The 56,112-nt window shown below is 70.0% G+C and carries 54 protein-coding genes (2 of these 54 only partly in view); 40 read left to right on the forward strand and 14 right to left on the reverse strand.

Translation table 11 applies throughout. The features are described 5' to 3' along the window. From G9Q37_RS21225 to G9Q37_RS21285, 13 genes are all read left to right on the forward strand, one after another. Positions 1–54: the end of a hypothetical protein gene (locus G9Q37_RS21225; protein WP_166230561.1), read on the forward strand. Its footprint begins 408 nt before the window's first position; only the last 54 of its 462 coding nucleotides appear in the window; the start codon falls outside the window, past its left edge; the stop codon is at positions 52–54. A gap of 49 nt (positions 55–103) precedes the next feature. Continuing rightward, positions 104–838, forward strand: a complete 735-nt coding sequence (locus G9Q37_RS21230; RefSeq protein WP_166230563.1) for an endonuclease/exonuclease/phosphatase family protein — start codon at positions 104–106, stop codon at positions 836–838. Next, complete coding sequence (gene clsB / locus G9Q37_RS21235) at positions 835–2,109, forward strand: cardiolipin synthase ClsB (protein WP_240936450.1); 1,275 nt, start codon at positions 835–837, stop codon at positions 2,107–2,109. Before G9Q37_RS21230 ends, clsB begins: the two co-directional genes overlap by 4 nt. Positions 2,110–2,117: 8 nt before the next feature. Continuing rightward, the gene (locus tag G9Q37_RS21240) at positions 2,118–3,119 is read left to right on the forward strand and encodes a ligase-associated DNA damage response exonuclease (RefSeq protein ID WP_205710686.1); all 1,002 of its coding nucleotides are present in this window, start codon (positions 2,118–2,120) and stop codon (positions 3,117–3,119) included. Between the two features lie 82 nt (positions 3,120–3,201). Further along, complete coding sequence (locus tag G9Q37_RS21245; RefSeq protein ID WP_166230565.1) at positions 3,202–4,959, forward strand: ATP-dependent DNA ligase; 1,758 nt, start codon at positions 3,202–3,204, stop codon at positions 4,957–4,959. Between the two features lie 37 nt (positions 4,960–4,996). After that, positions 4,997–5,728: a GTP cyclohydrolase I gene (folE, locus tag G9Q37_RS21250; RefSeq protein WP_166230567.1), complete on the forward strand. Its 732-nt coding sequence runs from the start codon at positions 4,997–4,999 to the stop codon at positions 5,726–5,728. Positions 5,729–5,754: 26 nt separating this feature from the next. Next, a complete protein-coding gene (locus G9Q37_RS21255; RefSeq protein WP_166230569.1) occupies positions 5,755–6,177 on the forward strand; it encodes a BLUF domain-containing protein in 423 nt (140 codons plus the stop codon). A gap of 21 nt (positions 6,178–6,198) precedes the next feature. Beyond that, positions 6,199–7,080, forward strand: coding sequence for an EamA family transporter (locus G9Q37_RS21260; RefSeq protein WP_166230571.1), 882 nt, complete (start codon positions 6,199–6,201; stop codon positions 7,078–7,080). A 7-nt stretch (positions 7,081–7,087) separates the two neighbouring features. Next, positions 7,088–7,921, forward strand: coding sequence for a DUF429 domain-containing protein (locus tag G9Q37_RS21265; protein WP_166230573.1), 834 nt, complete (start codon positions 7,088–7,090; stop codon positions 7,919–7,921). Between the two features lie 16 nt (positions 7,922–7,937). Continuing rightward, positions 7,938–8,435 carry a 6,7-dimethyl-8-ribityllumazine synthase gene (locus G9Q37_RS21270; protein ID WP_166230575.1) on the forward strand — a complete coding sequence of 166 codons (498 nt, stop codon included), beginning with the start codon at positions 7,938–7,940 and terminating at the stop codon, positions 8,433–8,435. Positions 8,436–8,443: 8 nt separating this feature from the next. Beyond that, complete coding sequence (locus G9Q37_RS21275; RefSeq protein ID WP_166230577.1) at positions 8,444–8,914, forward strand: DM13 domain-containing protein; 471 nt, start codon at positions 8,444–8,446, stop codon at positions 8,912–8,914. Between the two features lie 46 nt (positions 8,915–8,960). Beyond that, the gene (locus G9Q37_RS21280) at positions 8,961–9,182 is read left to right on the forward strand and encodes a hypothetical protein (RefSeq protein ID WP_166230579.1); all 222 of its coding nucleotides are present in this window, start codon (positions 8,961–8,963) and stop codon (positions 9,180–9,182) included. A 10-nt stretch (positions 9,183–9,192) separates the two neighbouring features. Further along, the gene (locus tag G9Q37_RS21285) at positions 9,193–9,717 is read left to right on the forward strand and encodes a thermonuclease family protein (protein ID WP_166230581.1); all 525 of its coding nucleotides are present in this window, start codon (positions 9,193–9,195) and stop codon (positions 9,715–9,717) included. On the opposite strand, the gene G9Q37_RS21290 is transcribed toward G9Q37_RS21285, so the two are convergent. From G9Q37_RS21290 to gpmA, 3 genes are all read right to left on the reverse strand, one after another. Then, positions 9,703–10,458, reverse strand: coding sequence for a HesA/MoeB/ThiF family protein (locus G9Q37_RS21290; RefSeq protein WP_166230583.1), 756 nt, complete (start codon positions 10,456–10,458; stop codon positions 9,703–9,705). The genes G9Q37_RS21285 and G9Q37_RS21290 overlap by 15 nt on opposite strands. A gap of 49 nt (positions 10,459–10,507) precedes the next feature. Then, a complete protein-coding gene (locus G9Q37_RS21295) occupies positions 10,508–11,986 on the reverse strand; it encodes a S41 family peptidase (RefSeq protein ID WP_166230585.1) in 1,479 nt (492 codons plus the stop codon). Between the two features lie 154 nt (positions 11,987–12,140). Continuing rightward, a complete protein-coding gene (gpmA, locus tag G9Q37_RS21300; protein WP_166230587.1) occupies positions 12,141–12,884 on the reverse strand; it encodes a 2,3-diphosphoglycerate-dependent phosphoglycerate mutase in 744 nt (247 codons plus the stop codon). Between the two features lie 87 nt (positions 12,885–12,971). On the opposite strand from gpmA, the gene G9Q37_RS21305 reads away from it, so the two are divergent. The 4 genes from G9Q37_RS21305 (at position 12,972) to G9Q37_RS21320 (ending at position 15,269) form a co-directional block, all read left to right on the forward strand. Beyond that, a complete protein-coding gene (locus tag G9Q37_RS21305) occupies positions 12,972–13,382 on the forward strand; it encodes a rhodanese-like domain-containing protein (RefSeq protein WP_166230589.1) in 411 nt (136 codons plus the stop codon). A gap of 34 nt (positions 13,383–13,416) precedes the next feature. Next, positions 13,417–13,680 carry a glutaredoxin 3 gene (grxC, locus tag G9Q37_RS21310; RefSeq protein WP_166230591.1) on the forward strand — a complete coding sequence of 88 codons (264 nt, stop codon included), beginning with the start codon at positions 13,417–13,419 and terminating at the stop codon, positions 13,678–13,680. Positions 13,681–13,777: 97 nt separating this feature from the next. After that, positions 13,778–14,236: a protein-export chaperone SecB gene (secB, locus tag G9Q37_RS21315; protein ID WP_166230593.1), complete on the forward strand. Its 459-nt coding sequence runs from the start codon at positions 13,778–13,780 to the stop codon at positions 14,234–14,236. Positions 14,237–14,246: 10 nt separating this feature from the next. Further along, positions 14,247–15,269, forward strand: a complete 1,023-nt coding sequence (locus G9Q37_RS21320) for an NAD(P)H-dependent glycerol-3-phosphate dehydrogenase (protein ID WP_166230595.1) — start codon at positions 14,247–14,249, stop codon at positions 15,267–15,269. Between the two features lie 7 nt (positions 15,270–15,276). Here the strand turns inward: G9Q37_RS21320 and panC are convergent, their stop codons facing one another. After that, positions 15,277–16,128, reverse strand: coding sequence for a pantoate--beta-alanine ligase (panC, locus tag G9Q37_RS21325; protein ID WP_166230597.1), 852 nt, complete (start codon positions 16,126–16,128; stop codon positions 15,277–15,279). 34 nt (positions 16,129–16,162) lie between these two features. Continuing rightward, positions 16,163–17,038 carry a 3-methyl-2-oxobutanoate hydroxymethyltransferase gene (gene panB, locus G9Q37_RS21330; protein ID WP_166230599.1) on the reverse strand — a complete coding sequence of 292 codons (876 nt, stop codon included), beginning with the start codon at positions 17,036–17,038 and terminating at the stop codon, positions 16,163–16,165. Between the two features lie 87 nt (positions 17,039–17,125). Between panB and nadC the strand changes: the two genes are divergently transcribed. The 11 genes from nadC (at position 17,126) to G9Q37_RS21385 (ending at position 31,755) form a co-directional block, all read left to right on the forward strand. Next, the gene (gene nadC, locus G9Q37_RS21335) at positions 17,126–17,989 is read left to right on the forward strand and encodes a carboxylating nicotinate-nucleotide diphosphorylase (RefSeq protein WP_166230601.1); all 864 of its coding nucleotides are present in this window, start codon (positions 17,126–17,128) and stop codon (positions 17,987–17,989) included. 8 nt (positions 17,990–17,997) lie between these two features. Beyond that, on the forward strand, positions 17,998–19,104 hold the full coding sequence (gene nadA / locus G9Q37_RS21340) for a quinolinate synthase NadA (RefSeq protein ID WP_166230603.1): 1,107 nt from the start codon (positions 17,998–18,000) through the stop codon (positions 19,102–19,104). A 5-nt stretch (positions 19,105–19,109) separates the two neighbouring features. After that, on the forward strand, positions 19,110–20,876 hold the full coding sequence (gene pabB, locus G9Q37_RS21345) for an aminodeoxychorismate synthase component I (RefSeq protein ID WP_166230605.1): 1,767 nt from the start codon (positions 19,110–19,112) through the stop codon (positions 20,874–20,876). 119 nt (positions 20,877–20,995) lie between these two features. Beyond that, positions 20,996–22,738 (forward strand): ShlB/FhaC/HecB family hemolysin secretion/activation protein, encoded by a 1,743-nt coding sequence (locus tag G9Q37_RS21350; RefSeq protein WP_240936451.1) that lies wholly within the window; start codon positions 20,996–20,998, stop codon positions 22,736–22,738. 34 nt (positions 22,739–22,772) lie between these two features. Further along, complete coding sequence (locus tag G9Q37_RS21355) at positions 22,773–28,985, forward strand: hemagglutinin repeat-containing protein (protein ID WP_166230607.1); 6,213 nt, start codon at positions 22,773–22,775, stop codon at positions 28,983–28,985. Continuing rightward, a complete protein-coding gene (locus tag G9Q37_RS21360; protein ID WP_166230609.1) occupies positions 28,982–29,326 on the forward strand; it encodes a hypothetical protein in 345 nt (114 codons plus the stop codon). Before G9Q37_RS21355 ends, G9Q37_RS21360 begins: the two co-directional genes overlap by 4 nt. A gap of 51 nt (positions 29,327–29,377) precedes the next feature. Then, positions 29,378–29,677, forward strand: a complete 300-nt coding sequence (locus tag G9Q37_RS21365) for a hypothetical protein (RefSeq protein WP_166230611.1) — start codon at positions 29,378–29,380, stop codon at positions 29,675–29,677. Next, positions 29,674–30,144, forward strand: a complete 471-nt coding sequence (locus tag G9Q37_RS21370; RefSeq protein WP_166230613.1) for a hypothetical protein — start codon at positions 29,674–29,676, stop codon at positions 30,142–30,144. The genes G9Q37_RS21365 and G9Q37_RS21370 overlap by 4 nt, the downstream gene beginning before the upstream one ends. A 318-nt stretch (positions 30,145–30,462) precedes the next feature. Further along, the gene (locus G9Q37_RS21375; RefSeq protein ID WP_166230615.1) at positions 30,463–30,891 is read left to right on the forward strand and encodes a hypothetical protein; all 429 of its coding nucleotides are present in this window, start codon (positions 30,463–30,465) and stop codon (positions 30,889–30,891) included. Positions 30,892–30,940: 49 nt separating this feature from the next. Then, positions 30,941–31,345 (forward strand): EndoU domain-containing protein, encoded by a 405-nt coding sequence (locus G9Q37_RS21380; protein ID WP_166230617.1) that lies wholly within the window; start codon positions 30,941–30,943, stop codon positions 31,343–31,345. Positions 31,346–31,359: 14 nt separating this feature from the next. After that, positions 31,360–31,755, forward strand: a complete 396-nt coding sequence (locus tag G9Q37_RS21385; RefSeq protein ID WP_166230619.1) for a hypothetical protein — start codon at positions 31,360–31,362, stop codon at positions 31,753–31,755. Between the two features lie 22 nt (positions 31,756–31,777). On the opposite strand, the gene nadB is transcribed toward G9Q37_RS21385, so the two are convergent. The 4 genes from nadB to G9Q37_RS21405 are packed head-to-tail and all read right to left on the reverse strand — an operon-like array spanning position 31,778 to position 36,127. Then, a complete protein-coding gene (gene nadB / locus G9Q37_RS21390) occupies positions 31,778–33,370 on the reverse strand; it encodes an L-aspartate oxidase (protein ID WP_166230621.1) in 1,593 nt (530 codons plus the stop codon). Then, positions 33,367–34,224, reverse strand: a complete 858-nt coding sequence (locus tag G9Q37_RS21395) for a segregation and condensation protein A (protein ID WP_166230623.1) — start codon at positions 34,222–34,224, stop codon at positions 33,367–33,369. The genes nadB and G9Q37_RS21395 overlap by 4 nt, the downstream gene beginning before the upstream one ends. Continuing rightward, a complete protein-coding gene (locus G9Q37_RS21400; RefSeq protein WP_166230625.1) occupies positions 34,221–34,433 on the reverse strand; it encodes a DUF3460 family protein in 213 nt (70 codons plus the stop codon). The genes G9Q37_RS21395 and G9Q37_RS21400 overlap by 4 nt, the downstream gene beginning before the upstream one ends. Before the next feature lie 32 nt (positions 34,434–34,465). Continuing rightward, a complete protein-coding gene (locus tag G9Q37_RS21405; protein WP_166230627.1) occupies positions 34,466–36,127 on the reverse strand; it encodes a SulP family inorganic anion transporter in 1,662 nt (553 codons plus the stop codon). Between the two features lie 77 nt (positions 36,128–36,204). Here G9Q37_RS21405 and bamE point away from each other — a divergent pair, with 77 nt between their 5' ends. Beyond that, positions 36,205–36,729, forward strand: a complete 525-nt coding sequence (gene bamE / locus G9Q37_RS21410; protein ID WP_205710687.1) for an outer membrane protein assembly factor BamE domain-containing protein — start codon at positions 36,205–36,207, stop codon at positions 36,727–36,729. Here the strand turns inward: bamE and metG are convergent, their stop codons facing one another. Then, the gene (gene metG / locus G9Q37_RS21415; RefSeq protein WP_166230629.1) at positions 36,730–38,784 is read right to left on the reverse strand and encodes a methionine--tRNA ligase; all 2,055 of its coding nucleotides are present in this window, start codon (positions 38,782–38,784) and stop codon (positions 36,730–36,732) included. It abuts the gene before it with no gap. Between the two features lie 178 nt (positions 38,785–38,962). Between metG and apbC the strand changes: the two genes are divergently transcribed. Continuing rightward, on the forward strand, positions 38,963–40,054 hold the full coding sequence (apbC, locus tag G9Q37_RS21420; RefSeq protein ID WP_166230631.1) for an iron-sulfur cluster carrier protein ApbC: 1,092 nt from the start codon (positions 38,963–38,965) through the stop codon (positions 40,052–40,054). Positions 40,055–40,186: 132 nt separating this feature from the next. After that, positions 40,187–41,041, forward strand: coding sequence for a GNAT family N-acetyltransferase (locus G9Q37_RS21425; RefSeq protein WP_205710688.1), 855 nt, complete (start codon positions 40,187–40,189; stop codon positions 41,039–41,041). 6 nt (positions 41,042–41,047) lie between these two features. Here G9Q37_RS21425 and G9Q37_RS21430 read toward each other — a convergent pair whose 3' ends face one another. After that, positions 41,048–42,625: a benzoate-CoA ligase family protein gene (locus tag G9Q37_RS21430; RefSeq protein ID WP_166230633.1), complete on the reverse strand. Its 1,578-nt coding sequence runs from the start codon at positions 42,623–42,625 to the stop codon at positions 41,048–41,050. Between the two features lie 40 nt (positions 42,626–42,665). Further along, a complete protein-coding gene (locus tag G9Q37_RS21435) occupies positions 42,666–44,243 on the reverse strand; it encodes a 3,4-dehydroadipyl-CoA semialdehyde dehydrogenase (protein WP_166230634.1) in 1,578 nt (525 codons plus the stop codon). Between the two features lie 144 nt (positions 44,244–44,387). On the opposite strand from G9Q37_RS21435, the gene G9Q37_RS21440 reads away from it, so the two are divergent. From G9Q37_RS21440 to G9Q37_RS21480, 9 genes are all read left to right on the forward strand, one after another. Next, positions 44,388–45,302 carry a helix-turn-helix transcriptional regulator gene (locus G9Q37_RS21440; protein ID WP_205710689.1) on the forward strand — a complete coding sequence of 305 codons (915 nt, stop codon included), beginning with the start codon at positions 44,388–44,390 and terminating at the stop codon, positions 45,300–45,302. Positions 45,303–45,436: 134 nt separating this feature from the next. Beyond that, complete coding sequence (gene boxC, locus G9Q37_RS21445; RefSeq protein ID WP_166230638.1) at positions 45,437–47,095, forward strand: 2,3-epoxybenzoyl-CoA dihydrolase; 1,659 nt, start codon at positions 45,437–45,439, stop codon at positions 47,093–47,095. 88 nt (positions 47,096–47,183) lie between these two features. Then, positions 47,184–48,611, forward strand: a complete 1,428-nt coding sequence (boxB, locus tag G9Q37_RS21450; protein ID WP_166230640.1) for a benzoyl-CoA 2,3-epoxidase subunit BoxB — start codon at positions 47,184–47,186, stop codon at positions 48,609–48,611. Positions 48,612–48,617: 6 nt separating this feature from the next. Next, complete coding sequence (gene boxA, locus G9Q37_RS21455; RefSeq protein WP_166230642.1) at positions 48,618–49,895, forward strand: benzoyl-CoA 2,3-epoxidase subunit BoxA; 1,278 nt, start codon at positions 48,618–48,620, stop codon at positions 49,893–49,895. A gap of 76 nt (positions 49,896–49,971) precedes the next feature. Further along, positions 49,972–50,601 carry a DUF3305 domain-containing protein gene (locus G9Q37_RS21460; RefSeq protein WP_166230644.1) on the forward strand — a complete coding sequence of 210 codons (630 nt, stop codon included), beginning with the start codon at positions 49,972–49,974 and terminating at the stop codon, positions 50,599–50,601. Between the two features lie 2 nt (positions 50,602–50,603). Continuing rightward, positions 50,604–51,215 carry a DUF3306 domain-containing protein gene (locus G9Q37_RS21465; RefSeq protein WP_166230646.1) on the forward strand — a complete coding sequence of 204 codons (612 nt, stop codon included), beginning with the start codon at positions 50,604–50,606 and terminating at the stop codon, positions 51,213–51,215. Then, positions 51,142–53,244 carry a 4Fe-4S binding protein gene (locus G9Q37_RS21470; protein ID WP_240936452.1) on the forward strand — a complete coding sequence of 701 codons (2,103 nt, stop codon included), beginning with the start codon at positions 51,142–51,144 and terminating at the stop codon, positions 53,242–53,244. Before G9Q37_RS21465 ends, G9Q37_RS21470 begins: the two co-directional genes overlap by 74 nt. A gap of 11 nt (positions 53,245–53,255) precedes the next feature. Further along, positions 53,256–53,873: a TorD/DmsD family molecular chaperone gene (locus tag G9Q37_RS21475; RefSeq protein WP_166230648.1), complete on the forward strand. Its 618-nt coding sequence runs from the start codon at positions 53,256–53,258 to the stop codon at positions 53,871–53,873. A 16-nt stretch (positions 53,874–53,889) separates the two neighbouring features. Then, positions 53,890–54,192: a DUF1330 domain-containing protein gene (locus tag G9Q37_RS21480; RefSeq protein WP_166230650.1), complete on the forward strand. Its 303-nt coding sequence runs from the start codon at positions 53,890–53,892 to the stop codon at positions 54,190–54,192. Between the two features lie 39 nt (positions 54,193–54,231). On the opposite strand, the gene G9Q37_RS21485 is transcribed toward G9Q37_RS21480, so the two are convergent. Both G9Q37_RS21485 and G9Q37_RS21490 read right to left on the reverse strand, forming a co-directional pair. Then, on the reverse strand, positions 54,232–56,067 hold the full coding sequence (locus tag G9Q37_RS21485; RefSeq protein ID WP_166230652.1) for an FG-GAP repeat protein: 1,836 nt from the start codon (positions 56,065–56,067) through the stop codon (positions 54,232–54,234). A gap of 43 nt (positions 56,068–56,110) precedes the next feature. Beyond that, a protein-coding gene (locus G9Q37_RS21490; protein ID WP_166230654.1) for an integrin crosses the window boundary here: on the reverse strand, positions 56,111–56,112 show a 2-nt sliver of it. The gene runs 1,849 nt beyond the window's last position; a 2-nt sliver of its 1,851-nt coding sequence is all that appears in the window; its start codon lies off the right edge, out of view — the gene reads right to left on this strand; the stop codon is cut by the window's right edge — 2 of its three bases fall inside, at positions 56,111–56,112.

Here is a 56,112-nt window from a genome sequence, read left to right on the forward strand (position 1 = left end):
GGCGAGTTGCGCCTGACCCACGTCACCATCAGCCTGCAGCCGCCCCTGCACTGACCGCCCCCCGGCGCCCAAGGGGCGGGCGGTGCGTGCGATCATTCCGCGCATGAGCATCGTGCGCGTGGCCACGTACAACATCCACAAGGGCGTGCAGGGCCTGGGGCCGGCGCGCCGGCTCGAAATCCACAACCTCGCGCACGCGGTCGAGCAGTTCGACGCCGACATCGTCTGCCTGCAGGAGGTGCGCAGCCACCACCGCAAGTTCGAACGCTACTTCACGCGCTGGCCCGAACTCGACCAGGCCGGCTACCTGTCCCCGGAGGGCTACGAGTCGGTCTACCGCACCAACGCGGTCACGCGGCACGGCGAGCACGGCAACGCGCTGCTCTCGCGCTGGCCGGTGATCAGCGTGGGCCATGCCGACGTGTCCGACCACCGCTTCGAGCAGCGCGGCCTGCTGCACGCGCAGCTGCTGGTCGAGGGCGTGGGCGTGCACGTGGTGGTGGTGCACCTGGGCCTGATCCACGCGAGCCGCGAACGGCAGGTGCAGCGCCTGGGCCAGTTCATCGCCCGCGAGGTGCCGCCCGATGCCCCGCTGGTGGTGGCGGGCGATTTCAACGACTGGAGCGCGCAGCTGCTCAAGCCCATGGCCGCGCTGGACCTGCACACCTTCGAGGGCATCCGGCTGCCCACCTATCCCTCGCGCCTGCCGCTGCTGCACCTCGACCGCATCTTCGCGCGCGGCCTGCGCCCCGTGTCGGCGCACGTGCCGCACGGCATGGCCTGGCGGCGCATGTCCGACCACCTGCCCCTGATCGCGGACCTGGAACTCGCGGCGTGAGACACGGGCATTCGAACCTGCAGGAGGGCCATCAGCTGCTGCTGCTGCGCGGGGGCGACGAGCTGTTTCCGGCCCTGGTCGAGGCCATGGACACGGCGCGCCAGGTGGTGCACCTGGAAACCTACATCTTCGAGTTCGCGGGCTCGGCCCTGCAGGTCGCCGAGGCGCTCGAACGCGCGGCCCGCCGGGGCGTCGCGGTGCGCCTGGTGGTCGACGGTGTGGGCACGCCCGCGGTGCCTGAGGCGTGGGCCCGCCGCTTCGACGCCGTCGGCGTGCAATGGCGCATCTACGCGCCACTGGGTCGCCTGGGTCTGCTGCTGCCCAGCCGCTGGCGCCGCCTGCACCGCAAGCTCTGCGTGGTCGACGGCACGGTGGGCTTTTGCGGCGGCATCAACCTCATCGACGACCGCGACGACGTGGCCCTGGGCCGGCTCGACGAGCCCCGCCTCGATTACGCGCTGCGCGTGGCCGGCCCCCTGGTGGCCGACATGGTCGCCACCATGGAGCAGCTCTGGTGGCGCATGCAGGCCACGCGCGAGGTGCGCCAGCGCGCTTTCGCCGCGGCCTGGAGCGCGCTGCGCGGCTCCAGCCCCGTGGGCGATTTCTCCAAGCTGCTGCGCAAGCTCGAAGCGCGCGCGCGCGGCCTCGCCGGCGAAGCAGACACGGACGCCGGCAGCTCGCTCATGGGCGTGGACGACGCGCGCGCCGCGCTGCTGCTGCGCGACAACGTCTCGCACCGCCACGACATCGAGCGCGCCTACCTCAAGGCCATCGGCGACGCGCGCGCGCACATCATCATCGCCAACGCCTACTTCATCCCGGGCCGCAAGCTGCGCAAAGCCCTGTTCAAGGCGCGCGAGCGCGGCGTGCGTGTGCGGCTGCTGCTGCAGGGGCGCTACGAGAACTTCTTCCAGTACCGCGCGGCGCGGCCGGTGTTCAAGCGCCTGGTCAACGCGGGCATCGAGGTCTGCGAGTACGCGCCGAGCGCGCTGCACGCCAAGGTCGCGGTGATCGACCAGCGCTGGGCCACCGTGGGCTCCACCAACCTCGACCCGCTGTCGCTGCTGCTCGCGCGCGAGGCCAACGTGGTCACCATCGACCGCCGCTTCGGCGCGCTGCTGCACGACTGCCTCGACGACATCGTGTGCCACCGCAGCACGCCGGTGGACGCGGCCGCGCTCAACGCGCGGCGCTGGCACGACCGGCTGCTCGACCGCATGGCCTTCGGCATCATGCGCACGCTGCTGTTCCTCACCGGGCACCGCTACTGAGGCCGGCCATGGACCTGATCGTCCAGCGCCCCGAGGGCCTGTACTGCCCGCCCGGCGATTTCCACATCGACCCCTGGCGCCGCGTGGACCGCGCGGTGATCACGCACGCGCACGCCGACCACGCGCGGCCCGGCCACGGCCACTACCTCGCGGCCGCGCCCGGCGAAGGCCTGCTGCGCTCGCGCCTGGGCGAGGGCATCACCCTGCAGACCCTGGCCTACGGCGAGACCTTGGAGCACAACGGCGTGCGCATCTCGCTGCACCCCGCGGGCCACGTGCTCGGCTCGGCCCAGGTGCGTGTGGAGCACGAAGGCCGCGTGTGGGTGGCCAGCGGCGACTACCGCACCACGCCCGCGGGCGCCGTGCCCGACCGCACCTGCGCACCCTTCGAGCCCGTGCGCTGCCACACCTTCATCACCGAATCCACCTTCGGCCTGCCGATTTACCGCTGGCGGCCCGACGCCGAGCTGTTCGCGGAGATCAACACCTGGTGGGCGCGCAACGCCGAGGCCGGCCGCGCGAGCGTGCTGCAGTGCTACAGCCTGGGCAAGGCGCAGCGCATCCTGGCCAACGTCGACGCCTCCATCGGCCCCATCGTGTGCCACGGCGCGGTCGAGCCGCTCAACCGCGCGTACCGCGCAGCGGGTGTGCCGTTGCCCGAGACCCGGCTGGTCACCGAGGTGAGCGACAAGGCCACGTTGCAGCGCGCGCTGGTGCTGTGCCCGGGCAGCGCCGTGGGCACGCCCTGGATCCGCCGCTTCGGCGACGTCAGCGACGCCTTCGCCAGCGGCTGGATGCAGATCCGCGGCTGGCGCCGCCGCGGCGGCCAGGACCGCGGCTTCGTGCTCAGCGACCACGCCGACTGGCCCGGCCTGCTTTCGGCCATCGGCGCCAGCGGGGCCGAGCGCGTGATCGTCACGCACGGCAGCGTGCCGGTGCTGGTGCGTTACCTGCAGGAGCAGGGCCTGCAGGCCGAGTCCTTCGAGACCGAGTACGGCGACGAGGCATGAGCCCCCACGCTCCGCACTTCGTGTCGTCGCTGCCCCCCGAGGGGGCTGATCCGGCTTGGGGCGGCTCGGCGCCGGATCGCCCATGAAGCGCTTTGCCGCCCTGTTCGCCGAGCTCGACGCCAGCACCGCCACCAACGACAAGGTGGCCGCGCTGGTGCGCTACCTGCGCGAGGCGCCGGCCGAAGACGCGGCCTGGGCCGTGTACTTCCTGGCCGGCGGCAAGCCGCGCCAGCTGATCCGCACCGCGCAGCTCAAGGCCGTGGCGCTGCAGGCCTCGGGCCTGCCCGAATGGCTGTTCGAGGCCAGCTACCAGGCGGTGGGCGACCTCGCCGAAACCATTTCGCTGGTGCTGCCCGCGCCCAGCGCGCCCGCGCCCGACCTGGGCCTGGACGGCTGGATGCAGCAGCGCCTGCTGCCGCTGCGCGGCGCCGACGAGGCCCGCGTGGCCGAGGCGCTCACGGCCTGGTGGCGCGAGCTCGACGCCATGGGCCGCTTCCTGCTGGTCAAGCTGGTCGGTGGCGGTTTCCGCGTGGGCGTGAGCAAGCTGCTGGTGCAGCGCGCCATCGCCGAGCACGCGGGGCTGGACGCCAAGCTCGTGGCGGCCCGCATGATGGGCTACACCGACAGCAAGCGCGCGCCCACGGCCGCCGCCTGGCAGGCCCTGGTGGCGCCGGCCGACGCCGACCGGGCCGAAGCGCGCGAGCCCAGCGAGCCCCACCCCTTCTTCCTCGCGCACCCGCTCGCGGGCGACCCGGCGCTCGCGCTGGGCGAGGCGCGCGACTGGCTCGCCGAATGGAAGTTCGACGGCATCCGCGGCCAGATCGTCAAGCGCGCAGGCCGGGTCTGGGTCTGGTCGCGCGGCGAAGAGCTCATGACCGAGCGTTTCCCCGAGCTCGTGCGGCTGGCCGCGGCCTGGCCCGACGGCACGGTGGTCGATGGCGAGATCCTGGCCTGGGACGCGCAGGGCGAGCCGCTCGCGGGCGCTGACCATGCGGGCCGGCCCGCACCCTTCGCGCTGCTGCAGCAGCGCATCGGCCGCAAGACCCTGGGCCCCAAGGTGCTCGCGGCCGCGCCCGTGGGTTTCATCGCCTACGACCTGCTCGAAGACCAGGGCCGCGACCTGCGCGCGCTGCCCCAGCACACGCGCCGCGCCGCGCTCGAGGCCTTCGCGGCCGGGCGCGTGCCGCCGCTGCCGCTGTCGCCGCTGGTTCAGGCCGGTGACTGGGCCACGCTCGCCGCGCAGCGCGCGCGATCGCGCGAACTCGGCGTCGAGGGCCTGATGCTCAAGCACCGCGAGAGCGCCTACGGCACGGGCCGCGTCAAACGCGCGGGCGAGGGCGAGCGGCTGGCCTGGTGGAAGTGGAAGATCGACCCGCTCACCATCGACGGCGTGCTGATCTACGCCCAGGCCGGCCACGGCCGCCGCGCCTCGGTCTACACCGACTACACCTTCGCGGTCTGGAACCGCCCGCCGCGCGACGCGGCCGAAGCGCAGGCCGTGGTGCAGGCCATCGCCGAGCGCCGCCCGGCCGACCCCGAGGGCCTGCAGCTGGTGGCCTTTACCAAGGCCTACTCGGGCCTCACCGACGCCGAATTCCGCGCGGTCGACGCGGTGATCCGCCAGACCACGCTCGAAAAATTCGGCCCGGTGCGCAGTGTGCGGCCCACCCTGGTGTTCGAGCTGGCCTTCGAAGGCATCGCGCGCAGCCCGCGCCACAAGAGCGGTGTGGCGCTGCGCTTCCCGCGCATGCTGCGCCTGCGCGAAGACAAGCCGCTGCACGAGGCCAACACCCTGGCCGACCTCGAGGCCCTGCTCGCGCCGGGCCCGAATGCCCCCTGAAACCCCGGGCCTGAAGGGGTGGGTGATAGCATCGCCCATGCTCATGAAGACCGACCCCGACCAGTCCCCCGGCCCGGCGCCCCGCGGCGATGACGAGGGCGTGCCCGTCTCCGTGAAGATCCGCGAGCGGCTCAAGGCCGCGCGCCACCGCTTCCACTCCAACGACAACATCGCCGAGTTCATCCAGCCTGGCGAGCTCGAGCAGCTGCTCGACGAGGTCACCCTCAAGATGCAGGGCGTGCTCGAGTCGATGGTGATCGACACCGAGAGCGACCACAACACCGGCGACACCGCGCGCCGCGTGGCCAAGATGTACCTCAAGGAGGTCTTCGCGGGCCGCTACATCAAGGGGCCCTCGGTCACCGAATTCCCCAACGCCGAGCACCTCAACGAGCTCATGATCGTGGGCCCGATCACGGTGCGCAGCGCCTGCAGCCACCACTTCTGCCCGGTGATCGGCCGGCTGTGGATCGGCGTGATGCCCAACGAGCACACCAACGTCATCGGCCTGTCCAAGTACGCGCGCATGGCCGAATGGATCATGAACCGCCCGCAGATCCAGGAAGAGGCCGTGATCCAGCTCGCCGACCTGATCCAGGAGAAAACCCAGCCCGACGGCCTGGCCCTGGTGATGGAGGCCAGCCACTACTGCATGGCCTGGCGCGGCGTGAAGGACATGGACAGCAAGATGATCAACTCGGTCATGCGCGGCGTGTTCCTGAAAGACGCCAACCTGCGCCGCGAATTCCTGGCCCTCGTTCCCCGCTGAACCCCGCCGAACCCCGGGACACCACCATGCTCGTCCGCCTGCTCTACGTCAGCCGTGCCACCGACAAGGATGCGCGGGCCATCGAAAGCATCCTCGACCAATCCCGCCACCACAACGTGTCCAACGGCATCACCGGCGTGCTGTGTTACGGCGGGGGCATCTTCCTGCAGGCCATCGAGGGCGGTCGCGCCGCGGTGAACACGCTCTACAACCACATCGTGGCCGACAAGCGCCACACCGACGTGGTGCTGCTGCACTACCAGGAAATCACCGAGCGCCGCTTCGGCGGCTGGACCATGGGCCAGGTGAACCTGGCCAAGCTCAACACCTCCATCGTGCTCAAGTACTCCGAGCGCCCCGAGTTCGATCCCTACGCGGTGTCGGGCGCGGTGTCGCTCGCACTGCTCGAAGAGCTGATGGCCACCGCGAGCATCATCGGCCGAGCCTGAACCTGGGCCGGTCCCGGGCGCATGCCGGTCGACGCCTTCCTGCTGATCCTGCTGGCTGGCCTGATCCACGCCGGCTGGAACATCGCCGCCAAGCACGCGGGCGGCGATGCGCGCTTCGCCTTCTTTTCCTCGGTGCTGGTGGCCCTGGTGTGGCTGCCCGTGGGCCTGTGGTTCGCGCGCGGCGTGGTGGGGCAGTGGGGCGCGATCGAATGGGCCATGGTGGTGGCCAGCGGCGTGATCCACGTCTTCTACTTCGTCACCCTGCTGCGGGGCTACCGGCGCGCCGACCTCACCGTGGTCTACCCGCTGGCGCGTGGCAGCGGGCCGCTGATCACGGCGCTGGTCGCGGTGCTGTTCCTCGGCGAATCGCTGAGCGGCCTGGGCGCGCTGGGCCTGCTGGCCGTCGTCGGGGGCGTGTTCCTGATCGCGGGCGGCCCGGGCCTGTGGCGCGCCGCGCACGACCCGGCGGCGCGCGACCGTGTGCACAAGGGCATCGCCTACGGCGCGCTCACCGGGGTCTTCATCGCGGGCTATTCGGTGGTCGACGGTTATGCCGTGAAGGTGCTGCTGATGTCGCCCATCCTGGTCGACTACATGGGCAACCTCGTGCGCGTGGTGCTGTTCCTGCCCGTGGTGCTGCGCGACCGCCCTGAGGCGCTGCGGCTGTGGCGCCTGCAATGGAAACACGCGCTGCTGGTGGCGGTGTTCAGCCCCATCGCCTACGTGCTGGTGCTGTTCGCCATGCAGCGCGCGCCGCTGTCGCACGTGGCGCCCGCGCGCGAGGTCTCAATGCTGTTCGCCGCCCTCATCGGCGGCCACCTGCTGCGCGAGGGCGACCGCGCGCTGCGCCTGGTGGGTGCGGTCTGCATCGCGCTGGGCGTGGTGGCGCTCGGCCTGGCCTGATCCGACCATGCCGTGGCAACTCCTGGGCTGTGATTTCACGAGCGCGCCCACGCGCCGCAAGCCCGTGGTGCTCGCTGTGGGCCGCAGCGACCGCGGCCGCGTGGTGCTCGATGGCATCGAGCGCTTCGACTCGCTGGACGCGTGGTCGGCGCGCCTGAGCGCCCCCGGCCCCTGGGTCGGCGGCTTCGACCTGCCCTTCGGCCTGCCGCGCGAACTGGTCGAAACCCTGGGCTGGCCCACCGACTGGGCCGCCTGCATGGCGCACTACGCGGGCCTGTCGCGCGAGGCCATCCGCGACACCTTCGCCGCGTTCTGCAACGCCCGGCCCGTGGGCGGCAAGTTCGCGCACCGCGCCACCGACACGCCCGCAGGCTCGAGCCCGAGCATGAAGTGGGTGAACCCGCCCGTGGCCTTCATGCTGCACGCGGGTGTGCCGCGCCTGCTGCATGCGGGTGTGAGCCTGCCCGGCCTGCACGCGGGCGACCCGGCGCGCGTGGCGCTCGAGGCCTACCCCGGCCTGCTCGCGCGCAGCGTGCTCGGCGCCGCCAGCTACAAGAGCGACGACAAGGCCAAACAGACGCCCGAGCGCCTGATCGCGCGCCGCACGCTGATCAACGCGCTGGAGAACGGCCAGGCGCCGCTGCTGCAGGCCGCGGGCCTGCGCCTCAAGCTCAGCCACGCCCAGGCCGACGCGCTGGCCGCCGACGCCAGCGGCGACAGCCTGGACGCGGTGCTGTGCCTGCTGCAGGCCGCCTGGGCCTGCCACCAGCACCAGGCGGGCCACCCGCGCTGGGGCCTGCCCGAGGCCGACCCGCTCGAAGGCTGGATCGTCAGCGCCTGATTCCTACAATGCCGCCATGCCCCAGCAAGCCCCCACCCCGCCAGAACTGCCCCGCCTGCCGCGCGAGCTGCGCTTCGCCTTCGTCGAGGCCTCGTGGCACGCCGACATCGTGCAGCGCTCGCGCGACGCGTTCTTCGCCGAGATGGCACGCGCGGGTTTCGGGCCCGAGGCCATCGACGTGTTCGACGTCGCGGGCGCGTTCGAGATCCCGCTGCACGCACAGCGCCTCGCTCAGTCGGGCCGCTATGCCGCCGTGGTGGGCAGCGCGCTGGTGGTCGACGGCGGCGTGTACCGCCACGACTTCGTCGCCGCGAGCGTGGTGCAGGCCCTCATGCAGGTGCAACTGCAGACCGGCGTGCCTGTGATCTGCGCGGTGCAGGCGCCGCACCACTTCCACGAACACGTGGAGCACCGCAAGTTCCTGCAGCAGCACTTCGGCACCAAGGGTGCCGAGGCCGCACAGGCCGTGCTCTTCACGGTGGCGGGTCTGCGCGCCATCGACGCCCAGGGCTGAGGCCTGCCATGCGCCGCGCCGCGCTGCTCACGGTCTCGCACCTCGCGGTGCTGGGCCTGGGTTTCTCCGCGGGCATCTACACCCTGCCGCTGCTGATCGCCCCACCCGCACCCGACGGGCAGGCCGTGGCCGCGGCCGCGCAGGGGGCCACGCACACCGGCCAATTCCGGCGCGACCTGAAAGACAGCGACGCGTTGCACTGGGGCGAGGGCACGGTGAGCGTGAGCGCGACGCGCGTGGTGCTGCAGGGGCGGCTGGCGCCCGGCCCCGACTACAAGCTCTACCTCTCGCCCGCCTTCGTCGAGACCGAGGCCGAGTTCGAGCGCCTGAAGCCGCAGATGCAGCGCGTGGGCGACGTGAAGACCTTCGACAACTTCATCGTCGAGCTGCCGGCCGGTGTCGATCCCGCGCGCTTCAACACGGTGATCGTGTGGTGCGAAAGCTTCGGCCAGTTCATCACGGCGGCGCGCTACCGCTGAGCGGGCTGGTGCATCATCGGCTCCACCAGCAACCAGGAGGCTTTACATGAATTTCGCCAAAGTGGTCGGTGTCGTGCTCATCGTGGCCGGGGTCATCGGCCTGGTGATGGGCAGCTTCAGCTACACGAAGAACACCGAGGCCGTGAAGCTCGGCCCGGTGGAACTGTCGGTCAAGCAGAAGGAAACCGTGAACGTGCCGGTGTGGGCCGGCATCGGCGCCATCGCCGTGGGCGTGGTGCTGCTGGTGATGGGTGGCCGCAAGGGCTGAGCGGCCGCGCGTGCGCGCCAGCGCCTGGGTCCTGGCCGCCCTGCTCGCCGGGTGCGCGCCGCTGGCGGCCCGGGCCGACGGGCCCGAGCGCTACGACGCGCGCGTGGTGCGCGTGTTCGACGGCGACACGCTCTGGGTGCAACCCGCCGATGGCGGGCGCTGGCGCAAGCTGCGGCTCGACGACATCGATGCGCCCGAGATCTGCCAGGCCGGCGGGCTGGCGGCGCGCGACGCCCTGGCCGAGCGGGTGCTGGGCCGCACGGTGCAGGTGGAGCAGCGCGCGCACGACGCCTACGGCCGCGCCATCGTGCGCCTGCAGCTGCAGGGCGAAGACCTGAACCGCTGGCTGGTGCGCACCGGCCATGCGTGGGCCCACCAGTGGCGCGGCAGCGGTCCCTACCTGAGCGAAGAAGCGGCGGCGCGCCGCGCCGCGCGCGGCCTGTTCGGGCACGCCGACCCCGAGCCGCCGCGCGATTTCCGCCGCCGACACGGCGCCTGCGAAAACCCACCCAACGGGCTGTCAGTGCCCCGTTGACCCGCAGACCGGGCAGCCGGGCTGGCGCGGCAGCGCGATCTCGTTGAAGGCCAGGTCGCGGCCTTCGATCATGAGCAGCCGGCCCACGAGGCGCGAGCCCATGCCGCTGAGCAGCTTGAGCGCCTCGGCCGCCTGCAGCGTGCCCACGATGCCCACCAGCGGCGCGAACACGCCCATGGTGGCGCAGCGCACCTCTTCGACGCCGCTGTCTTCCGGGAACACGCAGGCGTAGCAGGGCGCCTCGGGCTGGGCCGCGTCGTACACGCCGAGCTGGCCATCGAACCGGATCGCCGCGCCCGAGACCAGGGGCTTGCGGTGCTTCACGCAGGCGCGGTTGATCGCGTGGCGCGTGGTGAAGTTGTCGCTGCAGTCGATCACCACGTCGGCCGTGGGCACAAGCGCGTCGAGCAGGGCGGCATCGGCGCGCTGCACCAGCGGCGTCACCTGCACGTCGGGGTTGATGGCGGCAATCGCCTCGCGCACCGATTCGGCCTTGGGCCGTCCCACACCCGCGAGCTTGTGCGCGATCTGGCGCTGCAGGTTGGTTTCGTCGACCGTGTCGTGGTCGACCACGGTCAGGCGGCCCACACCCGCGCTGCCCAGGTACAGCGCCACCGGCGAGCCGAGGCCGCCCGCACCGATCACGAGCGCGTGTGAGGCCAGGAGCCTGTCCTGGCCTTCCACGCCGAGTTCGTCGAGCAGGATGTGGCGCGAGTAGCGCAGCAGCTGGGCGTCGTTCACGCGTTTTCGCGCCGGTGGAATGGCGGGCAGGGCCGGGGCCCCGCGGCCATCAGTTTTCTTTCTTCTCTTCGGGGCGCACGGTCTGCGACTTGCTCACCAGCACCGGACGGCCCTTGAGCTGGTTGAGCGCCTGCTGCACCTGGAAGTCCTTGTCGCTGCCGAATTCCGGCACCAGGCGCTGGCCCGGGTTCTTCTTGGCTTCTTCCTCGAGCTTCTTGCGCGCTGCCTCGCGCGCCTCGTCGCGCTTTTGCTCGGCCTCGCGCTGGGCGTCGGTCATGGGGCCGTGCGGCGAGGCGCCCAGGCTGTTGTTGAGGTCGGCTTCGCGGGTGCGCAGCGCGGCGAACAGGTTGCCGTCGGGCGTTTCATCGACCATCACGTCGGGCACGATGCCCTTGCCCTGGATCGACACGCCCGAGGGGGTGTAGTAGCGGGCGGTGGTGAGCTTGAGGCCGGTGTCGGGGCCGAGCGGGCGCACCGTCTGCACCGAGCCCTTGCCGAAGGTCTGGCTGCCCATGATGGTGGCGCGCTTGTGGTCCTGCAGCGCGCCGGCCACGATCTCGCTGGCCGAGGCCGAGCCTTCGTTGACCAGCACCACCAGCGGGATGCGCTTGTAGATGCCGCCCGTGGCCTCGGTGAGGCGGCGCACCGGGTCGTTGCCACCGCGGCGCAGGTAGTGCTGGGGCGCGGCCTTGTAGACGAACTTGCTCTCTTCGAGCTGGCCGTTGGTGGACACCACGGTCACGTTCTCGGGCAGGAACACGGCCGACAGCGCCACCGCGGCGTCGAGCAGGCCGCCGGGGTCGTTGCGCAGGTCGAGCACCAGGCCCTTGAGCTTGGGATCGGCCTTGTAGATGTCTTCGAGCTTGCGCGCGAAGTCGTCGGTGGTGCGCTCCTGGAACTGCGACACCCGCACCCAGGCGTAACCGGGTTCGAGGGTGCGCGACTTGACGCTCACGGTCTTGATCTCTTCGCGCGTGATGGTCACGCTGAAGCTGCGGTCTTCGTCCTTGCGCAGCACCGTGAGCAGCACCTTGGTGCGCGGCTCGCCGCGCATGAGCTTGACGGCCTCGTTGATGCTCAGTCCCTTGACGGTGGTGTCGTCGATCTTGGTGATCAGGTCGCCGCTCTTGAGGCCGGCGCGGAAGGCGGGCGAGTCTTCGATCGGCGAGACCACCTTGACCAGGCCGTCTTCCATGGTGATCTCGATGCCCACGCCCACGAAGCGGCCGCTCGTGCCTTCGCGGAATTCCTTGAACGACTTCTTGTCGAAGTACTGCGAGTGCGGATCGAGGCTGGCCACCATGCCAGAGATGGCCTCGGAGATCAGCTTCTTCTCGTCGACCGGCTCGACGTAGTCGGTCTTGACCATGCCGAACACGGCCGACAGCTGTTGCAGTTCTTCAAGCGGCAGCGGCGCCAGCGTGTTGCGCGCCACGGCCTGCAGTTGCACGGTGGTGAGAGCGCCGGCCACCGCGCCGATGGCCACCCAGCCAACGATCTTGAGCCTGGAAGCGACCTGGTTCGTCATGGAAAACACCTTTGCGAGAACGCGCGCGGGTCCACAAACCCACGCTGGGCCAATATACACCTTGGAGGATGGCCCACTGCAGGGGTTCCCCATCCCGGAGGCCGCGTTTTCCCGATGGGCGTGACGTCCGTCCGGTCTGGCCGGACGCCGCCGATCAGGCCTTGCCCTGGGCGGCCACGGCCGCCGCGGCCCGGGCCGCGGCTTCGGCATCGCCCAGGTAGTAGCGGCGGATCGGCTTGAGGTCGGCGTCGAGCTCGTACACCAGCGGGATGCCGTTGGGGATGTTCAGGCCCACGATGTCGGCGTCGGAGATGCCGTCGAGGTACTTCACGAGCGCGCGGATGCTGTTGCCGTGCGCGGCCACCACCACGCGCTTGCCCGACTGGATCGCGGGCGCGAGCGCCTCGGTCCAGAAGGGGATCACGCGGGCCACGGTGTCCTTGAGGCATTCGGTCAGCGGGATGTCCTCGGGCTTGAGGCGGGCGTAGCGGCGGTCGTTGCGCTCGCTGCGCGGATCGCTCGGCTCCAGGGCCGGCGGCGGCGTGTCATAGCTGCGGCGCCAGACCAGCACCTGCTCGTCGCCGTACTGGGCGGCCATGTCGGCCTTGTTCAGGCCCTGCAGGGCGCCGTAGTGGCGCTCGTTCAGGCGCCAGCTCTTCACCACCGGCAGCCAGGTGCGGTCCATGGCGTCGAGCACGTGCCAGAGCGTGTGGATGGCGCGCTTGAGCACGCTGGTGTAGGCGACGTCGAAGTCGTAGCCCTCAGCCTTGAGCAACTGGCCCGCCGACAGGGCCTGGCTCACGCCCGTGGGCGTGAGGTCCACGTCGGTCCAGCCGGTGAAGCGGTTTTCGAGGTTCCAGGTGGATTCGCCGTGGCGGATCAGGACGAGCTTGTACATGGCGCGCAGGATTCGGGGTTGATGGGGCAGGGCGGCAAACCGCGCATTCTAAAATCCCGGGCTTTGCTGATTCGCCAAGGTGCACACGTGAGCTTCTTCATCGACAACTGGACCCTGATCGCCGTGGCCATCGCCTCGGGCGGCATGCTGCTGTGGCCCGCCGTCAAGGCCGGGGGCCGCGCGGGCACCCTCAACGCCAACGACGCGGTGATGCTCATGAACCGCGAGAAGGCGGTCGTGATCGACGTCTCCGATGCCGAGACCTTCGCCGCCGGCCACATCGTCGGTGCGAAGCACATCGGGCTCGACGAGCTCGAGGCCAAGCTGCCCACCGCGGTGAAGAACAAGAACAGCACGCTGATCTTCGTCTGCCCGAACGGCGCGCGTGCCAACAAGGGCGTGGCCGTGGCCAAGAAGCTCGGCTACGAGAAGGCCCATTCCCTGACCGGCGGCATGGGTGCCTGGCGCACCGCCAACCTGCCGGTCGAAAAAGCCTGAACATCGCGGCTCCGGTTTTTCTCCAGACGCCCGCATGTCCCGCAAAGTCACCATCTACTCCAGCGACTACTGCCCGTACTGCCACCGCGCCAAGGCCCTGCTGCAGGCCCGCGGCGTGAGCGACTACGAAGAGATCGTGGTCGACGGCCAGCCCGAACTGCGCTCGCGCATGACCCAGCTCACCGGGCGCACCAGCGTGCCGCAGATCTTCATCGGCGACACCCACGTGGGCGGCTGCGACGACCTGCACGCGCTCGACGCGCGCGGCGGTCTCGTGCCGCTGCTGGCCGCAGCCTGACACCGGCCCGCCACCCGCGGCTGACATAATCCGCCGCTGTGCCCGCTGAGGGAACGACCCCAGCGGGCTTTTTCATTCCCGACACCCGAGACGCACCATGGCCGACACCGACACCCCCGTCTTCCAGATCCAGCGCATCTACCTCAAGGAGGCTTCGCTGGAGCAGCCCAATTCGCCGGCCATCCTGCTCGAGCAGGAGCAGCCCACGGTCGACATCCAGCTCGGGGTGGACGCCCAGCCCGTGGCCGAGGGCGTGTACGAGGTGCGCGTGACCGCCACCGTGACCACCAAGATCAAGGACAAGACGGTGTTCCTGGTCGAGTGCAAGCAGGCCGGCATCTTCGAGATCCGCAACCTGCCCGAAGACCAGATGGCGCCGATCATGGGCATCGCCTGCCCGCAGATCGTCTACCCCTACCTGCGCGGCAACGTGGCCGACCTGATCCAGCGCGGCGGCTTCCCGCCCGTGCACCTGGCCGAGATCAACTTCCAGGCCATGTACGAGCAGCAGCAGGCCGGCCAGGACACGGCCGAAGCCCCGCGCATCATCACCTGAGCGTTCGCGCATGACGCTTGCGCCAACGCCGCACACCGTGGTGCTGGGCGCCGGCGCCTGGGGCACGGCCCTGGCCATCGGCGCCGCGCGCCACGGCGCGGCCCGCGTGACGCTGTGGGCGCGCGACGCCGCCCAGGCCGCGACCCTGGCGGCGCGGCGCGAGAACCCGCGCTACCTGCCCGGCCAGGCGCTGCCCGACACCTTGCAGGTCACCAGCGGCGACGCCCTGGCCCTGGCCGCCAGCGCCGACCTGGTGGTGATCGGCACGCCCATGGCCGCCCTGCGCGAATGGCTCACGGCCCTGCGCGGTTTGCAGGCGCCCGTGGCCTGGCTGTGCAAAGGCTTCGAGCGCGCCCCCGCCGACGACCAGCCCGGTCTGCTCGGCCATGAAATCGCCGCCCGGGTCGCCCCCGCGCTGCGCACCGGCGTGCTCAGCGGCCCGAGCTTCGCGCTCGAGGTCGCGCGCGGCCAGCCCACGGCACTGGTTGCCGCGAGCGCGCACGCTGCCGTGCGCGACGCCCTGGTGGCCGCCTTCCACGGTCCCACGCTGCGCGTGTACGCCAACGACGACGTGGCCGGCGTGGAGGTGGGCGGCGCGGTGAAGAACGTGCTGGCCATCGCCACGGGTTTGTGCGACGGCCTCGACCTCGGCCTGAACGCGCGCGCCGCACTGATCACGCGCGGCCTGGCCGAGATCACGCGCCTGGGCCTGGCGCTGGGCGCGCGGCCCGACACCTTCATGGGCCTGTCGGGCCTGGGCGACCTGGTGCTCACGGCCACCGGCGATCTGTCGCGCAACCGGCAGGTGGGCCTGCTGCTCGCGCGCGGGCAGACGCTGGAGCAGGCCGTGGCCTCGCTGGGCCACGTGGCCGAAGGCGTCTACAGCGCGCGCACCGTGGCGCAGCGCGCGCGCCAGCTCGGCGTGGACATGCCGATCACCGAGGCCGTGGTGGCCCTGCTCGAAGGCCGGCTGCGGCCCGCGCAGGCCGTGGCCATGCTCATGGGGCGCGACCCCAAGAGCGAAGGCGCCTGAGGCGCGCTCAGATCTCGAGGTTGTCGATCAGGCGCGTGCTGCCCAGGCGCGCCGCGCCCAGCACCACCAGCGCATCGCCGGCCTTGGGCGGCTGCAGGTCGTCGCGGCGGCGCACCGTGAGGTAATCGGGCTGCCAGCCGCGCGCGGCCAGCGCCTGCATGGCGCGCGCTTCGAGCGCGGGCAGGTGGCGCTCCAGGCCGTCGGCCGCGGCCAGGGCGTCGCGGCCCAGCGCGCGCAGCGCGAGCGAGAGCTGCACCGCCTCGGCGCGCTCGGTCTCGCTCAGGTAGCCGTTGCGCGAGCTCAGCGCCAGGCCGTCGGGCGCGCGCTCGGTGGCGCCGGCCACGATGTCGATCGGCATGGCGAACTGTTTCACCATGCGCCGGATCACGAGCTGCTGCTGGTAGTCCTTGAGGCCGAAGACCGCGGTGCGCGGGCCCTTGGCCTCGCTGAACACGCACTGGAACAGCTTCATCACCACGGTGCACACGCCGGTGAAGAAGCCCGGGCGGAAGTGCCCTTCGAGGATGTCGGCGAGGTCGGCGGGCGGCTGCACCTTGTAGCCCTGGGGCTCGGGGTACATCTCGCGCTCGCTGGGCGCGAACACCAGGTCGCAGCCCGTGGCCTGCAGTTTCTCGCAATCGGCCTCGAGGGTGCGCGGGTAGGTGTCGAAGTCTTCGTGGGGCGCGAACTGCAGGCGGTTGACGAAGATGCTCGCGACGGTGACGTCGCCGCGTGCCTTGGCGGCCTTGACGAGCGCGAGGTGGCCGGCGTGCAGGTTGCCCATGGTGGGCACCAGGGCGGGCGAGTCGTAGGGCCGGAGCGCGTCGCGCAGGTCGGCGATGGTGTGGACGAGTTTCATGGAAACGAAGGGAAGACCGGCCGTGCCGGGACGCTCACCAGGCGTGCAGGGAGTCGTCGGGGAAGGAGCCGTCTTTCACGGCCCGCACGTAGTTGCTCATGGCCTCGCGCACCGAGCCGGCGCCGTCCATGAAGTTGCGCACGAACTTCGGGTTCTTGCCGAGGTTCACGCCCAGCATGTCGTGCATCACGAGCACCTGGCCTGCGGTGCCCTTGCCCGCGCCGATGCCGATGGTGTGGCAGTGCGGCAGCTGCTGCGTGATCTCGGTGGCGAGCGCCGCGGGGACCATCTCGAGCACCAGCATGGTGGCGCCGGCGTCCTGCAGTTCGAGCGCGTGGCGCTTGAGCGTGAGCGCGGCCTGGTCGCCGCGGCCCTGCACGCGGTAGCCGCCCAGCGCGTGCACCGTCTGCGGCGTGAGGCCCAGGTGCGCGCAGACCGGAATGCCGCGTTCCACGAGGAAGCGCACGGTCTCGGCGGTCCAGCCGCCGCCTTCGAGCTTGACCATGTGCGCGCCCGCGTGCACGAGTGCGGCGGCGCTGCGCATGGCCTGTTCTTTCGATTCGTGGTAACTGCCGAAGGGCAGGTCGCCCAGCAGCCAGGCCGTGCCCTGCACGCGGCGCAGGCCGCGCGCCACGCTTTCCACGTGGTAGGCCATGGTCTCGAGCGTGACGCCCGAGGTGCTGGCCAGGCCCTGGCAGACCATGCCGAGCGAGTCGCCCACCAGCAGGCATTCCACGCCCGCGGCATCGGCCACGGCCGCGAAGGTCGCGTCGTAGGCGGTGAGCATGGTGATCTTCTCGCCGCGCTCGCGCATCTCGGCCAGGCGGGGCAGGCTCACGGGCTTGCGCGCGGGCAACGGCGACGCGGTGGGCAAGGTGCCGTACGGCGTGGCGGAGGTGGGGTTGCTCATGTCTGGGACCGGTGCCGGGCCGGGCGGTGAACGAGAATGGCGGACTATAGTGCATCGCACCATGAAGGTGCCCAGCCCTTTCCCACGATGAAACACCTCTCCGAATTCGACGCCGCCGACCTCGCCGCGCTGGCCGCGCAGGACGTGGCGCGGGCCCTGGCCGAAGACGTGGCCACGGGCGATCTCACCGCCGCGCTGGTGGATCCGCAGCGCCCGGCGCGCGCCCGCATCCTCGCGCGCGAGAGCGCGGTCGTCTGCGGCCAGCCCTGGGTCGAGGCCGCGGTGCGCGCGCTCGATCCGCAGGCCCGCCTGCGCTGGCACGTGGCCGAGGGCGCGCGCTGCCAGGCCGACCAGACCGTGCTCACCATCGAAGGCCGCGCGCAGCCGCTGCTGACGGCCGAGCGCACGGCGCTGAACTTTCTGCAGCTGCTGTCGGCCGTGGCCACGCAGACCGCCGTGTACGTGGCCGCCGTGGCGGGAACGCGCGCGGCCATCGTGGACACGCGCAAGACCCTGCCGGGCCTGCGCCTGGCGCAGAAGTACGCGGTGAAGACCGGCGGCGGCGTGAACCACCGCATCGGCCTGTTCGACGCCGTGCTCATCAAGGAGAACCACATCGCCGCGGCCGGCGGCGTGGCCGCGGTGCTGCAGCGGGTGCGCGAGACCGCGCCCGCGGCGCGCTTCGTCGAGATCGAGGTCGAGACCCTGGCGCAGCTCGATGAGGCCCTGGCCTGCGGCGCCACCATGGTGCTGCTCGACAACATGGACCTTGCCACGCTGCACGAGGCGGTGCGCCGCAACGCCGGCCGCGCCATCCTCGAGATCTCCGGCGGCGTCAACCTGTCCACCGTGCGCGCCCTTGCAGAAACCGGCGTGGACCGCATCTCCATCGGCGCCCTCACCAAAGACGTGAAGGCCATCGATTTCTCCATGCGCTTCGAAGCGCTCTGAGGCACCCCATGAGCCAAGCCACCGGCATCATCGACGTCGAATACGAACAGCCCGCCTGCCCCACGCAGCACGCCTGGGCGCGCGTGCCCGTGGAGCCCGGTCCGAAGCAGCGCGCCGAGCTCAAGGAGCGCATCAAGCGGCTGCTCAAGGAACGCAACGCGGTCATGGTGTCGCACTACTACGTGCACCCCGACCTGCAAGACCTCGCAATCGAAACCGGCGGCATCGTGAGCGACTCGCTCGAAATGGCGCGCTTCGGCCGCGACCACGCGGCCAGCACGCTGGTGGTCTCGGGCGTGCGCTTCATGGGCGAGACGGCCAAGATCCTGAGCCCCGAGAAGACCGTGCTCATGCCCGACCTCGACGCCAACTGCTCGCTCGACCTCGGCTGCCCCATCGGCGAGTTCAGCGCCTTCTGCGACGCCCACCCCGACCGCACCGTGGTGGTCTACGCCAACACCAGCGCGGCCGTGAAGGCGCGCGCCGACTGGCTGGTGACCAGCAGCTGCGCGCTCGACATCGTGCGCGCGCTCAAGGACAAGGGCCACAAGATCCTGTGGGCGCCCGACAAGCACCTGGGCGGCTACATCCAGCGCGAGACCGGCGCCGACATGCTGATGTGGAACGGCTCGTGCATCGTGCACGACGAGTTCAAGGCCTTCGAGCTCGAGGCGCTCAAGAAGGAACACCCGAAGGCCAAGGTGCTGGTGCACCCCGAGAGCCCGGCCGAGGTGGTGGCGTTGGCCGATGCCGTGGGCTCGACCTCGGCCATCCTCAAGGCCGCGAAAGAGCTCGACGCGCCCGAGTTCATCGTCGCCACCGACAAGGGCATGATGCACATGCTGCGTCAGCAGAACCCGGGCAAGCTGTTCATCGAAGCGCCCACCGCGGGCAACAGCGCCACCTGCAAGAGCTGCGCGCACTGCCCCTGGATGGCCATGAACGGCCTGGCCGGCGTGGCCGAGGTGCTCGAGAAGGGCCTCAACCGCATCGAGGTCGACCCGGCGCTGATCCCGCGCGCGCGCCTGCCCATCGACCGCATGCTGGCCTTCACCGCCGCGCACAAGGCGGGCCGCGACGCCGGCGCGCTGGTGCCCGACATCGGCGCGGCCTGATCCCCATGCCGGCCCCGCGCGTGCACGCGCGGCTGGCCTTCGCGGCCAGCGGGCTCGCGGGCCACGGCCCGCTCCACCTCGACTTCGGCGCCCCGCGCGCCATGCTGCAGGCCTCGCACCTGGGCGAGGTGCGTGCGGTGATCGACGCCGCCGAGGCCGCCGCACAGGCCGGCGCCTGGGTGGTGGGCTGGCTCGCCTACGAGGCCGCGGGCGCGTTCGACGCCGCCTTGCCCACGCACGCGCCCGATGGCCCGCTGGCCTGGTTCGGCGTGCACGACGCGCCGCTGAGCGCCCCTGCGCCCGCCGCGGTCGATGAACCCGCCCCGCGCGCCGCCTGGGCCGACACGCCCGCCGAGCGCGCCGCCTTCGACACCCACGTGCAGGCGCTGCTGCAGGCCATCGCACACGGCGAGCTTTACCAGGCCAACCTCACCACGCGCTGGGCCGGCACGCTGCAGCACGGCAGCGCGCTCGCGCTGTTCGAGGCGCTGCGGCGCGAGCAGCCTGCCGACTGGGCGGTGTTCGTTGACGCGGGCACGCAGCAGGTGCTCAGCGCTTCGCCCGAACTGTTTTTCGACTGGGACCGCGACCAGGTGCTCACGCGCCCCATGAAGGGCACCGCGCCGCGCGGCCGCGATGCCGCCGACGACGCGGCGCTGGCCGCGCAGCTCCAGGCCAGCCCCAAGGAACGCGCCGAGAACGTGATGGTGGTCGACCTGCTGCGCAACGACCTCTCGCGCGTGGCGCGGCCGGGGTCGGTACAGGTGCCCGCGCTGTTCGAGCTGCGGGCCCTGCCCACGGTCTGGCAGATGACCTCCGACGTGCGCGCGCGCACGCGGCCCGGCACGCGGCTGTTCGACCTGCTGCAGGCGCTGTTCCCCTGCGGTTCGGTCACGGGCGCGCCCAAGCGCCAGGCCATGCGCCGCATCGTTCAGCACGAAGACAGCGCGCGTGGCGTGTACTGCGGCGCGGTGGGCGTGCTGCGGCCCGGCGCCGGCGCGACCTTCAACGTGGGCATCCGCACCGTGGCCGTGCGCGGCCGCGAACTGCGGCTGGGCGTGGGCAGCGGCATCACGGCCGGTTCGCTCGCGCGCAGCGAATGGCGCGAATGGCAGCACAAGGCGGCCTTCGCGCAGCGCGCGGCCGAGCCCTTCGAACTGCTGGAAACGCTCGCGCTCGACGGCGGCCACTGGCGCCACGAGGCGCTGCACCGCGAACGCATGGCGGCCTCGGCGCGCCACTTCGGTTTCGCCTGGACCGCGGCCGCCTGGGCGCAGGCGCTGCGGGCCGTGGCCAGCGCGCACCCCGCCGGCCTCTGGCGCGTGCGTGTGCTGGGCGCGCGCGACGGCCGCATCGTGGCCACCGCCCACGCCCTGGCCGGTACGCCGGTGCCGGTGCGCCTGGTGCTGGCCGAGCGGCCCTTCCTCGCGGCGCACTCGCCCTTCGTGCGCCACAAGACCACACGGCGCGCGCCCTACGAAGCCGCCGAACAGGCCGCGCCCGGCGTGTTCGACACGCTGCTTTGGAACGACGACGGCGAGCTCACCGAGTGCACGCGCGGCAACGTCGCGCTGCGCTTCGAGGGCGAGGGCTGGCTCACGCCCGCGCTGGACGGCGGGCTGCTGCCCGGCATCGGGCGGCAGGTGGCGCTGGCCGAAGGCCGCGTGCGCGAAGCGGTGCTGCCGCGCGAGCGCCTGCATGAGGCGCGCGAGATCGCGTTCTTGAACAGCCTGCGCGGCTGGCTGCCTGCGGTGATCGCCCCTCAGGGCTGACCCGGCCGGGCACGCGCCGCCGCGCCCTGGGCGCACCTTGCGGCCCACCCATACCCCCCGCCCGTTGTGGCCCGGCGCAACGCATGTAATGCGCGGCTTGTTCCGCTTGCTCCCTTGCCGTGCGCCTGTTCCGCTTCGTGTTTTCCGCTTGGCCATTCGCCCCGCGCATTGGCGTTCGCATCGGCGTGTGCCTGGGCCTGTTCGCCGCACTGCAGGGCGCGCTCGCCAGCCCGCCGGCCGCCGCCGAGCGCGCCGAGGCCGAGCAGCGCCGCATCGACGAGCGCGCCCGCCAGCAGCGCGAGCTGCTGCAACCGCGCGCAGACGCACCCCAGCGGCCCGACCTCGCGCTGCCTGCGCTCGATTGGCCTGAGGCCGAAGCACCCTGCGTGGTGATCCGCTCGGTGGGGCTCGCCGGTGGCGATGCCGAGCGCTTCGGCTTCGTGCTCGACGACATCGTCTCCGGCCCCGATCCCGCCATCGGCCGGTGCCTGGGGGCGCAAGGCATCACGGTGGCGGTCGAGCGTGCGCAGCGCGCGCTGGTGCGCGAGGGGTACGTGACCACCCGGGTGCTGGTCGGGCCGCAAGACCTCGCGCCCGGACGGCTGGTGCTGAGCGTGCTGCCCGGTCGGCTGCATGCCCTGCGTTTCGCCGCAGGCACCCGCCCGCGCGCCCGGGCGGTCAACGCGCTGCCGGTGCGCCCGGGCGATGTCCTCAACCTGCGCGACATCGAGCAGGGCCTGGAGAACTTCCGGCGATTGCCCAGCGTGGCGAGCGAGGTCTTCATCGAGCCCGCCGACGATGCGTCCGCGAGCGATCTGCGTATCGTCTGGCAGCAGGCGAAACCCTGGCGGCTGAACGCGTCGATCGACGACAGCGGCTCCCGGGCCACCGGCCGCTACATGGGCAGCGTCACGCTCAGCGTCGACCATGGCCTGACGCTCAACGACCTGTTCTACCTCACGCTCAACCACGACCTGGGCGGCGGCGAGCCGGGCATCCGCGGCAACAACGGCCACACGGCGCACTACTCGCTGCCCTGGGGCTACTGGCTGCTGGGCTTCACCGCCGCGCACAGCCAGTACCACCAGAACGTGGCGGGCCCGTTCGAGAACTTCGTCTACAGCGGCACCAGCGACAACGCCGAACTCAGCCTCACGCGGCTGCTGCGCCGCGATGCCCGGGGCAAGACCGGCATGGCCGTGAAGGCCTGGGCCCGGCGCGCCGACACCGCCATCGACGGCGCCGAGGTGGAGCCCCAGCGCCGCGCCACCGGGGGTTGGGAGCTGGGCCTCTTCCACCGCCAGGCGTTCGCCAGCGCCACGCTGGACCTGCAGCTGTCGCACCGGCGCGGAACCGCGGCGTTCAACGCCTTGCCGGCCCCTGAGCAGGTCGACGGTGAAGGCACATCGCGTCTGCGCGTGACCACGCTGGACACCAGCCTGCAGGCGCCGTGGCGCGCCGCCGGCCTGCGCGGCCGTGTGCAGACCACGCTGCGCGCCCAGCACAACGGCACCGCCTTGCCGGCGCCCGACCGCTTCGCCATCGGCGGGCGCTACACCGTGCGCGGCTTCGACGGCGAAACCAGCCTGTCGGGCGATCGCGGGGTGCTGCTGCGCAACGAGCTCGGTCTGTCGCTCGGTGCCTCGCCGCACGAGGCCTACCTGGGCCTGGACCACGGCCGCGTCGGTGGCCCATCGACCCGCTGGATGAATGGGCGCCGCCTCACGGGCGCGGTGGTCGGCCTGCGCGGCAGCGCCGGCGCTTGCGCCTACGACCTCTTCCTCGGCTGGCCGCTCCAGCGGCCCGCCACGTTCCACACGTCCAGCGCCACCGCCGGCTTCAGCCTGAGCGCCGCGTTCTGAACCGCCCTTGTCCCCATCGCCATCCGCACGCCCCATGCCCCCGACGCCGCCTCGCCGCCTCCTGTTTGCGCTCCTGCTGTCCGCCGGGGCCGCGCTCCACGCCCAGATCCTGGTCGACCGCAGCGCCCCCGGGCACCAGCGGCCCACCGTGCTCAGCGCCGCCAACGGGGTGCCCCTGGTCAACATCCAGACGCCGAGTGCGAGCGGGGTCTCGTTCAACCGCTACAGCCAGTTCGACATCGGCCCGGGCGGGGCGGTCCTCAACAACGGGTCGAGCGCTTCCAACACCCAGCTCGCCGGCTGGGTGTCGGGCAACCCCTGGCTGGGCAATGCGCCCGCGCGCGTCATCGTCAACCAGGTCAATTCGCAGAACCCCAGCTACCTCAACGGGCCGATCGAGGTGGCGGGGCAGCGGGCCGAGGTGGTGGTGGCCAACCCGGCCGGCCTGAGCGTCAACGGCGGCCGGTTCATCAATGCGCAGGGCGTCACGCTCGTCACCGGCACACCGGTCATCACCGATGGCGCGCTCGAGGCGTTTCGCGTCACCGGCGGCAGCGTGTTCATCGGCGAGCTGGGGCTGGACCTCAGCAGCGCCGACCACGCCCGCATCCTGGCCCGGGCCATGGCCATCAACGGCGGCCTGTGGGCGAACCGGCTCACGGTGGTCACCGGCAGCAACGCGGTGCGGGCCCTGGCCTCGGGCGATGCGGCCACGGCGCAAGCCCTGGCCGCCACCGGCGCGGCGCCCGACTACCTGCTCGATGTGGCGGCCATCGGCGGCATGTACGCGCAGCACATCTACCTGCGCGGCACCGAGGCCGGGCTGGGCGTGAACAACCGGGGCGCGCTCAACGCCCAGGGCCGGTTGCAACTGCGCGCCGACGGGCAGCTCGTCAACACCGGCACGGTGCTGGGCGGCGACACGGTCGACATCGACACGGCCCGCGTGGACAACCGCGGCCAGGTGCTCGGGGGCTCTGTGGCGATCCGCACCGGCGTGCTCGACAACGGCGAAGGTGCGGTGATCGCGGCGCGCGGCCCGCTCACCATCGACGCGCAGGAGCGCATCACCAACCGGCGCGGCGCGCTGCTGCTCAGTGGCGGCGACATGGCCCTGACCACGGGCCGGCTCGAGAACCGTTCGGCGCGCATCGAGGCCCTGGGCGATCTTGATGTCCGGGCGGGCAGCCTGCTCAATGCCAACGAGCACCTGCAAACCGAGGTCATCGAGGGCGAGGGGGTGGGCCGCACGCTGTACTTCACGCCCGCCGGCGAGGTCGATACGCAAGCCGTGGCGTGGATGGCGGTCAAGCCCTACGGCCTGTCGGGCGGCGACGACTACACCCGACAGGGCCGCGCCTGGATCCTGCGCAAGGGCAGCGTCTGGGCCGACCCGGTCTACAGCACCTGGTACCACGGCCCCGAACCGTTCGAGGCCGCGGGCTGGGTGAGCGTCGGCAGTGGCGACAGCGAGGGGCAGGTGTGGCAGGACGCCCGGTTTGCCTACACCCGCGACGACCCGATCTGGGCCGCGCTGGACGTGACGCCGCCCGCGGGCGGGCCCCCCGGCCCCATGCCCAGGCCGACCCAAGGCAGCGACACGCCCTGGAACCAGACGGCCGACCCGAAAGCGCTGGCCGAGTGGCAGGCCCAGGCCGCGCCGTGGGTGGCGCTGGGCGAGAAGCTCGCCGCGCTGCGCGCCGCCATCAACAGCGAGCTGCTGCCGTTCGACATCCAGCAGACCGTGGTGGAGCGCCGGCCGGCGCTGCGCACCTTGCACAGCGAGCCCGGGCAGATCCTGGCGGGCGGGCAGATGCGCCTGGACGTGGGCGGGCCATTGCTGAACCAGGACAGCGCCATCGTCGCGGGCGGGGCCTTGCGGCTGCCGGGCGTGAGCGTGGACAACCGGGCCACCGAGGTGCCCGCCCGCATCACGCGCCGGGGCACCGCCCTCACCTGGGGCGTCGTCGACCACACCTGCAATGCCATCGAATGCGACACCGAGTACGGCTGGGTGGCCACCCCGGTCGACCAGTCGCTGCCGACCATCCTCAAGGCCCCGGTGGGCCGCGTCGCGCAGGCCGCGCCCGATGCCCCCACCGCGCTGCCGATCGACCTCGGCAGCGTGCTGTTCGCGCCGGTGGCCGATCCGGCGGCGGGCCATCTCTACGAGACCGACCCCCGCTTCACCGACCGGCGCCAGTGGCTCGACGCGGACCTGCAGCTCGCTCTGCTCGGCCTGGACGCCCATGCGCTGGCCCCGCGCCTGGGCGATGGCTTCATCGAGCAACGGCTGGTCGGCGAGCAGATCGGCACCCGCACCGGTCAGCGCCGGCTGGACGGCTTCGACGACGACGAAGCGCAGTACCGCGCGCTGCTCGAGGCCGGCGCCACCTTCGCGCAGGCGCACGAACTGCGCCCCGGCATCGCGCTCAGCGCCGGGCAGGTGGCCGCCCTCACCAGCGACATCGTCTGGCTCGAAGCCCAGACCGTCACGCTGCCCGACGGGCGCACCGCCACCGCGCTGGTGCCGCGCGTGTACCTGCGGCCGCGCGCGGGCGATCTCTCGCCCGAGGGCGCGCTGCTGGCCGGCCAGACGGTGCAGCTCGATCTGAGCGGCGGGTTCGTCAACGGCGGCACGGTGGCCGGCCGCGACCTGGTGCTCATCGACGCGCAAGGCGTGCGCAGCAGCGGGCGCATCGGCAGCCAGGGCATCACGGCCCTGCGCACCACGCAGGACATCGCCGTCGACGGCGGTGCGCTCACGGCCCGCGATGCCCTGGTGGTGGAGGCCGGGCGCGACCTGCAGGTGAGCAGCACCACCAGCGCGAGCGCCGATGGGCAGGTGGCGCTGCGCGACCGGGTGGCCCGGCTGCAGGTGACGGGCGAAGCGGGTGTGCTGCTGGCCCAGGCCGGCCGCGACCTGGCCCTGAACGCCGCGGCCGTGCAGGGCGACCGGGTGGGCCTGCAGGCCGGGCGCGACCTGAGCCTGGGCACCGTCGACACCCACGAGAACCTCGATGCCACGCGCGACGAGCGCAACTACGGCCGGGTGGCCCGCAGCGCCGAGGCGGGCACCGTGGTGGGCGGCAAGACCGTCGCGCTGTCGGCCGGCCGCGACGCGAACCTGCGCGCGGCCCAGGTGCAGGCCGACGGCGATCTGCAGGTGGATGCCGGGCGCGACCTGAACATCGCCGCGGGCGAAGCGCGCTACGAGGTGGCGCATGGCCTGCACGCCAGCGACGGCGACTTCATGGGCGCAACCAGCACCGAAACCCGCCGGCTCGACGCCCACACCCAGGCCCAGGGCAGCGCCCTGGGTGGCCGACAGGTGAGCCTGAACGCCGGGCGCGACGTGCGCGTGCAAGGCTCTGACGTGGTGGCGGACGAGAACCTGCAGGTCGGTGCCGGGCGCGATGTGCGCGTGACCAGCCAGGCCACCACCGAGCGCCACGAGCGCTTCAACGAAGAAACGACCCATGGCGTGTTCGGCGGCAACGCCGGCGTCACGCTGGGCAGCGAGCAGCAGAGCCGCGAGCAGCGCAGCAGCGGCACCGGGGCCGCGGGCAGCACCCTGGGGACGATTGCCGGCAACGTCGACATCCGGGCCGGGGGCGCCTACGAGCAGAGCGGCTCCGACGTGTTGACCGGTGCGGGCGACATCGATGTGCGCGCCCGCTCCATCGCCATCACCGACACCACCACCACCGAACAGCGTTGGCAGCGGGACAAGGCGCGCCAGGGCGGCATCTCGATCGGCGTGAGCGGCGCGGTCGTCGAGGCCATGCAAGGCGTGGCCGAGAGCGTGGAAGCCATCGGCAAGACCGACGACCGGCGCATGCAGGCCCTGGGCGCCGCCACGGCCGGGCTGCAGACCGCGCAGGCCGTGAGCGCGGCGTCGCAGGCCGCGGGCGGCGGGGCCTCGGGCATCAGCCTGAACATCAGCATCGGCGGCTCGAGCAGCCAGAGCACCACCGAAGGCAGCGCACGGACCGCGCAAGCCAGCCGCGTGAGCGCGGGCGGGCGGGTGAACCTGATTGCCAGCGGCGCGGGTGCGGACAGCGACATCGTCGTGCGCGGCAGCGACATCCGCGCGGGCACGACCGCGCGGCTCAAGGCCGACGGCGATGTCGAGCTGCGTGCGGCCGAAAACACGGTGCACGAGCGCACCGACAGCCGCAACCAGTCGGCCAGCGTCGGCGTCGGCTTTGCGCTGGGCGGCGGGGGGGCGGGTTTCGGCATCACCGCCAGTGCGAGCGCGGGCAAGGGCCACGCCGAAGGCGAGATGCTCACCCACCGCAACAGCCACGTGGAGGCGGGCCAGCAGGTGGTCATCGAATCGGGCGGCGACACCACCTTGGCCGGTGCGGTGGTGAGCGCCGAGCGGGTGCAGGCCGACATCGGCGGCGACCTGCGCATCGACAGCCCGCAGGACCACCTGCGCTACCGGGAACGCAGCCAGCAAGCGGGCGGCAGTGTGAGCTTCGGCGCCGGGGCGGTCACCGGGGGCTCGCTCAGCGCCAGCGGCACCCGCATCGACAGCGACTACGCCAGCGTCGGCGAGCAGAGCGGCCTGCGCGCGGGCAACGGCGGCTTCGACGTCCACGTCAAGGGCAAGACCACGCTGAACGGCGGCGCCATCACCAGCACCCAGGCGGCGGTGGAGGCCGGCAGGAACCGCTTTGAGAGCGAAGGCGGGGCGGCGCTGACCGACATTCAAAACCGCGAGACCCACAGCGCCGAGTCGGCCGGCGCGACCGTGGGCGTGGGCGAAAAACAGAGTGGTAGTGGCATGGGGTGGGGCTCGGAAGAGGGCAAAGCCGCGAGCACCACACACGCGGGTATCTCGGGTATCGCCGGCAACAAATCCGCGCGCACCGGCGATGCCGGCACCGGTCTGACCCCGACCTTCGACAAGGACCGCGTGCGCAACGAAGTCAACGCGCAGGTGAGCATCACCAAGGGCTTCGGACAGCAAGCCAGCAAGGCGATCGGTGATTTCTCTGCCAATCAGCTGAAAGAGGCTGAGCACAAATTGCAGCAAGCTCGGGAGGCAGAGGCATCGGGCGATGCATCGCGGGCCAGCCAGCTGCGCGGCGAAGCGCAGCAACTGCAAGACGACTGGGGCGATCAGGGCACGATGCGTCTGCTGGCGCACACCGTCGTCGGAGGGCTTGCTGGCGGCGCCACCGGTGCGGCGGGCGCAGCCACGGGCACGCTCAGTGCGCCGGTGGTGGCCGATGCGCTGCAAGCCGCTGGCATCGTTGGCCCTCTGGCCGATAGCCTGACGGCGCTGGCCAGCACGGTGGCAGGTGGGATGGTCGGTGGCACTGCAGGCGCGGGCTCTGCGCTCAATGAGGTGACCAACAACTACCTGAGCCATCAGGAAAGGCAGGCCTTCAACAAGGCCGACAAGGCCTGCAAGACCTCGGGCCAGCAATGCGACACCGCGGCAGCCCTGAAGTACAAGGACGAACTCAGCGACCGCCTGCTGGCCAACGCGGTGGCCAGCTGCGAAGGCAGCGCGTGCAATGAGACGGTCAACTACATCAACCAGCAGCTGGCCGCCGTGGGTTGCACAGCGCCGCAAGCCTGTCCCGATCAGAGCACCTTGCTGGGCTACTGGCGCGTTGCCCAACAAAAGGCCCAAGGGCTTGAAGCGGTGTACCCGGAGGCGTGGCTGCTCGATGCCAAGGCGGCGCTGGATTTGGCCAAGCTCGGGATCCACGTGGCGACCGGAGGCGGCAATGGCAGCCTGCGCGCGCTCGATGCGTTGGGCAAGACGTCGGCCGATGAGATGACGAAGGTAAGCAACAACGCCCTTCGAGATGACTGGCAGCAGTTCGATCACTTCAGAAGTCCCACCTCAACACGTCCGGGCGGAGAATGGGACTGGCAACAACAAGCGCCCAACAATGGTGCCGTTCCGGGAACAGCGAAAACGGTCACGATGGACGTTGGAAATACCTTGGATCGCTACGGCTCCAGGAGTGGTCAGTACTTTTCGCCCGTGGACACGCCGCTGGAACAACGGGCGCTACCCCCTGGAAAGCAAGCCGATCCCTATGAGCAGTATTCAGTTCTCAAGCCGTTCACCGTCGTGGAAGAAAAGGTCGCTCCGGCTTTCAACCAGCCAGGAGGGGGAGTGCAGATGCGGGCTGTGATTCCAGAGGTGAAGAATGGCTACGCCAACATCGACGAATTGATCCAGTATGGATATCTCAAAAATATGAGAGTTAAACCATGAACATTCAGTGGAGTGATCGCTATGAGTTTCCTCCATCGCTTCCCGATGCGGATCCGGACTGGCCGCTAAGGGAGCTTGCTGCTGAGCTTCAAAGACTAAAGGTGAATGTGGATGTGAAGATGCTCGGCGTTCCCGACGCGTTTCCAGATGGAGGGTGGAACATACACAAAGAAGATGGTGTGTGGCTTGTCTATCACTCGGAACGAGGAAGGCGCTCGCGACCCTCGATCTTTACAAGTGCCTTTGATGCAGCCAACTTTTATTTATGGATTCATGTGAGCAATCCAAAAGCTGATAACAGTTCGGTTGGACGTTTGCCTCGAACGCCAATCAATAAATGACATTGATTGTTTAGGGCAGCCGACCAGGCCTAAAACGCACAAATCGTGACAGTGCGCACTGGCGAGTCTGAAGTGGCTGGGACATGGATGATGCGGGCGGAAGATATCCAAGGTCTCAGTGCCGAGCAAATCGCCAGTAAGTTCGCTTTGCCGCAAGTGCCCACGCACGTGGTGGATGTCAGGGTGTCAGCAGGCCAGACCATGCGGGTGTCGGTAGCCAACGACGTGCAGATCAAGCAGGGGTTGGGAGGTAACGGGGGCGGTGGTGGCGTGCAGTTTGAGGTGACGAGTCAGCCGAAAGACATGGTTGAGTTTCGTAGTTGGTTCTCCAATCCGAGGCCCATCAGATGAGCAGAGAAATTCTGAAGTTCTGTGATTTGCAGGTTTGTGATGTTGTCTCTCTGCTTGGAGGGGATCGCATCGTTCATCTAAGTCCGTATTCAACACCCGACTTCCCAATGGGAAAGGATTGGCCAGACATCGAACTCGCGAACCACAACGTCTTTCGTATGAACGTGAAAAACGAAGTGGTGTGGCAGGTGCGGCGGGTGGAAAACGAGACGCGGATGCCTTGGGATCGGTTGCACGAGCGCGCCAAAGAAATGCATGCGCAGGGCAATTCTGATGGTCGCTATACCGCCATGGGCTTCCTCGACCCTTTTACCGCTTTGAACTTGGACGAACGCTCAGCGATTGTCCCGGAACCCAAAGGCGTGTGGCGTCCGGGGTGCGAGGTCTACTTGCTCACCCGCTGGTGGAGTTGTTTGCTGGATCCAGAGACGGGAACCGCTGCCTGCACGGGAGAGCAGCTGAAGTAAGTGTCTCGAAGCCAACGCGGGCCTGCGCAAGGTCGAAGGCGAGACGCAGGGTCGGCTTTGATTGGCTACACGCTTCTTTACTCTGAAAGTCGCGTTTTGGGCGGCATGGCATTTGTGGTCGGCTGTGTGTTGCTAGGCTTCGCGGGACTTTCCAACAGCGCTTCGGCGATTGGATTACGCCCCTTCGATGGGGATGCTGTGGGCTGGTCCGAGATCGAGAAGTCGGGCAAAAAGCCTAGCGGCTCAGAGAAGTGTTAACTGCCTAGGTTGTCGCCGCCAGCGTGCTTGATGCTCTAGCTAGGAGCCCGAATGCACTTAATGTTGCGTGCGACCATGGTCGAACATGTGGCTAACGCCGATCCGTCGAAGAAGTGGCCGGGGCGATGGCTTGAAGTTGTCGATACCGACGAGGCTCCGCAAGAGTCTCGTTGGCAGCTGTGTGTTCCCCGGTTCAGATTGATGTGCGACGCCATCATGTCCGATATCCAAAATGCCAAGGGGTCGGGTGCGATGACCATGGAAGCCATTCGACGTGTGGAGCGCGCTGAATCCTTTGCAGAGGAGCTGGGAGGCAATGCTTGGTACACGTACATCACTCCGAGTCGGGTTTGGTTTGAAGGTCAATACGAGCAAGGCGAAGGCGGCGCGGTCAGCCTCGATCAATTCAAGTTGGCTGTAGATACTTACGTGCGTTTCCTATCCGATCCCGAGCACAAGACCATCGAGGTGCCGTTTCCGGCCGAATGAGCCCGACACCAGCCGCGATGCGGAGTACATCGCCAAGACCGATCAGCAGGTGCTCAAGGACAACCGATTCGACATGGATCACGTGCTGGAGGGCGAGATCAATGCGAAAGGTAAGGCCACTGGCTACCATGCGGAGCTCGCGGCGGATGGGGAGGCGCGGATCAAGCCGGGGGCGGAGATCAGCTACAACGCCAATGGGACGTATGAGGCGCCGGTGCAAATCTGGGATGCGGACAAAGGTAAGTGGGTAGACAAGGCTCGCGAGTCCACGTTCTTCCCGCCGTCATGGTCACAGGCGCGAACTGAATACGAGGTGTCCGAGGCGTTCAAGAACAAGTTGCCCGCGCCCAACGGGGGATGGGAGGGTACTAGTCCCAGCGGAATCAAGATGAAGTTTTTCTGGGATTCGACGAACCAACGCACAACGTTCTATCCGCTCGGAGGCGAGCAGTGAGACCACCACTTTTATTGAAAGTCCAGCGCTCGACGATCGCCGAGTGCGCGGGCCAACGTGTTCTAACACCCAGGATCCAGGTCGTTGACGAGTACGGCGCTGCGCGCGACGAGTTCAAACTGATGTGCGCCGCGATTGATGGCGATATCCAAAGTGCTAAAGGATCGGGTGCAACTGCGCTTACAGAGATTCGCCGCATAGAAGCGGGCGAAGCCGAGCTCATCGAATCCGACGGCAATGCCTGGGTAGCCCACATCACGCCCGACAAGGTCTGGTTCGAAGGCTTGTACAGCCAGGGCGAAGGCGGCGAAGTCAGCTTCGCGCAGTACAAGCTGGCCGTGGAAACCTACGTCCGTTTCCTCGCCGACCCCGAACGCAAGCCGATCGAGGTGCCGTTCCCCGCGGAATGAATCGACCGGCTCGGCCAGCCGCTCACCGCGCCGGCGGCACCAGAATCGTCGGCTTCGCTTCAGGCAGCAGCCCCGGGTAGTCGCGGCTGAAGTGCAGGCCGCGGCTTTCGTGTCGGAGCATGGCCGACATCACGATCAAGTCGGCCACCTGCACCAGGTTGCGCAGCTCGAGCAGGTCGCGCGTGACGTGGAACTGCGCATAGAACTCGTGGATTTCGCGCTGAAGCAGCGTGATGCGGTGCGCCGCGCGCTCCAGGCGCTTGTTGGTGCGCACGATGCCCACGTAGTCCCACATGAAGCGGCGCAGCTCGTCCCAGTTGTGCGAGATCACCACCATCTCGTCGGCGTCGGTCACGCGGCTGTCGTCCCACTCGGGCAGTGCGGGCGGCTGCGGCGCGGGCGTGCCGCGGATGGCGCCCACCGCGGCCTGGGCGAACACCATGCACTCCACGAGCGAGTTGCTCGCGAGCCGGTTGGCACCGTGCAGGCCGGTGCAGGTGGTCTCGCCCACTGCATACAGGCCCGCGATCTCGGTGCGGCCGTCGAGGTCGGTCACCACGCCGCCGCAGGTGTAGTGCGCGGCCGGCACCACGGGGATGGGCTCTTTCGTGATGTCGATGCCGAGCTCGGCGCAGCGCGCAAGGATGTTGGGGAAGTGCTCGCGCAGGAATTCGGGGCTCTGGTGCGAGATGTCCAGGTGCACGCAGTCGAGGCCGTGCTTCTTCATCTCGTGGTCGATCGCGCGCGCCACCACGTCGCGCGGCGCGAGCTCGGCGCGCGGGTCGTGGTCGGGCATGAAGCGGTGGCCACCCAGGTGCGGCGGCAGCTTGAGCAGGCCGCCCTCGCCGCGCACCGCCTCGGTGATCAGGAAGCTCTTGGCGTGCGGGTGGTACAGGCAGGTGGGGTGGAACTGGATGAACTCCATGTTCGCCACCTGGCAGCCCGCGCGCCAGGCCGCGGCGATGCCGTCGCCCGTGGCGGTGTCGGGGTTGGTGGTGTACAGGTAGACCTTGCCCGCGCCGCCCGTGGCAAGCACGGTGTGCCGCGCCGAGAAGGTCACGACCTCGTCGGCCACGGTGTCGAGCACGTAGGCGCCGAAGCAGCGGCGCTCCTGGCTGGCCCCGGGCACGCGGCGGTCGGTGATCAGATCGACCAGCATGTGGTGCTCGAAGATCTGTATGTTGGGCGTGCGGCGCACGCGCTCGACCAGCGTGGCCTGCACCGCGGCACCCGTGGCGTCGGCCGCGTGCACGATGCGTCGGTGGCTGTGGCCGCCTTCGCGCGTGAGGTGCAGTTCACCGGCTTCGGTGGAAAACGGCACACCGAGCTCGCGCAGCCAGGCGATGGCCGCGGGCGCGTTCTCCACCGTGAACTCGGTGGCCTCGCGGTCGCTCAGGCCGGCGCCGGCCACCAGCGTGTCTTCCACGTGCGAGGCGTAGCTGTCACCCTCGGCGAGCACCGCGGCGATGCCGCCCTGCGCCCAGTTGCTCGAGCCGTCGAGCAGCGCGCGCTTGGTGATCACGGCCACGCGGTGCGTGGCCGACAGGTGCAGGGCCGTGCTGAGCCCGGCCAGGCCGCTGCCGATGACCAGGACGTCGAAGTGTTGGAGGCTCATGATGCGGGGGTGTAGGCGAGGCGCACGTAGATCGGTGCGAAGGCCTCGGCCTGGGTGAGCTCGATCAGGGTTTCCTTGGCGAGCTCGAGCATGGCGATGAAGGTCACGACCAGCACGGGCTGGCCGCGGCTGACGTCGAACAGCTCGCCGAACTCGACGAACTGGCGCCCCTGCAGCTGGCGCAGCACGATGCTCATGTGCTCGCGCACCGAGAGCTCTTCGCGGCTGATCTTGTGGTGCTGCACGAGCTTGGCGCGCTTGAGGATGTCGCGCCAGGCGCTCTGCAGGTCGATGGGGTTGACGTCGGGGAAGCGCGGCACCAGGGCCTGCTCCACGTAGACCTGGGCGCGCAGGAAGTCGCGCCCGTACTGCGGCACCTCGGTCAGACGCTGCGCCGCGAGCTTCATCTGCTCGTACTCGAGCAGGCGGCGCACGAGTTCGGCGCGTGGGTCTTCGGCCTCTTCGCCCTCGGCCGTTTTCTTGGGCGGCAGCAGCATGCGCGACTTGATCTCGATCAGCATCGCGGCCATCAGCAGGTACTCGGCCGCGAGTTCGAGGTTGTGTGCGCGGATTTCCTCGACGTAGGTGAGGTACTGGCGCGTCACCCCCGCCATCGGGATGTCGAGGATGTTGAAGTTCTGCTTGCGGATCAGGTAGAGCAGCAGGTCCAGCGGGCCCTCGAAGGCCTCGAGGAAGACGCGCAGCGCGTCGGGCGGGATGTAGAGGTCCTGCGGCAGCTTGAACAGCGGCTCGCCGTAGAGCCGCGCAAGCGCCACGCCGTCGACCACACTGGGCAGCACCTCGTCCAGGCCCTGGGGGGCCTCGTCGAGGGACGGCGCGGGCTCCTGGCTCACTTCAAGCCAGGCTCGGTCTGGTAGACGTAGGGCTTCTGCGCCACGCGGGCCGCCTGGGCTTCGGCCGCGAATTCGCGGTCGATGGTCTTGTCCCACAGCAGGTTGCGGCCCTCGCGCTGGCGCTGTTCCAGGCCGGGCTTGCTGGCCTTGAGCTGGTCGATGAACTCGGTGGTCTCGGAGCGGTAGTCGGGGCGGCGGAAGAAGGACATGGCGGGGCGTCCGGAACAGGAAACCCGCGATTTTACCGGCCGTGCCCCGACCCCTCGGTGCCCTCGGCCAGCCGGGCCGCGAAGCCCGAGCGCTGGATCAGCGAGGCCGGTTGCGGCTGCAGACCCGTGAGCTCCAGCCGCCCGCCGCGCCGCCCCAGGGCCTTGCGCAACTGCTCGAGCGCGTCCAGGCCGGTGGTGTCGAGCGACACCAGCAACTGCGCGTCCAGCGTGAGGTGCAGCGGGCCCGGGCTGGCCTCGGCGGCCGCGATCAGCGGGTCGATGCGGGTGACGTTGCCGAAGAACAGCGATCCATACAGGCGCCAGGTCTGGCGCCCCTCGGCGCTCACCACGGGCTCCACCCGGAACAGCGCCTGCTGGCGCCGCACGAACAGCACCACGGCCAGCACCAGACCCAGCTCCACGGCCACCGTGAGGTCGAACACAATGGTGACGGCGAAGGTGCTCAGCAGCATGAGCCGGTAGTGGTTGCTGAAGTGCCGCAGCCGCGCGAACTCGCGCCATTCGCCCATGTTCCAGGCCACGAACAGCAGCACGCCCGCGAGCACCGCGAGCGGGATGTGGAAGGCCAGCGGCGCGGCCACCAGCACCACCAGCGCCAGCGTGGCCGAGTGCACCATGCCCGCCACCGGCGAGCCTGCGCCGGCGCGGATGTTGGTGACGGTGCGCGCGATGGTGCCCGTGACCGGCATGCCGCCGAAGAAGGGCACCACGAGGTTGGCCACGCCCTGGGCCATGAGCTCCTGGTTCGGGTCGTGCTTGGGCGTGGTGCTGAGCTGGTCGGCCACGCGCGCGCACAACAGCGACTCCACCGCGCCGAGCAGCGCGATGGTGAGCGTGGGCGTGACCAGCAGTCGCACGGTTTCCCACGAAAAATCGGGCAAGGCGAACGCGGGCAGGCCCTGGGGAATACCGCCGAAGCGCGTGCCGATGGTCTCCACCGGCAGCTCCAGCGCCCAGGCCAGCAGCGACAGCGTCACCAGCGCCACCACCGGGCCCGGAATGCGCGAGGTCGCGCGCAGCGCACCGGGCACGTCGAGCCGCTCGATGCGGCGGCGAAAGCGCGAGTCCATGGCCCACAGGCGCGGCCACAGCACCAGGCCCAGCACGCACAGCGTGCCCAGCGCGAGCGCCCAGGGGTTGATGCCGCCGGCGTGCGTGGCCAGCACGCGCATCTGCCCGAAAAAGCTCGCGGGCATCTTGTCGACCTGCAGGCCCAGCAGGTCGCGCAGCTGCGAGAACGCGATCAGCACCGCGATGCCGTTGGTGAAGCCGATCACCACGCTCACGGGCACGTAGCGCACCAGCGCGCCCAGGCGGAACAGGCCGAGCAGGAACAGCAACACGCCCGCGCTCGCGGTGGCGATCAGCAGGTTGGCCACGCCGTAGCGCTCGACGATGCCGTAGACGATGACGATGAACGCGCCCGCGGGCCCGGCGATCTGCACCGACGTGCCGCCGAGCATGGCCACCAGCAGGCCGCCGATGATGGCCGTCCACAGCCCGGCCTGGGGCGGCAGGCCGCTCGCGATGGCGAAGGCCATGGCCAGCGGCAGCGCCACGATGCCCACCGTGACCCCGGCGCCCAGGTCGCGGCCGAAGCGCGCCCTGTCGTAGCCGCGCAGCACGGCGAGCAGGCGCGGGCGGAACGGGGCGAGCGGTGGCAGGCCGGTCATGCCCCGCATGTTACCGATGGCAACGCGCAGCCCCGGTTGCCGGCCTACACTGGCCGCCCGAGACCATTGGAGACCGCATGAGCCGAGCCGACACGCGCAGCGCCTGGTGGCGCCTGGGCCGTTTGATCACCGCCACCCTGGCCGCGGTGGGTCTCGTGGGCGCCTGCGACCTGCAGAACATCGCCGAGCTCGAACCCGGCGTGTCCACCGAGGCCGACGTGCGCGAGAAATTCGGCCAGCCCGAAGCGGTGTGGGACGGCGCCGATGGCGCGCAGGTCTACGAGTACAACCGCCAGCCCGAGGGCGTGGTGAACTACATGATCACCATCGGCGCCGACGGCGTGCTGGTGAAGGTGGCGCAGGTGCTCAATGAAGAAACCTTCGCCCAGGTGCAACCGGGCATGGCCATGGAGCAGGTGCGCCGCCTGCTGGGCAAGCCGCGAAAGGTGCAGACCTACGCCCTGAGCGGCGAGACACACCAGGACTGGCGCTTCCAGCCCAAGGGCGGCACCGAGCCCATGCTCTTCAGCGTGGCCTTCAACCGCGACCTGCGGGTGATCAAGACCGGGACCATGCCCGACCCGGATCTGCAGAAGCGCTGATCAGCGCACCCGCATGCCCGGCTGCGCGCCCGGGCCGGGCTCGAGCACGTAGATGCCGGGCGCGGCTTTTTCGTCGGCGTGGCTCGCGGCCAGCACCATGCCTTCGCTCACGCCGAACTTCATCTTGCGCGGCGCCAGGTTGGCCACCAGCACGGTGAGCTTGCCCTTGAGCTGCTCGGGCTGGTAGGCGCTGGCGATGCCGCTGAAGACGTTGCGGGTCTTGCCCTCGCCCACGTCGAGCGTGAGGCGCAGCAGCTTGGTCGAACCTTCCACGCGCTCGCACTCGACGATCTGCGCGATGCGCAGGTCGATCTTGGCGAAGTCGTCGATGGTGATGGTGTCGGCGATCGGCTCGCCACCGGGCACGGGCGCGGCCTCCACGGGCGCGGGCGGCGGCTCGAACAGGGCGTCGAGCTGCTTCACGTCCACGCGCTGCATCAGGTGCTGGTAGGGCTGGATGGCGTGGCCCGCGCCGAGCAGGCGGGCGGCGTCGGCCCACTGCATGGGCGCCACCTGCAGGAAAGCCTCGACCTGCGCGGCCAGGGCGGGCAGCACCGGCTTGAGGTAGAGCGTGAGCAGGCGGAAGGCCTCGATGCAGGTGCTGCACACGTCGTGCAGCCGCGCGTCCTGGCCCTCCTGCTTGGCGAGCTCCCAGGGCTTGTTCTGGTCGACGTAGGCGTTGACCTGATCGGCCAGCGCCATGACCTCGCGCAGCGCCTTGCCGTACTCGCGCGTGTCGAACAGCGTGGCCACGGCCTCGGCGCGCGCCTGCAGCGCTTGCAGCAGCGCGGCACCGTCGGCCGAGGCCGCGCCGAGCCGGCCCTCGAAGCGCTTGGCGATGAAGCCCGCCGCGCGGCTCGCGATGTTGATGAACTTGCCGATCAGGTCGCTGTTGACGCGCAGCAGGAAATCTTCGCGGTTGAAGTCGATGTCTTCGTTGCGCGCGCTGAGCTTGGCAGCCAGGTAGTAGCGCAGCCACTCGGGGTTCATGCCGAGCTGCAGGTACTTGAGCGGGTCGAGCCCGGTGCCACGGCTCTTGCTCATCTTCTCGCCGTTGTTCACGGTGAGGAAGCCGTGCACGAACACCGCGTTGGGCGTCTTGCGGCCGCTGAAGTGCAGCATGGCCGGCCAGAACAGCGTGTGGAAGGTGATGATGTCCTTGCCGATGAAGTGGAACTGCTCGGTCGCCGGGTCGGCCATGAAGGCGGCGTAGTCCATGCCCTGCTTGCCCAGCCAGTTCTTGAGCGAGGCCAGGTAGCCCACGGGCGCATCGAGCCAGACGTAGAAGTACTTGCCCGGCGCGTCGGGGATTTCAATGCCGAAATAGGGCGCGTCGCGCGAAATGTCCCAGTCGCCGAGCTTGGTCTGGCCGTTCTCGTCGGGCGCGATCCACTCGCTGATTTTGTTGAGCACTTCGGGCTGCACCGCGCCGCTCGTGGTCCACTGCTTGAGGAAGGCCAGGCAGCGCGGGTCGGAGAGCTTGAAGAAGAAATGCTCGGAGTGCTTGAGCACCGGCTTGGCGCCCGAGAGCGCCGAGTAGGGGTTGATCAGGTCGGTCGGGCTGTAGACCTTGCCGCAGACCTCGCAGTTGTCGCCGTACTGGTCTTTGGCGTGGCAGTTGGGGCACTCGCCCTTGATGAAGCGGTCGGGCAGGAACATGTTCTTCTCGGGGTCGAAGAACTGTTCGATGGTGCGCGTCTCGATCAGGCCGGCGGCTTTCAGGTCTTTGTAGATCTGCTGCGCGAGCTCGTGGTTCTCGGGCGCGTCGGTGCTGTGCCAGTTGTCGAAGCCGATGTGAAAGCCGTCGAGGTAGGGCTTGCGGCCCGCGGCGATGTCGGCCACGAACTGCTGCGGCGTCTTGCCCGCCTTGTCGGCCGCGATCATGATCGGCGCGCCGTGCGCGTCGTCGGCGCAGACGAAATGCACCTGGTGGCCCTGCATGCGCTGGAACCGCACCCAGATGTCGGCCTGGATGTATTCCATGATGTGGCCGATGTGGAAGTGGCCGTTGGCGTAGGGCAGGGCGGTGGTGACGAACAGGCGGCGCGGGCTCATGGCGGGGCTTTCTTCAGGGGAACCGGCGATTTTAGGTGGGCCGATGACCGCACGCCGCTTGTGTGAATCCCGCCCCCCGCCCCCGGACGGTAGACTCTGCGCCGCCGCAGAGCACCGCCCCGCCACCGCACCCCGGCCCGGCGCAGACAACCCCACTTTCCCCTGGAGCCATTTCCCCATGTCCGTCGACCAACAAGCCCTGCTGCAAGCCTTGCAGGCCGTGCAGGACCCGAACACCGGGCGCGACTTCGTGACCACCAAGGCGCTCAAGAACCTGCAGGTCAACGACGGTGACGTGGCCTTCGACGTCGAGCTGGGCTATCCCGCCAAGAGCCAGATGCCCGCGCTGCGCAAGGCCCTGATCGCGGCCGCGCGCGGTGTGCCCGGCGTCGAGAACGTCTCGGTCAACCTGAGCACCAAGGTCATCGCGCACGCGGTGCAGCGCGGCGTGCAGCTCATGCCCAACGTCAAGAACATCATCGCCGTGGCCTCGGGCAAAGGCGGTGTGGGCAAGAGCACCACCGCGGTCAACCTCGCGCTGGCGCTGGCCGCCGAAGGCGCGCGCGTGGGCGTGCTCGACGCCGACATCTACGGCCCGAGCCAGCCCATGATGCTGGGCATCGAAGGCCGCCCCGAGAGCGCCGACGGCCAGACCATGGAGCCGCTCGAGAACTACGGCATCCAGTGCATCTCGATCGGCTTCCTGATCGACCGCGACGAGGCCATGATCTGGCGCGGGCCCATGGCCACGCAGGCGCTCGAGCAGCTGCTGCGCCAGACCAACTGGAAAGAGCTCGACTACCTGATCGTCGACATGCCGCCGGGCACCGGCGACATCCAGCTCACGCTGTCGCAGCGCGTGCCGCTCACGGGCGCGGTGATCGTGACCACGCCGCAGGACATCGCGCTGCTCGACGCCCGCAAGGGCATCAAGATGTTCGAGAAGGTGGGCGTGCCCATCCTGGGCATCGTCGAGAACATGGCCGTGCACGTGTGCGAGAAGTGCGGCCACGTCGAGCACATCTTCGGCGCCGACGGCGGCAAGAACATGGCGGCCGAGTACGGCATGGACTACCTCGGCGCGCTGCCGCTCAACATGAGCATCCGCGTGCAGGCCGACAGCGGCATGCCCACCGTGGTGGCCGACCCCGACGGCGAGATCGCCGGCCTCTACAAGGGCGTGGCGCGCCAGGTGGCCATCAAGATCGCGGCCAAGGCCAAGGACTTCTCGTCGAAGTTCCCGAGCATCAAGATCTCCAAGGACACCTGAGTCCGCGAAGGCCAACCCCGGGCCCGTCGGGCTCGGTGTTTCCACGGGGGTGCGAATACCTCCCGGGGGGTATGGAAGGCGCGGGGGGGACTGCGGTGTCATCGGGGCTTCCGACGCAGCAGGAGGCCCACCGTGAAGCACACGCCCCCCCACCAGATCCAGCGCATGAACCGCACCCAGCTCGGCACCGCCCTGCGCTGGGCCGAAGAAGAGGGCTGGAATCCCGGCCGCCACGACGGCGACATCTTCCACCCCATCGACGTGCGCGGCCATTTCATGGCCAGCCTCGACGGCCAGCCCGCGGCCACCATCAGCGGCCTGCGCTACGGCACCAGCTACGGTTTCGTGGGCCTGTACATCGTGCGGCCCGACCTGCGCGGCCGGGGGTTGGGCATGGCGGTCTGGAAGGCCGCACTCGAGCACCTGCGCGGCTGCATCGTGGGGCTCGACGGCGTGGTCGAGCAGCAGCACAACTACCGCCGCAGCGGCTTCGACCTGGCCTGGCACAACCGGCGCTACCAGGCCGTGGGCCGCAGCCCGCAGCCGCGCGACCCGCGCATCGTCAAGCTCACGGCGATCCCGTTCGAGGCGCTGGCCGTGTACGACCGCGCTTTCCACCCCGAACCGCGCCCGGTCTTCCTGCAGGCCTGGATCCAGCAGCGCTACGGCATGGCGCTGGGCTGGTGGCAGGACGGGCGGCTCAAGGGCTATGGCGTTGTGCGTGCCTGCGCCAATGGCCACAAGATCGGCCCGCTGTGCGCCGACACGCCCGCCATCGCCGAGGCCCTGCTCGATGCGCTGCTGGGCTGCGTGGTGCTGCGCGAGCCGGTCTACCTCGACATCCCCGAACCCAACCGCGAAGCGATCTCGCTGGCCGAGCGGCAGGGCATGGTGGCGGGCTTTCCCACCGCGCGCATGTACCGCGGGCCGGCGCCGCGCATCGACCTGCCGCGCCAGTACGCGCTCACCGCGCTGGAGATCGGCTGAGCGCGTTCAGCCCGCCGCCTTCTCGCGCTCGCGCAGCCGGAAGCGCTGGATCTTGCCGGTGGCGGTCTTGGGCAGTTCGTCGAGGAACTCGATGAAGCGCGGGTACTTGTAGGGCGCCAGGCGCTCCTTCACGAAGGCCTGCAGATCGGCGGAGCTGGCCTGCTGGCCCGGCTTGAGCACCACATAGGCCTTGGTCTTGGTCAGGCCGTCGCTGTCTTCCTTGCCGATCACCGCGGCCTCGAGCACCGCGGGGTGCTGCACCAGCGTGGCTTCCACCTCGAAGGGGCTCACGTAGATGCCGCTGACCTTGAGCATGTCGTCGTTGCGGCCCGCGTAGGTGTAGGTGCCATCGGCGTTGCGCAGGTACTTGTCGCCGCTCTTGGTCCAGCCGCCCTGGAAGGTGTCGCGGCTCTTGCTGCGGTTGTTCCAGTACATGAGCGCGGCGCTCGGGCCCTGGATGTAGAGGTCGCCGATCTCCGACGAGCCGTCGGGGTTCGTGGCCACGGGCTGGCCGTCTTCGCCGCGCAGCTCCACCGCATAGCCCGGCACCGGAAAGCCCGTGGTGCCGTAGCGCACCTGGCCGGGCACGTTGGACAGGAAGATGTGCAGCATCTCGGTGGAGCCGATGCCGTCGATGATCTCGACGCCGAAATGGCGCGTCCAGCGCTCGCCGATGTCCTGCGGCAGGGCCTCGCCGGCCGAGGAGCACAGGCGCAGCGCCACCGCGCTTTTCGCGGGCAGGTCGGGGCTGGCGAGCATGCCGCCGTAACCCGTGGGCGCGCCGCAGAACACGGTGGGCTGGTGCTGCGTCATGCGATGGAAGCAGGCCTGCGGCGTGGGCCGCTCGGCCATCAGCACCACGCTCGCGCCCACGCTGAGCGGAAAGCTCAGCGCATTGCCCAGGCCATAGGCGAAGAACAGTTTGGCGGCCGAGAACACCGTGTCGCTCTCGCGCAGCTGCAGCACGCCGCGGCCATAGAGCTCGGCGGTCCAGTAGAGGTTGGCCTGGCTGTGCACCGTGCCCTTGGGCGCGCCGGTGGAGCCGCTCGAGTAGAGCCAGAACGCGGGCTCGTCGGCGTGCGTGTCGGCGGGGGCCGCGGGTTGCGCGGCTTTCACGAGCGCGTCGAAGGCGCGTGCGCCGGCGGGCAGGGCGCTGCCGCGCGAGACGATCAGGTGCTGCACCTCATGGCCGCCCTGGGCCATGGCCTCTTGCAGCGTGGGCAGCAGCGCGCCCGAGACGATGGCCGCTTGCGCGCGGCTGTCGCCGAGCATGTAGGCGATGTCCTTGGCCGGCAGCAGGGTGTTGATGGCCACGGGCACCACACCCGCGTGCAGCGCGCCCAGGAAGGCCACCACCCAATCGCTGCTGTCGTGCGCGAGCAGCAGCACGCGTTCCTCGCGCCGCAGGCCGAGCTGGCGCAGCGCCGCGCCGAAGCGGGCCACGGCGTCGGCGAGTTCGCCGTAGCTCAGGCGGCCCTGGTCGTCGATGAGCGCGGTCTTGGCCGCGCGGGCTGCATTGCGCTCGATCAGGTGGCGGGCGAAGTTGAAGCGCGCCGGCGGCGCGGCCACGGTGGGGGCGGTCATGGCTTGTCTCCTCGGGTCTTGTGGGTGTGCGGGCGCGGGCTCAGAAGGCCAGCGGCGTGGCGCTGGCGGCGAGCGCGTCGAGCGCACCGGTGTGCGCCTGCACCGCGCTGCGGCGGTGGTAGAAGCCGAGCGCGCGCAGGCCGCCCAGCTCTTCGCCGCCGCCCGCGCGGCCCGGGCCGCCGTGCAGCGAGTGCGGCATCACGTTGCCATGGCCGGTCTGCGACTGCGCGACCTCCGGCGAGATCGCGTGCACGCGGCCGTGGCTGTCGGCGAGCTCGAGCGCGGCGCGCGCAGTGAAAGCCGGGTCGGCGCTGTAGACCGAAGCCACGAGCGAGCCCTGGCCACGGCGGATCAGCCCGTAGGCCTGGGTCTCGCTGTCGTAGGGCATCAGGGTGGCCACGGGGCCGAACACCTCCACATCGTGCAGCACGCGCGCGGCCACCGGGTCGCTGGTGCCCAGCAGCACGGGTTGGGCGCAGGCGGCCACGGCGGGGTCGGCGTCAACCAGGGCCTGGCTGCGGCCGTCGTACAGCGCCTGGGCTTCGGTGAGCAATTGCGCCAGGCCTTCGCGCACGCTGTCGAACTGCGCGCGGCTCACCAGCGCGCCCATGCGCACGGCTTCGTTGCGCGGGTTGCCCACGGTGGTCTTGGCGAGCTTGGCACCGATCGCGTCGGCGGCGGCTTGGTACAGCGCGCGCGGCACGAAGGCGCGGCGGATCGCGGTGCACTTCTGCCCGCTCTTGACCGTCATCTCGCGCGCGACCTCGTTGACGAACAGCTTGAAGGCTTCGCTGTCGGCGGTGGCCGCGGGGTCGAGCAGGGCGCTGTTGAGGCTGTCGGCCTCGATGTTCACGCGCACCGAGCGCTTGGCCACGGCGTCGTGGCCGCGGATCAGCGCGGCGGTGTCGGCCGAACCGGTGAAGGACAGCACGTCGAAGGGTTCGAGCGCGTCGAGCAGGCCGTGCGACGAGCCGCAGATCACCGACAGCGCGCCCGCGGGCAGCACACCGGCCTCGACCACGTCCTGCACCATGCGCTGCGTGAGCCAGGCCGTGGGCGTGCCGGGCTTGACCACCACGGGCACGCCCGACAGCAGCGCGGGCGCGGCTTTTTCCCACAGGCCCCAGCTCGGGAAGTTGAAGGCGTTGATGAACAGCGCCAGACCGCGCGTGGGGGTGAGGATGTGCTGGGCCTGGAAGCCTTCGTCCTTGCCCAGGCGGATGCGGCCGCCGTCGAGCAGGGCGCGCGCATCGCCCAGTTTCTCGCCCCACTTGGCGTACTGGCCGAGCGTGAAGATGCCGCCGTCGATGTCGACCGCGGAGTCGCGCGTGACCGTGCCCGAGTTGGCGGTGGCGATCGCGTAGTAGTCGTCGCGTTTGGCCTGCAGCACCTGCACCACAGCGGCCAGCAGGCCGGCGCGTTCGCGGTAGCTCAGGGCGCGCAGCGCGGCCCCGCCCTGTTCGCGCGCGAAGCGGAAGGCGCTCGCCACGTCCAGGCCGTCGCGGCTCACGCGCACGAGTTCGGTGCCGAGCACCGGGTCGAACAGGGGCGTGCCCGCGCCTTGGCCCGATTGGGCTTGACCGGCGACGATGTTGGGCAGGAGGGGGGTCTGGCTCATGGCGGGGCTGAAATCCGGGCTGGTGTTGGGGCCGTTGAAGCGATAAAGTGCACTATCTTGCGTGCTCGCGAACCTGCATTAAAGTGCATGTTCTGCCATTTGGCAAGCCCGGACATCCCCGAGTCCCTTACACCGCCTCCCCCCATGGACGCCGAAGCCGCCCCCAGCCCGACCGTGCCGGTCGAAGAAGACCGCCATCCGTTCCTGGTGTCGCTGGGCGAGCGCGTGCGCACGCTGCGCTCGCGCCGCGGCATGACGCGCAAGGCGGTGGCGATCGCGGCCGACGTGTCCGAGCGCCACCTCGCCAACCTCGAGTACGGCACGGGCAACGCGTCCATCCTGGTGCTGCTGCAGGTGGCCGAGGCGCTGCAGTGCCCGCTCGCCGAACTTATTGGCGATGTGAGCACAAGCTCACCGGAATGGCTGCTGATCCGCGAGATGCTGGCCGGCCGCCCCGAGGCCGACCTGCGCCGCGTGCGCATGGCCATCGGCAGCGCGCTGGGCCAGGGCCAGGCCGACACCGACGCCACGCGGCGCACGCGCATCGCGCTCATCGGCCTGCGCGGGGCGGGCAAGTCCACGCTGGGCCAGCGCCTGGCCGACGACCTGGGCTACGCCTTCATCGAGCTCAGCCGCGAGATCGAGAAGTTCGCCGGCTGCAGCATCGAGGAGATCCACGCGCTTTACGGCACGCCGGCCTACCGGCGCTACGAGCGCCGTGCGCTCGAGGAGGCGATCCAGATCTACCCCGAGGTGGTGATCGCCACGCCCGGCGGCCTGGTGTCGGACGCGGCCAACTTCAACCTGCTGCTCGCGCACTGCACCACCGTGTGGCTGCAGGCCGATCCGGCCGACCACATGGGCCGCGTGGCGGCGCAGGGCGACATGCGGCCCATGGCCGCGAGCCGCGAGGCCATGGAAGACCTCAAGCGCATCCTCGCGGGGCGCTCGGCTTTCTATTCCAAGGCAGAGTTGCACTTCAACACCAGCGCCTACGGCAGCGTGGACGCGGCCTTCCAGGCCCTGAGCGACGAGGTCCGCGCGCTGGTGTCGGGCTGAACAAAACCGACCGGCGGTCGAAACATGCACAAAAGTGCATTGACGCCGCTCAGAGACATGCAATATTATTCCGGTCACGTTCAAGGCAACGGCATTTCAGTGCCGCTGCCTTCCCAGCCCCCGAGGAGACCGTCATGAGCCAGCCCGCCCCCGTCGACTACCGCACCGAACCCGGCCAGTACCGCCACTGGAAACTCAGCGTCGATGGCGCCATCGCCACGCTGTCCATCAACATCGACGAAGACGGCGGCCTGCGCCCCGGCTACAAGCTCAAGCTCAACAGCTACGACCTGGGCGTGGACATCGAGCTGCACGACGCGCTCAACCGCATCCGCTTCGAGCACCCGCAGGTGCGCAGCGTGGTGGTCACCAGCCTCAAGGACCGCGTGTTCTGCTCGGGCGCCAACATCTTCATGCTCGGCCTCTCCAGCCACGCCTGGAAAGTGAACTTCTGCAAGTTCACCAACGAAACGCGCAACGGCATCGAAGACTCGTCCCAGCACAGCGGCCTGAAGTTCATCGCGGCCCTCAACGGCGCCTGCGCCGGCGGCGGCTACGAGCTGGCCCTGGCCTGCGACGAGATCGTGCTGGTCGACGACCGCAGCAGCGCCGTGAGCCTGCCCGAGGTGCCGCTGCTGGGCGTGCTGCCCGGCACCGGCGGCCTCACCCGCGTGACCGACAAGCGCCACGTGCGCCACGACCTCGCCGACATCTTCTGCACCACCAGCGAAGGGGTGCGCGGAAAGAAGGCGGTCGACTGGCGCCTGGTCGACTCGATCGCCAAGCCGCAGCAGTTCGCGGCCCATGTGAAAGAGCGCGCCGAGGCCCTGGCCGCGCAGAGCGACCGCCCCGCCAATGCCCAGGGCGTGGCCCTGCCGCGCGTGCAGCGCACCGACAGCGCCGACGGCATCGAATACGCGAACGTGAGCGTGGCCATCGACCGCGCCAAGCGCACCGCCACGCTGACCGTGAAGGCGCCCAAGACCGCGCAACCCACCGACATCGCCGGCATCGAAGCCGCCGGCGCCTCGTGGTGGCCGCTGCAGATGGCGCGTGAACTCGACGACGCGATCCTCAACCTGCGCACCAACGAGCTCGACGTCGGCACCTGGCTGATCAAGACCGAGGGCGACGCCGCCGCCGTGCTGGCCAGCGACGCCACGCTGCTGCGCCACCAGAACCACTGGTTCGTGCGCGAAACCATCGGCCTGCTGCGCCGCACCTTCGCGCGCCTGGACGTGTCCTCGCGCAGCCTGTTCGCGCTGATCGAGCAGGGCTCGTGCTTCGCGGGTTCGCTGGCCGAACTGGCCTTCTGCGCCGACCGCACCTACATGCTCGCGCTGCCCGACGACGAAGCCAAGGCGCCGCGCATCACGCTGGGCGAGTTCAACCTGGGTCTGCTGCCCATGGTGAACGGCCAGTCGCGCCTGCAGCGCCGCTTCTACGAAGAGAGCGCCGCGATGGAAGCCGTGCGCGCTGCGGTGGGCAAGGCGCTCGACGCCGACGCCGCGCTCGAACTCGGCCTGGTCACCTCCTCGCCCGACGACATCGACTGGGCCGACGAGGTGCGCATCGCGATCGAGGAACGCGCCGCCATGTCGCCCGACGCGCTCACCGGCCTCGAGGCCAACCTGCGTTTCGCGCAGAAGGAAAACATGCTCACGCGCATCTTCGGCCGCCTCACCGCCTGGCAGAACTGGATCTTCATCCGCCCCAACGCCGTCGGCGACAAGGGCGCGCTCAAGGTCTACGGCAAGGGCGACAAGGCCCAGTTCGATTTCAACCGCGTCTGATCAACCAACGTTGTGCGGTGGGTTCTCCGGTGGAGCCAGCCGCAACCGCAGGTCAGTCCACCGACAGGAAACCCGCAGGAGAACCGCGATGTCTGCCATCAACTACAGCGAGAAGATTCCCAACAACGTCAACCTTTCTGAAGACCGCACGCTGCAGCGCGCGCTAGAGCACTGGCAACCCAACTACCTGCAGTGGTGGCAGGACATGGGTCCCGAGGGCTCGCAGAACTTCGACGTCTACCTGCGCACCGCGGTCAGCGTGGACCCGCAGGGCTGGGCCCAGTTCGGCCACGTGAAGATGCCCGACTACCGCTGGGGCATCTTCCTCAACCCCGGTGACGCCGACCGCAAGATCCACTTCGGCGACCACATGGGCGAGGCCGCCTGGCAAGACGTGCCTGGCGAACACCGCGCCAACCTGCGCCGCATCATCGTGACGCAGGGCGACACCGAGCCCGCGTCAGTCGAACAGCAGCGCCACCTGGGCCTGACCGCGCCCAGCCAGTACGACCTGCGCAACCTGTTCCAGGTGAACGTGGAAGAAGGCCGCCACCTGTGGGCCATGGTCTACCTGCTGCACAAGTACTTCGGCCGCGACGGCCGCGAAGAAGCCGAGGCCCTGCTCGAGCGCAACAGCGGCGACGCCGACAACCCGCGCATCCTCGAGGCCTTCAACGAGAAGACGCCCGACTGGCTGAGCTTCTTCATGTTCACCTACTTCACCGACCGCGACGGCAAGTTCCAGCTCTGCGCGCTGGCCGAGTCCGCGTTCGATCCGCTGGCCCGCACGACCAAGTTCATGCTGACCGAAGAAGCGCACCACATGTTCGTGGGCGAGTCGGGCGTGGGCCGCGTGATCACGCGCACCTGCCAGGTGATGAACGAGCTCAAGACCGACGACCCCGCCAAGCTGCGCGCGGCCGGCGTGATCGACCTGCCCACCATCCAGCGCTACCTGAACTTCCACTACTCGGTCACCATCGACCTGTTTGGCGCCGACCAGTCGAGCAACGCCGCCATCTTCTACAGCTCGGGTCTCAAGGGCCGCTACGAAGAAGGCAAGCGCAGCGACGACCACAAGCTCAAGGGCCAGACCTACAAGGTGCTCGACGTGCAGGGCGGCCAGCTGGTGGAGAAGGAAGTCCCCATGCTCAACGCGCTCAACGAAGTGCTGCGCGACGACTACATCAAGGACTCGATGGCCGGCGTGGAGCGCTGGAACAAGCTGATCGAGAAAGCCGGTCTGCCGCACCGCCTGAAGGTGCCGCACAAGGCCTTCCACCGCAACATCGGCACGCTCGCGGGCGTGAAGGTGTCGCCCGAGGGCCGCGTGGTCAGCGAGTCGGAATGGAACGCCAAGGTGGACGAATGGCTGCCGACCGCGGAAGATCGCGCCTTCGTGGCCTCGCTCATGGGCCGCGTGGTCGAGCCGGGCAAGTTCGCCAACTGGATCGCACCGCCGGTCATGGGCATCAACCGCCAACCCGTCGACTTCGAATACGTCCGTTTCGGCTGATCTCCCATGAATGCGCCCGTTGAACTCGCTGTCATCCAGCAGCACCTGATCGATCCGGAGATCTGCATCCGGTGCAACACCTGCGAGGCGACCTGCCCCGTGGGTGCGATCACGCACGACGCGAACAACTACGTGGTCGATGCGGACAAGTGCAACCTGTGCATGGCCTGCGTGCCGCCGTGCCCCACGGGCTCGATCGACAACTGGCGCACCATGCCCAAGGCGCGCGCGTACTCCATCGAGGACCAGTTCGGCTGGGAGTCCCTGCCCGCCGAACTGCCCGCGGAGGAACTCGCGGCCGCGGGCGTGGCCGAGGCCGCGCCCGCCGCGGCGTCGGCCCCCGCGAGCCCTGCGCCCGCGGCCACGGAAGACAAGTTCATCAGCACCCGCTACGGTTCCACGCTGCCGCCCTGGTCGGCCGCCCACGCGTTCACCAACCTCTACGGCCCCAAGGCCGCGCAGAAGACCGTCACGGCCACCGTGGTGGGCAACCTGCGCGTGACGGAGGTCGGCACCGAGTACGACACGCACCACATCGTGCTCGATTTCGGCAGCATGCCCTTCCCCGTGCTCGAGGGGCAGAGCATCGGCGTGATCCCGCCCGGTGTCGATGAAAAAGGCCGGCCGCACCACGCGCGCCAGTACAGCATCGCGAGCCCGCGCAACGGCGAGCGCGCAGGCCACAACAACCTCTCGCTCACCATCAAGCGCGTGCTCGAGGACCACTCGGGCAAGCCGGTGCGCGGCGTGGCCAGCAACTACATGTGCGACTTGCAGGTGGGCGACAAGGTCGAGGTGATCGGGCCGTTCGGCGCGAGCTTCCTCATGCCCAACCACCCGCGCAGCCACATCGTGATGATCTGCACCGGCACCGGTTCGGCCCCCATGCGCGCCATGACCGAATGGCGCCGGCGCCTGCGCGCCTCGGGCAAGTTCGAGGGTGGCAAGCTCATGCTGTTCTTCGGCGCGCGCACGCAGCAGGAACTGCCGTACTTCGGTCCGCTGCAGAACCTGCCCAAGGACTTCATCGACATCAATCTGGCCTTCAGCCGCACGCCGGGCCAGCCCAAGAAGTACGTGCAGGACGCGCTGCGCGAGCGCGCGGCCGACGTTGCCGCCCTGCTCAAGGACCCGAACGCGCACTTCTACGTGTGCGGCTTGAAGAGCATGGAAGAGGGGGTGGTGCTCGCGCTGCGCGACATCGCCACCCAGGCCGGGCTCGATTGGGAAACCGTGGGCGCTGCACTGCAGCGCGAAGGCCGGCTGCACCTCGAGACCTACTGAGCCTTAGCGGGTCGTCGGGGCATGCGGCCCCGGCCCGGGGCAGGGGCGGGACGATGGCGTAAAGTCCCGCCTTCTTATGCACGCCAAGCACACGTCCCTGCCCGCACGACACCGGCCCGCGATCGAGGTCGATGTCGTGATGCGGCGCGAGCCCGTGGCCGGCGCCATGGCGCGCTGGCAGCCCTGGCGCTGGGTGCTGGCCGATGTGATGCTGCACGCCGGCCCCGATGAAACCGCGCTGCTCGCGCGCGACGAACACCACGAGCCGCAGGCCGTGGAGCCGATCGACGCCGCGCAGGCCCCCGAGGGCAGCAGCCACTGGCTGTACCCGCGCTTTCGGGTCGAGCTGTTCCGCGACGACGCCGAAGGCTACTACCTCAACCTCGAAAGCCCGCAGCCCTGCTTCTGGGTGCTGTGGCGGCCCGACGAATCCCGGCTGCTCGACGGCGAGCCCGTGGCCGTGCCGCAGGCCGCGTCGCTGAGCTACCACGACGCCGGCCGCTGGCTCGACGCCCAGGAGCGCGTGGACCAGGTGCCCGCGCCCGAGGAGGTGGTCGACTGGATGCGCGGCTTCGTCGACGCCACCTACGTGCCCGAGCCCAAGAAGCGCAAGCGCCCCGAGAGCTTTCGCCCGCTCACCGACCGCTTCGGCCAGCCGGTGCGCGTGTCCACCGACAAGCTGCGCCGTGGCGGCGCAGGCCAATGACCATGGCACAGGACGACGGCAACTTCTTCTCGCGCTGGTCGCGCCGCAAGGAAGCCGCGCGCAGCGGCCAGGCGCTGCCGCCCGAGCCTGTGGTCGCCAAGGCCGCGCCGGTGGCTGCGCCTGCGCCCCTGGCCGCACCGGCCCCGCTGACCGCGCCCGAGCCGCCGGCCGCGCGCGAGCCGGCCCCGCCCGCGCCCACGCTCGACGACGTGGCCCGGCTCACGCCCGAATCCGACTTCAGCCGCTTCGTCGCCAAGGACGTGAGCAGCGACGTGCGCAACGCCGCGGTGAAAAAGCTGTTCGCCGATCCGCACTTCAATGTGATGGACGGGCTGGACATCTACATCGACGACTACAGCAAGCCCAGCCCGCTGTCCAAGGCCGAGCTGGCCATGATGGTGGGCGCGAAATTCCTCAAGCTCGTCGACGACCCCGACGAAAAAAAGGCCGAGGCGCCCGCCGCCCCGACGGCCCCCACGGACGGCGGGCCCACCGCCGCCACCCCCAGCCCCCCCGAGGGCGACCCGACCCCGTCCCACGATGACCACGCTGATCTGCAATTGCAACCAGACCATGCCCCTGGACCCCAAGGCCCTGGGCGCGGCACTGGATGAAGACCTGAGCGCGCACACCACGCTGTGCCGGCGCGACGCGCCCGCCTTCCAGCGCGCCTGCCGCAGCAGCGACGACCTGGTGGTGGCCTGCACCCAGGAAAGCCGCCTCTTCAACGAACTGTCCGAACAGACCGAGGGCGCGGTGGCGCTGGACGTGCGGCCGATCCGCTTCGTGAACCTGCGCGAAACCGGTGGCTGGGGCCGCGAGGCCCGGGCCGCCACGCCCAAGATGGCCGCGCTGCTGGCGGCGGCGCGCCTGCCCGATCCCGAGCCGGTGCCCACCGTCACCTACACCAGCGCGGGCCGCGCGCTGATCATCGGCGCGCTCGATGCCGCCGAGGCCCTGGCTGCGCGCGTGGCCGACGTGCTCGACGTGACCGTGCTGGCCCAGGGCGGTCGCGGCCAGCAGGCCCACACCTGGCCGGTGCAGAGCGGCGAACTGGTTTCGCTCGGCGGCTGGCTCGGTGCCTTCGACGCGGTCTGGCGCAAGGCCAACCCGATCGACCTCGACCTGTGCACGCGCTGCAACGCCTGCGTCGCGGCCTGCCCCGAAGGCGCGATCGGGCTCGACTACCAGATCGACCTGGACAAGTGCCAGAGCCACCGCGCCTGCGTGCAGGCCTGCGAGGCCGTGGGCGCGATCAACTTCCAGCGTGAGGCGAGCGAGCAGCGCGAGCGTTTCGACATCGTGGTCGACCTCCGCGCGCAACCGGCCTTCGCGCAGCACGCGCCGCCGCAGGGCTACTTCCACCTGCCGCAAGGCCTGCACAGCGAGGCCGGCCTTGCGGCCGTGCTGCGCCTGCGCGAGCTGGTGGGTGAATTCGAGAAACCCAAGTTCTTCCAGTACAAGCAGAAGCTGTGCGCACACGGACGCAACGAGACCGTGGGTTGCGACGCCTGCGTGCAGGTGTGCTCGGCGCTCGCCATCCGCAGCGAGGTCGAGCGCCAGCAGATCGCGGTCAACCCCAACCTGTGCGTGGGCTGCGGCGCCTGCACCACCGTGTGCCCCACGGGTGCACTGAGCTACGCCTACCCGCGCGCGGCGGAGCAGGGCGCCAAGCTGCGCACCGTGCTCGCCACCTACGCCAAGGCCGGCGGCCAGGACGCGGCGCTGCTGCTGCACAGCCAGGCCGCGGGCAGCGCACTCATCGACGCGCTGGGCCGCGAGGCGCAGCTGCGGCCCAAGGCCGTCAAGGGCGTGCCCGCGCGTGTGATCCCGCTGCCGCTGTGGCACACCGCTTCGGTGGGCCTCGATCTGTGGCTCAGCGCCTTTGCCTACGGCGCATCGCAGGTGTGGGTGCTGGTCACCGACGAAGAAGCGCCGCAGTACCTCGACGCGCTCAGCGCGCAGATGGCCGTGGCGCAGGCGCTGGTGAACGGCCTGGGTTACAGCGGCACCCATTTCCGCCTGGTGCGCGCGCGCGATGCGGCCACGCTCGACGTGCAGCTCGCCTCGCCGCCCGCGCAGGGCGTGAAGCGCCGCGCGGGCTTCGCGGTGCAGGCCGACAAACGCGCCACGCTCGAACTCGCGCTCGATCACCTGCTGCAGGACAGCGCGGCGCTCGCGCGCAGCGCCGAGGCCGTCGCGCTGCCCGCGGCCTCGCCGTTCGGCGCGGTGAACGTGGACAAGGACCGCTGCACGCTGTGCCTGAGCTGCGTGAGCGCCTGCCCCGCGAGCGCGCTGCTCGACAACGCCGAGCGCCCGCAGCTGCGCTTCGTCGAGAAGAACTGCGTGCAGTGCGGCCTGTGCGCCACCACCTGCCCCGAAGACGCGATCACGCTCGCGCCGCGCCTGCTGCTCAGCGAGCAGCGCAAGCAGCCGCGCGTGCTCAACGAAGCCCAGCCCTATGGCTGCGTGCGCTGCGGCAAACCGTTCGGCACGCTCAAGGGCGTGGAGCTCATGCTGTCCAAGCTCTCGGGCCACGCCATGTTCCAGGGCGAAGCGCTCGAGCGCCTCAAGATGTGCGGCGACTGCCGCGTCGTGGACATCTATTCCAACCCGGGCGAAACCCGCATCAACGACCTCTGAAAGCCCCCGCCATGATGGAGCGCATCCCCGTTTCCTCCACGCTCGACGAAGAGACCGCGCGGGCCGAGGTCTATGGCCTGCTGGCCGCGCTGTATTACGCGCCGCCCTCGGCCGAGCTGATGTCGCAGCTGCGCGTGGCCGTCACCGAAGCGCCCGCGGCCGGCGCCTTCCTTGAAGAATCGTGGCGCGGCGTGGTGGCCGCGGCGCGCGAGCTCACCGACGCGCAGGTGGTCAGCGAGTTCGACGAGCTCTTCGGCGGCGTGGGCAAGCCCGAGGTGATGCTGTTCGGCTCGCACTACCTGAGCGGCTTCCTCAACGAGAAACCGCTGGCGCAACTGCGCAGCGACCTCGCCGAACTCGGCCTGGCGCGCGACGAGTCCATGCCCGAGACCGAGGACCACGTGGCCTACGTGTGCGAGGTCATGCGCTACCTGATCGCGGGCGACGACGTGGCCGTGGCCAACCTCACGCGCCAGCGCGCCTTCTTCGCGGCCCACGTGCAGACCTGGGTGCCGCAGCTGTGCGACGCGCTGGCCGCCCACCCGAAGGCGCGCTTCTATGCGGCGCTCGCGGGCTTCACCAACGCATTCATCGGCGTCGAGGCCCAGGGCTTCGACATGCTGGTCTGATCCCGGGAGGAACGACATGCCCAAGGCTTACTGGGTGGCGCGCGTGGACGTGGACGACGTCGAACGCTACAAGGCCTACATCGCGGCCAACGCCGAGCCGCTCCATGCCTACGGGGCGAAGTTTCTCGTGCGCGGCGGCCGCTTCGAGTGCCCCGAAGGCAGCAGCCGCAGCCGCAACGTGGTGATCGAGTTTCCCTCGTTCGAACAGGCCAAGGCCTGCTACGAATCGCCCGGCTACCAGGCCGCGGTGGCGCTGCGCGCGCCGGTGTCGGTGATCGACCTGGTGATCGTCGAAGGCTACGACGGCCCGCAGCCCTGATCGGAGCGCCCGGGGCCGCCAGTGCGGCCCTTGCGGACTTCAGTACAGGTAGACCGCGCCGCTGTTGGGGGCGTCGCTCAGGCTCTGGTCGCCGCCCACGCCGGTGGCGCTGCTGCTGTCCCCGATCGCGCCGACGGCCAGGGTGAGCAGGCCCTCGCTGTTCTGCGCCAGCGCCAGGCTGTTGCCGAAACGGCCGCCGTTTTCGATGGCGTTGCTCGGTTTCACCTGCGCCCGCTCGCGCCAGGCCACTCCGTCGCGCTCGAAGACGTAGACCGCGCCCGTGCCGGGGGCGTTGTCGTTGTCGACCGCCGGATCCGCCAGGCCCAGCGCATCGCTGTCTTCACCGCGCGCGCCCACCGCCAGCGTGCGGCCGTCGGCCGACAGCGCCACGGCGACGCCGAAGAAGTCCGAGTCACCGGCGTTGGACGCCTTCACGAGCGCCACCTGGCTCCACGCGTTGGCGGCGCGCACGAAGACATAGGCGGCGCCGCTGTTCGGCACGTTGCTGGATTCACCCGGCGCACCCACGGCCAGCGCGGTGCCATCGAGCGAGAGCGACACGCTGGTGCCGAAGGTGTTGGCGGTGTGGGCATTGGACGCCTTGATGTAGGCGGTCTGCACCGTGCCCAGGGGGGAGCCCGATGGGTTGGTGCCGCCGTCGCCAAAGAGGTAGACGGCGCCGCTGTCCAGCGCCGATTCATCGGCTTGCGTGCCGTTGATGCCGCTCGCGCCGCTGTCTTCGCCCGGTGCGCCGACGGCCAGGCCCAGGCCATCGGCGCTCAAGGCCACGCTGGTGCCGAAGCGGTCGTTGGCGCCCGTGTTCGAGGCCTTGATGTAGAGAGCCGGGTCCCAGTGACTGTCCAGGTACGCGAAGGTGTAGACCGCGCCACTCTGAGGCGCGCCGAGGTTCGGGTCGGGGCCCAGGTGCGCGTCGAAGATGCCGGCGTGGTTGCTGCTTTCGCCCGGGGCGCCCGCGGCCAGGGTGTTGCCGTCGGCCGAGAGCGCCACGCTGCTGCCGAAGGCGTTGCCGGTTTCGTTGTTGTAGGTCTTGATGAAGGCGTCCTGCGTCCAGGCGCCGGCGCTGCGCGAGAACACGTACACCGCGCCGCTGTTGCGCGTGCCGGACTCGGTGTCGGTCTGGTTGATGCCCAGGCGCGAACTGGACTCGCCAACCGATCCCACCGCGAGCCGGCTGCCATCGCCCGAGAGCGCCACGCTGGTGCCGAAGAGGTCGAAGGCCTCCGTGACCGCGGCCTTCACATAGGCCTGTTGCGTCCAGGCCGTGCCATCGCGCACGTACACATAGACGGCGCCGCTGAACGGGGCGTTGCTGTCGTGGTTCGGCTGGTTGATGCCCGAGCCGCTGTCGCTTTCGTAGGGTGCGCCCACGGCCAGGGTGCCGCCATCGGCCGACAAGGCCACGCTGAAGCCGAACACCTGGTTCGCGGCCGTGTTCGACGCCTTCACGTACCCGATGGCGGTGTTGAGCGAATCCGAGGCCGCCACCGGGACCGAATCGGTACAGCCGCCGCGGTTGCAGGCCCTGAGGATGTAGCGCGCGTTGATGTGGGTGGGCAGGAACACCAGCCGGTCGTGCTGCGTGGTGTCCGTGGCCAGGTTGCTCGCCAGCGCGGTGTACTGGCCGTCGCCCCGGGGCGACTCGAGCAGGGTGTAGCGGGGCTCGCCGCTCACCGCGGTCCAGCTGAAGTGCAGGCCCTTGATGCCTTGCAAGCCGAGCGCGAGCACCGGCTTGCCCGGCGGGGGACCGAGGTCGGGGCCCTCGAACCCGCCGCCGCCACCGCCTCCGCAAGCGCTGAGGCCGACGGCAACGGCGGTTGTGAGCGCCGCGCACCAGAACATCCCGGACAGGTTCATGACAAGTTCCTCGATTCGGGCCGGTGCGCTGGCCGCGATGCCTTC

Source organism: Hydrogenophaga crocea (assembly GCF_011388215.1).
Classification (GTDB): domain Bacteria; phylum Pseudomonadota; class Gammaproteobacteria; order Burkholderiales; family Burkholderiaceae_C; genus Hydrogenophaga; species Hydrogenophaga crocea.

Excerpts from the sequence above, each read along its gene's own strand:
- G9Q37_RS21230 (WP_166230563.1), top strand. The coding sequence starts at position 104 with ATGAGCATCGTGCGCGTGGCCACGTACAACATCCACAAGGGCGTGCAG.
- G9Q37_RS21240 (WP_205710686.1), top strand. The coding sequence starts at position 2,118 with ATGGACCTGATCGTCCAGCGCCCCGAGGGCCTGTACTGCCCGCCCGGC.
- G9Q37_RS21245 (WP_166230565.1), top strand. The coding sequence starts at position 3,202 with ATGAAGCGCTTTGCCGCCCTGTTCGCCGAGCTCGACGCCAGCACCGCC.
- folE (WP_166230567.1), top strand. The coding sequence starts at position 4,997 with ATGCTCATGAAGACCGACCCCGACCAGTCCCCCGGCCCGGCGCCCCGC.
- G9Q37_RS21255 (WP_166230569.1), top strand. The coding sequence starts at position 5,755 with ATGCTCGTCCGCCTGCTCTACGTCAGCCGTGCCACCGACAAGGATGCG.
- G9Q37_RS21260 (WP_166230571.1), top strand. The coding sequence starts at position 6,199 with ATGCCGGTCGACGCCTTCCTGCTGATCCTGCTGGCTGGCCTGATCCAC.
- G9Q37_RS21265 (WP_166230573.1), top strand. The coding sequence starts at position 7,088 with ATGCCGTGGCAACTCCTGGGCTGTGATTTCACGAGCGCGCCCACGCGC.
- G9Q37_RS21270 (WP_166230575.1), top strand. The coding sequence starts at position 7,938 with ATGCCCCAGCAAGCCCCCACCCCGCCAGAACTGCCCCGCCTGCCGCGC.
- G9Q37_RS21275 (WP_166230577.1), top strand. The coding sequence starts at position 8,444 with ATGCGCCGCGCCGCGCTGCTCACGGTCTCGCACCTCGCGGTGCTGGGC.
- G9Q37_RS21280 (WP_166230579.1), top strand. The coding sequence starts at position 8,961 with ATGAATTTCGCCAAAGTGGTCGGTGTCGTGCTCATCGTGGCCGGGGTC.
- G9Q37_RS21295 (WP_166230585.1), bottom strand. The coding sequence starts at position 11,986 with ATGACGAACCAGGTCGCTTCCAGGCTCAAGATCGTTGGCTGGGTGGCC.
- gpmA (WP_166230587.1), bottom strand. The coding sequence starts at position 12,884 with ATGTACAAGCTCGTCCTGATCCGCCACGGCGAATCCACCTGGAACCTC.
- grxC (WP_166230591.1), top strand. The coding sequence starts at position 13,417 with ATGTCCCGCAAAGTCACCATCTACTCCAGCGACTACTGCCCGTACTGC.
- secB (WP_166230593.1), top strand. The coding sequence starts at position 13,778 with ATGGCCGACACCGACACCCCCGTCTTCCAGATCCAGCGCATCTACCTC.
- G9Q37_RS21320 (WP_166230595.1), top strand. The coding sequence starts at position 14,247 with ATGACGCTTGCGCCAACGCCGCACACCGTGGTGCTGGGCGCCGGCGCC.
- panC (WP_166230597.1), bottom strand. The coding sequence starts at position 16,128 with ATGAAACTCGTCCACACCATCGCCGACCTGCGCGACGCGCTCCGGCCC.
- panB (WP_166230599.1), bottom strand. The coding sequence starts at position 17,038 with ATGAGCAACCCCACCTCCGCCACGCCGTACGGCACCTTGCCCACCGCG.
- nadC (WP_166230601.1), top strand. The coding sequence starts at position 17,126 with ATGAAACACCTCTCCGAATTCGACGCCGCCGACCTCGCCGCGCTGGCC.
- nadA (WP_166230603.1), top strand. The coding sequence starts at position 17,998 with ATGAGCCAAGCCACCGGCATCATCGACGTCGAATACGAACAGCCCGCC.
- pabB (WP_166230605.1), top strand. The coding sequence starts at position 19,110 with ATGCCGGCCCCGCGCGTGCACGCGCGGCTGGCCTTCGCGGCCAGCGGG.
- G9Q37_RS21355 (WP_166230607.1), top strand. The coding sequence starts at position 22,773 with ATGCCCCCGACGCCGCCTCGCCGCCTCCTGTTTGCGCTCCTGCTGTCC.
- G9Q37_RS21360 (WP_166230609.1), top strand. The coding sequence starts at position 28,982 with ATGAACATTCAGTGGAGTGATCGCTATGAGTTTCCTCCATCGCTTCCC.
- G9Q37_RS21370 (WP_166230613.1), top strand. The coding sequence starts at position 29,674 with ATGAGCAGAGAAATTCTGAAGTTCTGTGATTTGCAGGTTTGTGATGTT.
- G9Q37_RS21375 (WP_166230615.1), top strand. The coding sequence starts at position 30,463 with ATGTTGCGTGCGACCATGGTCGAACATGTGGCTAACGCCGATCCGTCG.
- nadB (WP_166230621.1), bottom strand. The coding sequence starts at position 33,370 with ATGAGCCTCCAACACTTCGACGTCCTGGTCATCGGCAGCGGCCTGGCC.
- G9Q37_RS21400 (WP_166230625.1), bottom strand. The coding sequence starts at position 34,433 with ATGTCCTTCTTCCGCCGCCCCGACTACCGCTCCGAGACCACCGAGTTC.
- G9Q37_RS21405 (WP_166230627.1), bottom strand. The coding sequence starts at position 36,127 with ATGACCGGCCTGCCACCGCTCGCCCCGTTCCGCCCGCGCCTGCTCGCC.
- bamE (WP_205710687.1), top strand. The coding sequence starts at position 36,205 with ATGAGCCGAGCCGACACGCGCAGCGCCTGGTGGCGCCTGGGCCGTTTG.
- metG (WP_166230629.1), bottom strand. The coding sequence starts at position 38,784 with ATGAGCCCGCGCCGCCTGTTCGTCACCACCGCCCTGCCCTACGCCAAC.
- apbC (WP_166230631.1), top strand. The coding sequence starts at position 38,963 with ATGTCCGTCGACCAACAAGCCCTGCTGCAAGCCTTGCAGGCCGTGCAG.
- G9Q37_RS21430 (WP_166230633.1), bottom strand. The coding sequence starts at position 42,625 with ATGACCGCCCCCACCGTGGCCGCGCCGCCGGCGCGCTTCAACTTCGCC.
- G9Q37_RS21435 (WP_166230634.1), bottom strand. The coding sequence starts at position 44,243 with ATGAGCCAGACCCCCCTCCTGCCCAACATCGTCGCCGGTCAAGCCCAA.
- G9Q37_RS21440 (WP_205710689.1), top strand. The coding sequence starts at position 44,388 with ATGGACGCCGAAGCCGCCCCCAGCCCGACCGTGCCGGTCGAAGAAGAC.
- boxC (WP_166230638.1), top strand. The coding sequence starts at position 45,437 with ATGAGCCAGCCCGCCCCCGTCGACTACCGCACCGAACCCGGCCAGTAC.
- boxB (WP_166230640.1), top strand. The coding sequence starts at position 47,184 with ATGTCTGCCATCAACTACAGCGAGAAGATTCCCAACAACGTCAACCTT.
- boxA (WP_166230642.1), top strand. The coding sequence starts at position 48,618 with ATGAATGCGCCCGTTGAACTCGCTGTCATCCAGCAGCACCTGATCGAT.
- G9Q37_RS21460 (WP_166230644.1), top strand. The coding sequence starts at position 49,972 with ATGCACGCCAAGCACACGTCCCTGCCCGCACGACACCGGCCCGCGATC.
- G9Q37_RS21465 (WP_166230646.1), top strand. The coding sequence starts at position 50,604 with ATGGCACAGGACGACGGCAACTTCTTCTCGCGCTGGTCGCGCCGCAAG.
- G9Q37_RS21470 (WP_240936452.1), top strand. The coding sequence starts at position 51,142 with ATGACCACGCTGATCTGCAATTGCAACCAGACCATGCCCCTGGACCCC.
- G9Q37_RS21475 (WP_166230648.1), top strand. The coding sequence starts at position 53,256 with ATGATGGAGCGCATCCCCGTTTCCTCCACGCTCGACGAAGAGACCGCG.
- G9Q37_RS21480 (WP_166230650.1), top strand. The coding sequence starts at position 53,890 with ATGCCCAAGGCTTACTGGGTGGCGCGCGTGGACGTGGACGACGTCGAA.
- G9Q37_RS21485 (WP_166230652.1), bottom strand. The coding sequence starts at position 56,067 with ATGAACCTGTCCGGGATGTTCTGGTGCGCGGCGCTCACAACCGCCGTT.